This window comes from Aeromonas sp. MR19 (assembly GCF_963899305.1).
Lineage (GTDB): Bacteria > Pseudomonadota > Gammaproteobacteria > Enterobacterales > Aeromonadaceae > Aeromonas > Aeromonas bestiarum.
Genome location: NZ_CAWQWZ010000011.1, coordinates 57,672 through 115,342, shown reverse-complemented (window position 1 = coordinate 115,342; position 57,671 = coordinate 57,672). Strand labels below are relative to the sequence as shown.

The window sequence follows — 57,671 nt, the reverse complement described above, 5'->3', positions numbered from 1 at the left end:
GGCCAAACGGCAATGGCTGCTGGAGGGCAATGCCCGGCAATACCAGCGCAGCCAGAACGACAGCTGGCAGGTGCGCGGCCTGTCAGGGCGGCCCGTGTTGCTGCAGATGGGTTCCTACCAGCCGGTCACCTTCTATCAGTGGCGCGGTGGTCAGGTGGTGGGCTTGATGCCGCTCATCAACGGTCTCTATGCCACCGCCACCCTGATAGGGGACAGGGTGCAGATAGCGCTCAGCAGCGAACAGGCCAGGCTGGAGCAGGGCACCATCAGCACGGGGCAGAACGCCACCGAGGTGAGCGGTGCCCCGGGGCAGTGGCTGACGGTGGGGGAGCTCTCCACCAGTTCGGCCCAGCAAGGCAGCAGCCTGGGGACCCAGTTGCAGGGAGGCCGCGGTTCTCAGAGCGATCGCCAGACCCTGCAGATCCGGGTCACGCGTCAATGAGTGACCCCTATTTTCTCAGTGAGGTTGATCGGCCGCGTATTCGCGGATCTGGCGGCTGCGCAGCAGATACCAGAGCGCCCAGAGGCTGCCGATCAGCACCAGGGCGGTCGGCCAGCTGAACGACCATTTCTGCAGGTTGAGGCTGTGCAGCTGCATCAGCAGGCCGCTGACGGTGGAGCAGAGCAAGAGGCCGCGGCTGTGGCGTCTGAGCCAGGCGCGCACGCTGTTGGTCTGCTGATAGGTGCCGCCAAAGGCGAGCAGCGCCAGCATGGCGGGCACGTCGGTCAGCAGGCTGATGTAGAGGCTGATCTTGTCCGGATAGAAGAGGGTCAGGATCTCGCTGCCGCTCTCGCGGGTGACCCCGGCCATCAGAAACAGCCAGACCGAGCGGGTCAGCAAGAGGGCGATGGGCCAAAACCAGAGGGGAGGGCGCAACTGGCCGTGATCGTCATATCTGTGTTCGGGGTAGAGGGTCATGGTCGCCCGTTATCCGCTTGGGTTGTGCAAATGATGAAGAGGATATGGGGCAGGCTGGCGCCCTTTGCAAGGCGTGCCGGGTGACACGAATTAATCGGGGGGCCAGTGCCCCCCAATCCGCTTATCTTTTTTCGTGCCGTGCCGCCGGCGTCACAGCCAGCCCTTGCGCTTGAAGAAGAGGCCTGTGCCGAGCGATGACATCACCATCAGCACCAGCGAGAGCGGATAGCCGTACTCCCAGGCGAGCTCCGGCATGCGGCCGAAGTTCATGCCGTAGATGCTGGCGATCAGCGTCGGCGGCAGGAAGATGACCGCCGCCACCGAGAAGATCTTGATCACCTTGTTCTGCTCCAGGTTGGTGACCCCCATGGAGGCCTCCAGCTGGAAGTTGATCTTGTCGAACAGGAACTGGGTGTGGGGCAACAGCGACTCCACATCGTGCAGCATCTCGTCGATCCACTTGTTCTGCTCGTTGCTCATGCGCTGGCGCAGGCTGCGCTTGAGGAACCGCAGGGCGCGACGGGTATCGTGCAGGGAGAGACGGATCTGGCCGTTGGCCTCTTCCTGCGCCATCAACTCCTTGAGCATGGGATTGATCTGATCCGGCTCGAAGATCTGATCGGCAGTGTTCTCCAACGTCTTGTAACCGTCTTCGATGAGATCCGAGAGGTACTCCACCTTGAGGTTCTGCACCTCCAGCAGGATATCGAGGGCATCCTCCACCTCCAGCCTGTCCTGGCGCATGTAGTGGCGCAGCAGGCGCACCAGGCCGATGTCATCCTCGCGGATGCTGATCAGCAGGTTGTTGCGCAGGGTAAAGGAGACGTGGACACCCTTGGTGTCACGGCCGATCCGCTGGGGGAACAGGGAGTGAATGTGCAGACCATCGGTATCCCAGTAGAAACGGGCGGATGCTTCGATATCGTCCAGCTCTTCCTTGTCGGGCACCTCTTCCAGAAACAGGCCCGTCAACCATTCTCGCTCCGCCGTGTCCGGCTTGTAGGCATCCAGCCAGACGGTGTTGTCAGGCACTATGTCGTCAGGCCCGAGCGTGACTATGTCCAGTACCTTGTTATTGAGAATGTAGGCGGTGATCATCTGTCCCCCCTTAAGAAGTCATGGGTAATCAGGGATGGTTGCACAGGTCATGCGGCCTAGATCGCATAGAAAGCGATCCCGTGGACAAGCAAAACGGGCCGATGGAAAACCTGAATGCGGCGAACTATACAGGGGCGGGGCGCGCTTGTCAGGGCCTATTCATCCGAGGTTCAGCCTGTTCGCTCAAAAAAACAGCGAGGTCGGATCAGCGGATCCAGCCTCGAAAGTGGCAATGCTTGTTCGACCTCCTTGTTCACCTCTGTGCGAAAGATGACTCGGGTTTACCTGCCGGGATTGCGGGATCCTGAGCCCCCGCGGTGGCGTTCAGACGATGTGCTGGGATTGCTCATCTTTGCTGTTTCCGTAACGCTGCTGGCCTCCCGTCACATATTGGGATAGTTGGGACCCGAGCCACCCTGCGGTGGTGTCCAGACGATGTTCTGGGGCTGCGCATCCTTGGTGTCGCCGCTGATCTGCATGGGCAGTCCCATCACATATTGGGATAGTTGGGGCCCGAACCTCCCTGCGGTGGCGTCCAGATGATGTTCTGGGGCTGCGCATCCTTGCTGTCGCCGTAGCACTGCGGGCCTCCCGTCACATATTGGGATAGTTGGGGCCCGAACCTCCCTGCGGCGGTGTCCAGACGATGTTCTGGGGCTGCGCATCCTTGGTGTCGCCGCTGATCTGCATGGGCAGTCCCATCACATATTGGGATAGTTGGGGCCCGAACCTCCCTGCGGCGGTGTCCAGACGATGTTCTGGGGCTGCGCATCCTTGCTGTCGCCGTAGCACTGCGGGCCTCCCGTCACATATTGGGATAGTTGGGGCCCGAACCTCCCTGCGGTGGTGTCCAGATGATGTTCTGGCTGGGATCCTTGATGTCGCAGGTCTTGCAGTGAATGCAGTTGGCCGCGTTGATCTGCAAGCACGGCTGGTTCTCGCTTTCCACTATCTCGAACACCCCGGCCGGACAGTAGCGCTGGGCGGGCTCGGCCCAGGTGGGCAGGTTGACCGCCACCGGGATACTCGCGTCCTGCAACTTGAGGTGGCAGGGCTGATCCTCATCGTGACTGGTGTTGGCGAGATAAACAGAAGAGAGCTTGTCAAAGCTGAGTCTGCCGTCCGGCTTGGGATAATCGATGGGATCGCAGCGGCTGGCCATGCGCAGCTGACGGTAGTCCGGCTCCCGGTCCAGCAGGGTAAAAGAGCCCATCAGGGGTAAGGAGGAACCCCGCTGCTCGAGCCAGTTGAAGGCGCCACCAAGCAAGGGGCCCCAGCGATGCAGGGCGGCGCCGAAATTGCGGGCTGTCTTCAGCTCCTGCCCCAGCCAGCTCTGTTGCAACGCATCGCTGTACTCGGCCAGATCCCGGCCACCCTCATCGCCGCCGCGCAGCGTCATGGCGACGGTTTTCGCCGCCAGCATGCCCGACTTCATGGCGGTGTGAATGCCCTTGATACGGGAGAAGTCGAGTGTGCCGGCATCGCAGCCAATCAGCAGACCACCGGGAAAGTGCATGCGGGGCAGGGAGTGCCAGCCGCCCTTGGTGATGGCGCGGGCGCCGTAGCTGATGCGCTCGCCTCCCTGCAGGGTCTGCGCGATGAGGGGATGGTGCTTGAGGCGCTGGAACTCGTCGAACGGGCTGAGCCAGGGGTTGCTGTAGTTGAGATCGACGATAAGCCCGACCGCCACCTGATTGCCCTCCATATGATAGAGGTAGAAGCCACCCTGGCTCTTGCTGGCTCGGCGCTCGACCAGCGGCCAGCCGCTGCCATGGAGCACCCGGCCCGGCTTGGCCTGATCCGCGGGCACCTGCCACAGCTCCTTGAAGCCGATGGCATAATGTTGTGGCTGGGCGCTGTTTTCCAGATTGAACTCGGCGATCAGCTGCTTGCCCAGATGGCCGCGGGCCCCTTCGGCAAACAGGGTGTAGCGGCCATAGAGCGCCATGCCGGGCACGTGATCCGCCTTGGGATTGCCGGCTTTGTCCAGCCCGAGATCGCCGGTGATCACACCCCGCACCCGTCCCGCTTCCATGATGAGCTCGCTTGCGGTAAAACCCGGGTATATTTCGACTCCCAGCTGCTCGGCCTGCTGACCGAGCCAGCGGCAGAGGTTGCCCAGGCTGAGGATATGACTGCCATCGTTGTGCATGCGCGGCGGCACGGCCCAGTGGGGCAGTTGCAGGGCGCGGCTGTCGTTTTGCAACAGATGAACCCGATCATCGTTGACGGGAATGCCAAGGGGCGCCTGCTGCCAGCGGTTCGGCAACAGCTCCTTGAGGGCTATGGGGTCGAACAGGGCGCCGGAGAGCAGATGGGCGCCGATTTCCGCTCCCTTCTCCAGCAGACAGACCGAGAGATCGGCATTGTGCTGCTTCAGGGCGATGGCGGCGCTGAGCCCTGCCGGGCCGCCACCGACGATGACGACATCAAATTCCATTGCTTCGCGTTCCATCTTGCCTCTGCGCTTGACTTGGCCTAGGGTAGTGCTGGTAGTTTACGTAAACGTAAAGCAATTGTAAGCAAAAAAATGCGAGGGCTCGTCAATGGATTCACTCAACCGAAGCGAGGGATGCGCGTCATGAAGCTGCTGGTCGCGATCAAGCGGGTACTGGATTACAACGTCAAGATCCGGGTCAAGAGCGATGGTTCCGACGTGGAGCTCGCCAATGTGAAGATGGGGATCAACCCGTTTTGTGAAATTGCGGTGGAGGAGGGGGTGAGGCTGCGTGAAGCCGGCATCGCGACCGAGCTGGTGGTGGTGACCTTCGGGCCTGAGGCGGCGGTCGAGCAGTTGCGCCATGCCCTGGCGCTGGGGGCGGATCGGGCCCGCCATTATGTGACCGATGAGACGCTCACTCCGCTTACCGTGGCGCGTTCCCTGCAACAGGTGTGTGAGCTGGAGCAGCCCGATCTGGTGCTGCTCGGCAAGCAGTCCATCGATTCTGACAACAACCAGGCGGGCCAGATGCTCTCAGCCCTCACCGACTGGCCGCTGGCCACTTTCGCCTCCGCCATCAAGCTGGTGGACGGCGAGCTGCAAGTAACCCGCGAGATTGACGGCGGCCTGGAGACCCTCGGCATGCCACTGCCTGCCGTGGTGACCGTGGATCTGCGCCTGAACGAACCTCGCTTTGCCTCGCTTCCCAACATCATGAAAGCCAAGCGCAAGCCGCTTGAGAGTGCCCCCTTCGCGATCCTAGGCGTCGAACCCGCCGGCCATACCCGGCTGCTTGGGGTGATGGCGCCAGCCGTGCGCCGTGCCGGCGTCAGGGTCGGCTCGGTGGACGAGCTGCTGGACAAACTCAGGCACGAAGCCAAGGTACTGCCATGAGCGCACCTATGATGGTGAAACATATTGGGTGCCTGTCCCTGGCTGGGATGAGGGCTGGCACGATGAAACGCGTTGCTAACGATAGGGTGTTGTCATGAGCGTACTGGTTATTGCTGAACATCATCAGGGCAGGCTTGCCGACAACGTGGCCCAGCTGGTCACGGCGGCGGGTCAGCTTGGCGGCGAGGTGCATCTCCTGCTGCTGGGCCAGGGGCTGACCGAGGCGGGCGAACAGGCCGCCAGCCTGCAAGGGGTGGACAGGGTGCTGCTGGCCGAGCATCCCATGCTGGCGGAAGGGCTGAACGACGGCGTCGATCCGCTGCTCGCCCACATAGCACGCGACTATCAGCACTGCCTGATGGCGGCCAGCACCCAGGGCAAGGATCTGTTGCCGCGGGTCGCGGCCAGGCTCGGGGTCGAGATGCTCTCCGAGGTGACCGGCATAGAGAGCGGTGATACCTTCCTGCGGCCCATCTATGCGGGCAATGCCGTTGCCCGGATGGCGAGCAGCGCTCCCATCAAGGTGCTCACCATCAGGCCGACCGCCTTTGCCAAGGCCGAATTCGGGGCTGGGCAGGCTGTTGTCGAGCGGCTGCCGGTGGCCGATGTGGCCTGCCGCACCCGGCTGGTCGAGCGGCGCGCCGTGCGATCCGTCAGACCCGAGCTTGCGGCGGCGCGGGTGGTGGTCTCCGGCGGCCGGGCGCTCGGCTCCAAGGCGCAGTTTGCCCTGATCGAGGCGCTGGCCGACAAGCTGGGCGGCGCGGTCGGGGCGTCGCGGGCGGCGGTGGATGCGGGTTATGTGGCCAACGATCTGCAGGTGGGCCAGACCGGCAAGGTGGTCGCCCCCGAGCTCTACATAGCTGTCGGTATCTCGGGTGCCATCCAGCATCTGGCGGGCATGAAGGAGTCGAAGGTGATCGTCGCCATCAACAAGGATGGCGAGGCTCCCATCTTTCAGGTAGCGGACTACGGTCTGGTGGGGGATCTCTTCACCCTGCTGCCCGAGCTCACCGCCAAGCTGTGAATTTGTTGAAAAGGGGCCTTGCCTGTCATTGATGCGGCCTGTCCCCCATTTCCATGCATGTTCCCTGCAAGCCCTGACCCGTTCAGGGCTTTTTTCATCATGGCCTGAGCCGGGCCGGGCGACAAAAGGTTGAGCCAGCTCCCAAAAAGCCTTTGATCCTGGGGCGGCTCTTGTGTAAAACCAGACAAGTCATCGATTACTCTCATCCACTCACGGAAAGCGTCATGAGCAAACAGATTTACAACTTCTGCGCCGGCCCCGCCATGTTGCCGGTTGAAGTCATGGAGCGCGCCCAGCGCGAATTTTGTAACTTCCAGGGGCTGGGAGCCTCGGTCATGGAGCTTTCCCACCGCGGCAAGCCCTATATGGCGGTCGCCGCCAAGGCGGAAGCCGATCTGCGCGAACTGCTGGCGGTGCCGGACAACTACAAGGTGCTCTTCATGCACGGTGGTGGTCGTGGCCAGTTCTCCGCCGTGCCCATGAACCTGCTCGGCGGTGCCAACAAGAAGGCCGATTATCTGCTGACCGGTGTCTGGGCCCAGAGCGCCGTGGATGAAGCCCACAAGTACGGTGACATCCAGACCTTCCCCGGGGTTGCCAAGAACGCCCAGGGCATCTCCCACCTGCTGCCGACCCCGGCGTTTCGCGCCGATGCGGCCTTTGTGCATTACTGCCCGAACGAAACCATAGACGGCATAGAGATGTTCGACATCCCGGCCACCGGCGATGTGCCCCTGGTGGCGGATTTGTCCTCCACCATCCTCTCCCGCCCCATCGACGTGAGCCGCTTCGGCATCATCTACGCCGGTGCCCAGAAGAACATAGGCCCGTCGGGCCTGGCCATCGCCATAGTGCGCGATGACCTGTTGAACCAGGCCCGCGCCGACGTGCCCTCGATTTTTGACTACCAGCTCACCGCCAAGAACGACTCCATGTTCAACACCCCGCCCACCTACGCCTGGTATCTGGCCGGTCTGGTGTTCGAGTGGCTGAAAGAACAGGGCGGGCTCGCCGCCATGGAGGCGCGCAACAAGGAGAAGGCCGATTTCCTCTACGGCTACCTCGACCAGTCGAGCTTCTATGGCAACAAGGTGGATGCCAGCTGCCGCTCCCGCATGAACATACCGTTCCAGCTGAAAAATGCCGAGCTGGACGCGCTCTTCCTGGCCGAGTCGGAAGCCGCCGGTCTACTGGCGCTCAAGGGGCACCGCATCGTCGGTGGCATGCGTGCCAGCCTCTACAACGCCATGCCGCTGGAAGGGGTCAAGGCCCTGGTGAGCTTTATGGATGGCTTTGCCAAGCGTCACGGCTGAGGCGTTTTTCCCCAATTGCAGACGCCGGGGACTCCCCGGCGTCTGTTTTTTCAGTGGATCCTGATCGACCGTGAGTCTGGCCCGCTTTTGTGCCACGCGCGGTCTTGCCGAGCAAGGCGCGGGCTGCTAACGTCCGGTCAGGTGAATTATTTGAGACAGTACAGGAAGTTTATGAATTCGTTGCGTTTGGAACCTATTTCTCGTGTGGCCGGTGAGGTCAATCTGCCCGGCTCCAAGAGCGTGTCCAACCGGGCCCTGCTGCTGGCGGCGCTGGCCCGTGGCACCACCCGGCTCACCAACCTGCTCGACAGCGATGACATTCGTCACATGCTGGCGGCACTGACCCAGCTCGGGGTCAAGTACAAGCTCTCCGCCGACAAGACAGAGTGCACAGTGCACGGTCTGGGCCGCAGCTTCGCGGTGAAGGAGCCGGTCAATCTGTTCCTCGGCAACGCCGGTACCGCCATGCGTCCGCTGTGCGCCGCGCTGTGTCTGGGCTCGGGCGAATATACCCTGGGCGGCGAGCCACGCATGGAAGAGCGTCCCATCGGCCATCTGGTGGATGCCCTGCGCGAAGCGGGTGCCCATATCCAGTACCTGAAAAAAGACGGCTACCCGCCGCTGGTGGTGGATGCCAAGGGCTTGTGGGGCGGTGATGTGCATGTCGACGGCTCCGTCTCCAGCCAGTTTTTGACGGCGTTTTTGATGGCGGCGCCCATGGCGGCGGGCGACACCCGCATCCACATCAAGGGGGAGCTGGTCTCCAAGCCCTACATCGACATCACGCTGCACATCATGAAGCAGTTCGGGGTGGTCATCGAGCACGACAACTACAAGCTGTTCTACATCAAGGGCAACCAGAGCTATGTCAGCCCGGGCGACTTCCTGGTGGAAGGGGATGCCTCCAGCGCCTCCTATTTCCTCGCGGCCGGGGCCATCAAGGGCAAGGTGCGCGTGACCGGCATCGGCAAGCACAGCATCCAGGGCGACATCCACTTCGCCGACGTGCTGGAGAAGATGGGTGCGCGCATCACCTGGGGTGACGACTTCATCGAGGCCGAGCAGGCCCCGCTGCACGGCATCGACATGGACATGAACCATATTCCCGATGCGGCCATGACCATAGCGGTTGTGGCGCTGTTTGCCGAGGGGCCTACTTCCATCCGCAACATCTACAACTGGCGGGTGAAGGAGACGGATCGTCTGCACGCCATGGCCACCGAGCTGCGCAAGCTGGGTGTGGAGGTGGAGGAGGGGCACGACTTCATTACCGTGACGCCGCCGGCCCAGCTCAAGCATGCGGCCATCGACACCTACAACGATCACCGCATCGCCATGTGCTTCTCGCTGGTGGCGCTGTCGGATACCGCCGTCACCATCAATGATCCGGGTTGTACCTCCAAGACCTTCCCGGACTACTTCGACAAATTGGCAAGCGTCAGTCAGGCCGTTTGAGCCAGTTTCGATTGCTCCAAGGCCCGCCTCAGTGCGGGCCTTGTTTTTCAGTCCGCCAACAATTCGCTAGCAGTATTATTGCAACTTGCAAGACTGCGTTGCTAAATTCATTTCATGAAGATGTAATTTTCTATTTACACCGCTGCCCGTGCGGGCTAGATTGAAGTTTCTTTATCGCAGTCATCTAGCAGGAAGCCTTGTCATGCAGCATCAAACCGACGACGTTCGTATCAGTGAAATCAAAGAGTTATTACCCCCGGTTGCGGTGCTTGAGAAGTTTCCAGCCACCGAGACCGCATCAAATACCGTCTTCGAATCCCGCCAGGCCATTCATCAGATCCTGGCCGGTGAAGATCAGCGCCTGCTGGTGGTGATCGGTCCCTGCTCCATCCACGACCCCGCCGCCGCACTGGAGTACGGCAAGCGCCTCAAGACCTTGCGTGACGAGCTCAAGGGGCAGCTGGAGATCGTGATGCGGGTCTACTTCGAGAAGCCGCGCACCACTGTCGGCTGGAAGGGGCTGATCAACGACCCCTACCTCGACAATACCTGCCAGATCAACGACGGCCTGCGCATCGGTCGCAAGCTGCTGCTGGATCTCAACGACATGGGGCTGCCGACCGCCTCCGAGTTCCTCGACATGATCACCCCGCAATACGTGGCGGATCTGATGAGCTGGGGCGCCATCGGTGCCCGTACCACCGAATCCCAGGTGCACCGTGAGCTGGCCTCCGGTCTCTCCTGCCCGGTTGGCTTCAAGAACGGCACGGATGGCACCATCAAGGTGGCCATCGATGCCATCGGTGCCGCCAGCGCGCCGCACCACTTCCTGTCGGTCACCAAGTATGGCCACTCCGCCATCGTCGCCACCCGGGGCAACCCGGACTGTCACATCATTCTGCGTGGCGGTCGCGAGCCGAACTACAGCGCCGCGCACGTTGACGAGGTGGTGAAGGGGCTGGACAAGGCCGGTCTGCCGCAGAAGGTGATGATAGATTTCAGCCATGCCAACAGCAGCAAGCAGTTCAAGAACCAGATGCTGGTGGCCGAGGACGTGGCCGGTCAGCTGCGTGCCGGCAGCCGGGCTGTGTTCGGTGTCATGGTGGAGAGCCACCTGGTGGAAGGGCGTCAGGATCTGGTGGAAGGGTGCGAGCTCACCGTCGGTCAGAGCATCACGGATGCCTGCATCGGCTGGGCCGATACCGAAGTGCTGCTGCGCACACTGGCCGATGCGGTAGCCACTCGCAACGCGGGCTGATCCTGATCTGTCCCGGCTGACTGCCTGCGGCAGCAGCAAGACAATAAAAAGCGCGACCTCGGGTCGCGCTTTTTTGTTGGGGCGTTGCGCCTTACCAGCGGTAGGTCTTGAGCAACTGCTCCAGCTTCTGGCACTGTTCCACCAGCTGGATGCTGGCGAGGTTGGCGGCGTGTGCCTGGCCCAGGGTGTCGTTGGAGGTGTTGCGAATGTCACTCACCGAGCTGTCCACCTCGCTGCAGACCCTGTCCTGCTCCTCGGCGGATTGTGCCATCTGGGCGTTGAGATCGTTGATGCTGGCGATGCGACCTATGATGTTCTGCATGGCGGCCAGGGTCGCCTCCGTTTTGTGGATGCTCTCGTCCGCCTTGGATTTTGCATCCCCGATCACCGCCACGGCGCTCTGGGCCTCTTTTTGCAGGGCGGCGATCATCTGGGAGATCTCCTCGCTGGCGGCGCGGCTGCGGTTGGAGAGGGCGCGTACCTCGTCGGCCACCACCGCAAACCCGCGACCCTGCTCGCCGGCGCGGGCCGCCTCTATGGCGGCGTTGAGGGCCAGCAGGTTGGTCTGATCCGCAATCCCCTTGATCACCTCCAGCACGCCATCGACGGCCAGACAGCGGTTGTCGAGCTGCTGGATCACCCGATCGACCCGTTCAATCTCGGCCGACATCTCGCCCATGTCGGCGATGGAGTGCTGGGCGAGGCGACTGGTGTCGGCCGCATCCTGGTTGGTGAGGGCGGAGAGTTCGGCACTGTGGCGGGCGTGCTCGCGCACCTCGTGGGAGCTGGCGGCCAATTCGCTGACGGCGGCGGCGACCTGGGTGGTCATGTTCTCCTGCTGGCGGGCCGAGCCTTCGGTCTGGGTCGCGACCTGCCGGATCTGGTTCGACTCCTGATAGAGCTGCCGAGTCGCGTGCTCCACCTCCTGCAGGCTGTGGCGAAAACCCTGCACCATGTCGCTGACGGCGCGGGTCATCTGGCCCAGCTCATCCTGGCTCGGGTTGAGCAGGGGGAGGGAGAGATCCCGCTCCTTGGCCATGCGGGTCATGGTCAGTTGCAGGTGGCGCACCGGTCGCTTGATGTAGCGCTGCAGCACCCAGCCAAGCAGGCCAAACCCGAGCCCGAACACCGCCACCAGGCTGCCGCTCAGGATCAGGTTGTTGTGGCGAATTTCGCCGAAGGTATGGCTGAGGTCGTAACTGATCCGCACAGCCCCCATGACGGTGCCTTCCGGCACCTGATGGCAGGTGGTGCACTGGGTGCCGCGGTACTCCTTGTATGCCTTGAAGGGCTTGACCAGGGTGAGCCGATTGCCCTGCTGCTCGAGTATGGTCTCCCCTTGCGCGATGGCGCGCTGATCCCAGCTGTCTTCTGCCTGCTGATCCGGGTGACCCGGCCCGAACAAGTCGGTCACGGCGGGGGCGCGGATCAGGCGAGCCTCGACGATCCCCGCCTCGCTCTTGAGCTTGGTCTGCACGATTTGCCGGTTGGCGATGGCTCCCGTCATCATCATGACGTTGAGCTGATCCATGTAGGTGTTGGCAGCGCTCTCGACCTTTTCACCGGCCAGCCGGATGGCGAGATCCCGTTGCAGCCAGGCGGAGAGTTCGAAACTGAGGGCGAAGGTACAGCCTATCACCAGGGTGAGGGGGAGGAAGATTTTCCAGTTCAGTGACAGATTTTGCATCGTTTGCAGGGTCCATGCGCAAGTGGGCGAGCGTCAATGCCGGGCGACTCTCCTCACGCTCGCTCGTCAGGGCGGGGGAGATGGTTCTCTATCGGCACACCCTACCCCATCTTGAGTAAATTATCTGTTAACTGGATCCATGATGGAGGTTAAGGATGGGTAGCAAAGCTGGGTTGTCTGAGCCTGGTTTGATCCAGCACAAACTCGGCATTAATTGATAGTGGTTATCATTTGCATTATTTCCATGCGGTAACCCAGCCAGTGATGACATTACAACTGACCCCGACCATGACCGGACTCGACACACCGGATCCCCTCAAGTTTGCCTTCGGCGCCAAAACCTCGGCCCATGCCAGCCGGGGTGGCATTCGCCCCTTCACCCTCGACCATGGGCGCTGGCAAGCCTGGTGGCAGCAAGAGAGCGAGGCCGGGGAGCGGGCGCTCTACATCCATATCCCGTTTTGCCGCAAGCGCTGCAGCTTCTGCAATTTCTTCGAAAATGGCGCCAATCCGGCGCGCATGAGCCGTTACATGGCGGCCCTGTGCGCCAGCCTGCAGCAGGCGGCGGATACCCCCTTTGGGCAGAGCAAGCCCTGCTCGGCCGTCTATGTGGGGGGCGGCACACCGACCGACATGGCGGTCGAGGATCTGGCGCGATTGGCCAGGGCCATCCAGGGTTTTCCGCTGACCGCAGATGCCGAGGTGACCCTGGAGGGGCGTCTCAACGGCTTTGATGATGCCAAGTGGCAGACAGCGCTGGCGGGGGGCTTCAACCGCTTCTCGTTCGGGGTGCAGAGCTTTGACACCCAAGTGCGCCAGCAGGCGGCCCGCTTCGACGACAGGCAGACCCTGCTGGCCCGGCTGACCGAGCTGACCCGGGATGATGCCGCCGTGATAGTGGCGGATCTCATCTTCGGCCTGCCGGGGCAGGATGATGCCGTGTGGCGCCAGGATATCGCGGATGTGATGGCCAGCGGAGTGCACGGCGTGGATCTCTATCAGCTGATCGCCATGGCGGGCACCAATCTAGAACGGGCCGAGGCGAGCGGCAAATTGGGCTGGGCGGCCGATGGTCAGCAGCGAGCCGCCATGTATGCCTATGGCGCCCAGACCCTGGAGCAGGGCGGCTGGCAGCGGCTCTCCTGCAGCCACTGGCGGCGTGGGGATGCCGAGCAGAGCCGCTACAACCAGATGGCCAAGCGCGGCGCCGAGATCCTCCCCTTCGGGGCCGGGGCTGGAGGTAGCGTGCACGGCCATGGCCTCATGTATGGCCGGGATCTGGCCCTCTGGCACGAGGCGCTGGCAGGCGATGTGCGGGCGCCCGGCATGGTGATGGGGAAGAACCCCAATGCCCTCATGGACGGCCTGCTGCGTGGCGCCCTCGACAGCGGCTGGTTGACGCTGGCGCGTTTGCCCGCGCCGCTACGGGCCCACCTGCTGCCGCTGTTTGAGGCCTGGCAGCGGCACGGGTTGGCGACGCTCACGCAAGCGCGGCTTGAGCTGACCCTGGCGGGGCGTTTCTGGAACGTCAATCTGCAGGCAGGAATGTTTGAGTACTTGCAACTCAATCCGCTGGCGGGATCTGATGCGGCGCCGGCTCCGGCCGACATGGTGCGCCATTCGCTGGTGTGACGGACAGGCGGCAACGACAGGGAAGAGGATGAAACGGGGGCGCTGCAAAGCGCCCCCGTGTTCAATTATCGGTTGTGCACCTCTTCCACCCGCACCTGCAGATGCCCCTCGGCGAGCGTGGTGACCAGGGTTTGCCCGGCGTTCACCTGGGCGGCGCGGCTGATCACCTCACCGCTCTGGGTGCGGGTGATGGAGTAACCGCGACCCAGGGTGGCGAGCGGGCTCACACCGTCGAGGCGGGCGGTGAGCATGGCGAGGCGGTGGCTGGCCAGATCCTGGCGTTTGGCGATCAGCGCATAGAGTCTTTCTTCGGCCAGCTGATGGCGGCGCTTGCCAGCGGCCAGCAGCCGCTCCGGGCTCTTGCCTTGCAGGCGCAGCTCCAGGTTGGCGAGGCGCCGCTCCCCCTGATGCAACTTTTGATTCATCAGCTGTTGCAGGCGGGCGGAGAGTTCGTCGAGGCGCTGGGACTGCTGCTCCAGCCGCCGTTTGGGATCCTGATGGTCGAGCCGTTTTTGCAGCAACGCGAAGCCGTGGCGGGCGGCGGTTTGGTGGCGGCCTATGCCCTGTGCCAGCCGTTGCCACAGATGGGCGAGGCGCTGGATGCGGGCCTGGTTGTCCGGCGCCACCAGTTCGGCGGCGGCCGACGGGGTTGGGGCACGCAAGTCGGCGGCAAAGTCACTGATGGTCACGTCCACCTCGTGGCCCACAGCGCTGATGACGGGGATGCTGGAGTTGGCAATGGCGCGCGCCACCGCCTCCTCGTTGAAGCACCAGAGATCTTCCAGCGAGCCGCCGCCGCGACCGACGATCAGCACGTCCACCTCGGCGCGGCGGTTGGCCAGGGCAATGGCCGCCACTATCTGGCCGATGGCGGCGCTGCCCTGCACCTGGGTCGGGTAGATGAAGACGGGGAGATCCGGGGCGCGGCGTTTGAGCACGGTCAGCATGTCGTGCAGGGCGGCGCCGGTGGCTGAGGTGACCAGCCCCACGGCGCGCGGTTCACGGGGCAGGGAGCGCTTGCGGCCCTCGTCAAACAGCCCTTCTGCACCGAGGCGGCGTTTGAGCTCTTCGAAGCGCAGGGCCAGCACGCCATCACCGGCGGGCTGCATGGATTCGATGATGAGCTGATAGTCGCCACGCGGCTCGTAGAGGGAGACCCGCGCCTGCACCAGCACCTGCATGCCGTCCTGCGGGCGAAACGCCACCCGCCGGTTGTTGCCCTTGAACATGGCGCAGCGCACCTGGGCACCGAGATCCTTGAGCGAAAAGTACCAATGGCCCGAGCTTGGCATCGCCAGGTTGGAGAGTTCCCCGGTCAGCCACACCAGGCCGAGATCCTGCTCCAGGATCATGCGCACTGCGCTATTGAGGCGGGTGACGGTAAAGACCTGTTGTTGCTGGCTGGATGGGTTGAGGCGATTCAAGGGGGATCCTGCTGCTGTGCCCTGGGCAAGGGGAGAAAACAATGGCGCCATCTTAGCGCAGTTCGGTGCAAGAGCCGAGCCCGGGCGTGGCCCGGCTTGATCTGGTGGCGGCCGCAGGGGGGTGAGCACCCATTGGGTAAGCAACTATCATCAATCGTATCTTGAACAGTCGACCGACTGCCAGAGCGAGCAGGTGATGTCAGCATGGACAAGGGGTGTGGCAAGGCGGTCGCGAAAAAGCGCCAAGCAAGCAGAGACAGGCCGTATCGACAGTGCTGCTGCAACCCAAATCAACGGTTTTCTCATCGCTGATATTGAATATTTTGGGATGGTTCAGGTGAGCGTAAATAAAACACGCTTGCCTGCACCTGCCCCCTCATTCAGGAGGCATTACCATGAGTATCTTTCACCGGGAAGCGCTATTGCTTGTTCTTGTCTCTTCTTTGTCATGGGGGGCAACCGACATTGATGTTGCAGTCTACCCATTCAGTCCATTTGTTGAAAAAACCAGTGACAATGAGTGGCATGGGGTGACCTTCGATATTATTGATGCACTCAATGCTATCCAGTCCGATTATCACTATCGCCCCGTTGTTACCAGCCCTTATCGTGTATATGCAGAAATGTATATGGGACGATTTGACATGCTCCTGTTTCAGGATGTCAGCTGGGGATGGGATGTCAATAAAGTGATTATATCAACCCCTCTGCTGGATTACTCGGAATGCTATGTCGCACGTTATAAAGCGGGTCGGGATCAAAATTTTTTCAATGAGTTAAATAAACTGACAATGATAGGGGTAAGAGGTTTTCATTATTTTGAGAAAAAGACCAGTTTGCTGTTGAGAGATGATAGCCAGATAGTCAATGCCCTGTTGAGAGATCGGGGGGATTTTATCAGGCTGGGTTTTTATCGTCTGCAAGACATGCTGAAGCAGGATCCTGAATTACGGAGCAAACTGATCATATCCATTCATCCGGCACAAAATTATCATTTACGAGCCATATTCGCCGCTACATCCGATATTTCCATCATGGTTTTTCAAGAGCACCTGGCAAGCTTGGCTCGGCTGGGGTTGCTTGACGATATATGGAAGAAATATGGTATTCAGAGTCGGGTCGATGAAGACTCCACACTGGATTGCAATTTCAAATAAAACGGCCAAGAAATGACGCCGGCATCTTGTGTCGATGTCTGTCCCATGGCGCAGAATGACGTTTGTTTCCCCGGTGCAGTGTCACAACGGAAGATTGCTGGCATCTGCCATGGAGTCGCGCTGTGGGCAGGCATGTTGCGGCCCACCCGGGCGGCTCAAGAGTCCTTCATCCGTGCCAGGCTGGCTGCGGATCTGGTCGGGCTGACCACCAGCCAGACTGCGAGACAGACGATGGCGCCACCGACCACAAAGCCCTCAGTGATGGTCTCCCCGAGCACCAGGTAACCCCACAAGATGCCAAAGGGAGGAATGAGAAAGGTGACCGTCAATGAGCGCAGCGGCCCGATATCCGCGATCAACCTGAAGTAGATGAGGTAGGCGAGGGCGGTACAGATGAGACCGACCGCCAGCACGCTGGCCCACACCTCTGGGATGGTCCAGTCCACCGCAGGCCCCGCCGTCACCGAGTAGCCGAAGAAGGGCAGCAGGAACACGCATGCCCCCAGCTGGCTGCCGAAGGCCACCAGTTTGGCATCGAGGCCGCCGCGTTCCGAGATCCAGCGCCGGGTCAGAAACCCGGCGCAGCCGTAGCAGGCGGTGGCGATCAGGCAGGCCAGCACTCCCGTGATCAGGTTGCCGCTCACATTCACCTCGCTGGTGGTGGTGATGAGGGTGATGCCGACTATGCCCAGCATGACCCCCAGCCATTTGCGCCCGCTCAGCTGCTCGTTGAAGCAGGAGAAGCCGATCAGGGCCCCCATCAGCGGCGTCGTCGCGTTCAGGATGGCCGAGTAACCCGCCGGCAACCAGAGTGCGGCGATGGCGTACATCAGAAACGGGATGCCTGAGTTGATGATCCCGAGCAGCATGGCGGACTTGAGCTTGCCCTGGAAGAGCATGGGGGAGCGCAGCAGTAGCAGTATGACGCCAAGCCCCACCAGGCCGAAGAAGACCCGCAGGAAGGCGGTGTTGACCGAACCAAAGGCCGGCGCGGCAATGCGCATGAACAGAAAACTGGCGCCCCAGATCGCGGCCAGGAGCAGCAGTCTCACATAATCCGATGTTCTCATCTTGCTTCCTTGAAATGATGGCCGTGGGCCAACCTGATGCGGGTCAGACTCGGCATCATGCCGGGTACGGGCGTGGGATGGCAACTGCGTGTATGGGGGGCGTCCTTGTGCAAAAGGCATCACCCGGGGTGATGCCTTTTGCACATTGCCAGGTGGCGGGTGCCACAAGGCCGGGGTTAGCCTGCGTCCGGCTGACTGACAAAGGCAATCTTGTGCAATCCATGCTGGGACGCCTGCGCCATCACCCTGGCTATGATGCCGTACTCGACCCGCTTGTCGATGCGCAGCTGGATCTCGGGCAACTCCCCATCGGCCTTGCCGGCAGTCTCCATCCGGGCGAGCAGGGCGGCTTCATCGACCTCCTTGTCGTTCCAGTAGATCTTGCCTGTGCCATCGATGGCGAGTGTGATGTCCTCCTTCTCCGGCTGATTGAGCTGGCTGCTGGCCTCCGGCAGCTCGAGCTTGACCGCATTGGTGAGCAGGGGGGCCGTGATCATGAAGACGATGAGCAGCACCAGCATGACGTCAATCATGGGGATCATGTTGATCTCGGAGAGGGGCTGATCGTCTCCGTCGTCCGACAATTTGCCAAATGCCATTACCCGTGCCCCTTCTTGGCTTCCCGCTCGGTCAGCTGGGTTACGTTGGAGGGGGTCTGCTCAAATCCCGTCACCAGCAGGGCAAACAGATCGTAGGCAAAGGCCTCGAGCGCGGCCAGCTTGAGGCGATTGCGCCGTACGAAGAAGTTGTAGACAAGCACGGCTGGCAGGGCGACGGCGAGGCCAAAGCCGGTCATGATCAGCGCCTCGCCCACTGGGCCTGCCACCTTGTCCAGACTGCTCTGGCCGGCGGCACCTATGGCCAGCAGCGCATGATAGATGCCCCAGACGGTGCCAAACAGCCCGATGAAGGGGGCCGCCGAGCCCACGGAGGCGAGGAAGGCCAGGCCGTGCTCCAGCCTTACCCGCTCGTGGGTAATGGCCTGGCGCAGCGCCCGCAACAGATACTCGTCCGGTGAACCCAGCTTGAGCGACACGGTCCGCTCCCCGGCCCGGTTCAGTTGCGCCACCGTCGCCAGCGCAGTGCTGGTCACGCGACCATAGGCCTCCTGCGGCGGCAGATGGGCCAGCTGGCGTTCCATATCCTGCACGCTTTCGTGCTGCCAGAAGCGGGTCACGAATTGTGCGTTGAGGCGGCGCTCGCGCTGACCCAGCACGATTTTCAGCAGGGTGTAATAGCAGGTGCCGAGGGACATCAATACCAGCAAAATGAATGGCAGCAGCCCCACACCGGTATTTTGACTGAGCAGATGGGCGACGCCCATCCCGTTGTTTGCGATTTCCGGATCCATATTCAAGCCCTTAATTTAAAAATGATGGTGACCTTTGCCCAGGCCTCGACGGCCGCATTGTTCTGTTTGGCGGGAATAAAGCGCCAGCGACTGACCGTCTTGCGCGCCGTCATGTCCAGCCGCCGATAACCGCTGCCCTTGTCTACCTCCACCGAGGAGGCGGTGCCATCGGCCGCCACCAGCACATTCAGGATGACGCGCCCCTCCTCACCCCGTCTTCTTGATTCATAGGGGTAGGGTGGCTCAGGGTTGTTCAACCGCGCATCGCGGGCGATGGGGGCGCTGCTGCCAGCCCCGCTGCCGCTCTGCCGGGATTTGACCGGCGCTGTGCCACTGCCGCCCTGCTGGGCATTGGCCGCCACCGGCGTGGCGGGGGCCGAGGGCGCCGCGACCGGTTCTGCCCTGGCCACCTGGGTGGCCTTGGGCGTTGGCGGCGCCGGTACCCTGGGCGCGGGTTTGGGAATGGGTTTTTTGACCGGTTTTTTAACGACCTTCTTTTGAACCGGCACCGGCTTTTTGACCACGGGCGGCGCAGGGGTGGCCGCCGGCGCCTTGGCCGGTGCGTCATTGGCGCTGGCCTCACCGACCCAGCGGGCCGACAGGGTCAGCGGCAGGGGCGGGGTGATGGGCGCAGGCTGGTGTTCATAGAGCCACCAGAAGGCGGCAAGATGCAGGACGACCGCGATGGCAAGGCAAGCGAGGCGGGCGGATCCTGGGTGTGCGGTGGGCAGTGGTGGCCTCGGGCTGCAGGCTTCCATCACTGCCCTCCATTCCAAATCTTCATGTTCATACTCAAACGGCTAGTGTGGTAGAGCCAGTACAGGGCACTAGCATGCCTGATGATGCCAATCACAAACAACAACCATTATCAATCGCATTTTAATCGAGTGAGACAACCGCCAGATGCTGGCCGGGTGAACTGGGTCGAGTGCTATCTGGAGGTGTGCATCGGGCGCCGGGCTATCAGTCACAGCTCCAGCAGAACCCCCAGCTCCACCACCCGGTTGGCCGGGATATGGAAGAAGTCGGTCGCCTTGAGGGAGTTGCGATTCATCCAGACGAACAAGCCTTCCCGCCAGCGCGCCATGCCGGGCAGGTCGGTACTGACCAGATTTTCGTGAGAGAGGAAGAAGGAGGCATCGCGCATGGAGACCTTCAGATCTTGCTGGGCACAGGCTTGGAAGATCTCTTCTATGGAAGGGACTTCCTTGTAACCAAAGTGCGCCACGACCTGCCAGAACCCCTCCCCGAGGTGGGTGAGAAGGATGCGCTCCTTGAAGGACAACCAGGGCTCATCCTTTATCTGTATGGTCAGAAAAATGACCCGCTCGTGCAGGATCTTGTTGTGTTTGAGGTTGTGCAACATGGCGTGGGGCACCACCTGCACCGACTTGGAGAGGAACACGGCCGTCCCCGGTACCTGCAGTGGTGGATGAGCCAGCATGTTGTCGACAAACCCTTTCAGCGCCAGTGACTTGTGCTCAAGCTTGTCGAGAACCAGCTCGCGACCCCGCTTCCAGGTGGTCATCACCACTATGGTCAACAGCGCAAACAGGATGGGCAACCAGCCGCCGGCCAGGAACTTGGTGGTATTGGCGGCAAAGAAGGTGACATCGACCAGCAGGAGAGGGGCGCCCGCGATCACGATCAGCCAGGTTGGCCATTTCCAGCGATGGGCGGCGACCACCATCAGCAACAGGGTGGTGATCGCCATGGTGCCTGTCACCGCTATGCCATAGGCGGCGGCCAGATTGCTGGAGCTTCTGAACCAGAATATCACCAGCACTATGCCGGCCAGCAGCAGCCAGTTCACCACTGGCAGGTAGATCTGGCCAATCTCATGCTCGGAGGTATGGCGGATCTCCTGGCGTGGCAGATACCCGAGCAGGATCGCCTGGCGTACGACAGAGTAAGTACCGGATATGACGGCCTGGGACGCGATGACAGTCGCCATGGTCGCCAGGATCAATAAGGGTATGGCCATCCAGGTGGGGGCGAGCAGATAGAATGGGTTTTCAATGGCGTCAGGACGGCGCAGCAGCAGCGCCCCCTGGCCAAAATAGTTGAGCAGCAGGGACGGCATCACCAGAGAGCCCCATGCCAGCCGGATCGCGCCTCGGCCAAAATGGCCCATGTCGGCGTAAAGCGCCTCAGTACCGGTGACGCAGAGCACGACAGCGCCCAGGGTGATGAAGGCCACACCTGGCCGGCTGAACATGAAATCAAGGGCATAGAGGGGATTGATGGCCTGCAGGATGGCCGGATTTTGCACAATTTCCTTTGCCCCGAGTCCTGCCAGCACGCCAAACCAGAGCAACATGATGGGGCCGAAGAGTCGGCCTATTCCTGCCGTGCCGTAATGCTGAATGCCAAACAGTATCACCAGCACTATGAGGGTTATGGGCAAGACGAAAGAGGCCAGTTCGGGGGCAACCACCTGCAGGCCCTCGACGGCAGACAGCACCGAAATCGCGGGTGTGATCACCGCATCCCCGATGAACAAGCCCACCCCGATCAGCCCCAGCAACATGGCCAGGGATCGAGCCTTGGGCGACAGGCGGCGTGAGGCCAGGGAAGCCAGGGTCAAGATGCCCCCTTCACCCTTGTCATCAGCCCTCAATACCAGCAAGACATATTTAAATGAGACCACGATCATGATGGTCCAAAAAAAGAGGGAGATGATCGACAGGATGTCGTCAGGGGTCGGCTGCAGGCCAATATGCCCGGCAAAGCTCTCCTTCAAGGCGTAGAGCGGGCTGGTGCCAAGGTCGCCGTAGACGACCCCCAATGCCGCCAGAGTAATGGCCATGCGTCCTTGATGATGTCCGTTGCTCATCATGAAATTCCATTTCAATTCAGACTGTTAATCATGATACGCGAGGTTTGGCCAAAGTGAACACAGTGTCGGACATCTCGATATTCCCCATGGCATCGGATCCGGCTGATCTGCCTGCCACCATGCGTTGCCTCGGCCATGTCAGAACTGCCTGAGTCGCGTCAATATGAGTGCCTGGGCGAGTGTCTTGGCAAGCGAGGATGTGACCTCGGGATCCGGGTTGGTGACTGAGCAGGGGGCCTCTTTGCATAAAACCGCAGTCTGGCAACTCTTCTACCCCCAAAGTGCCTGTTTAGGACTGATAATCTTGTTTTTTTGGCCTTTTGGCACGTCAAACACGGGCTACGCCATAAAAAATTCAAAAAACTTCTTTACCAGTGACCAATCGGTGAGTAAACTTCGTCGGCAATATTTTACACCCCCACTTCCTCAACGGTGAGATATTGCCATGCTCAGGATTGCCAAAGAAGCGTTAACCTTCGACGATGTACTGTTGGTTCCCGCCCACTCCGATGTTCTTCCCAATACTGCCGATCTGCGTACCAAGCTGACCTCCTCTATCAGCCTGAATATCCCAATGATTTCCGCTGCCATGGACACAGTGACCGAAGCCCGTCTGGCTATCGCACTGGCCCAGGAAGGCGGTATCGGCTTTATCCACAAGAACATGTCCATCGAGCAGCAGGCTGCAGAAGTGCGCAAGGTCAAGAAGTACGAGAGCGGCGTGGTCACCGACCCCGTCACAGTACGTCCTGACATGACCATTGCCCAGGTCAAGGAGCTGAGCCACAAGAATGGCTTCGCCGGCTACCCGGTTGTGACCGAGGGCAACCTGCTGGTCGGTATCATCACCGGCCGCGACGTGCGCTTCGTGATCGATCTCTCCCAGACAGTCGAACAGATCATGACCCAGAAAGATCGTCTGGTGACCGTGCGTGAAGGGGCCCCTCGTGAAGAGGTAGTTGCCCTGATGCAGAAGCACCGTATCGAGAAGGTGCTGGTGGTCAACGCCGATTTCAAACTCAAGGGCATGATCACCGTCAAAGACTTCCAGAAAGCCGAGCGCAAGCCGAACGCCTGTAAAGACGAGCGCGGTCGCCTGCGTGTTGGCGCTGCTGTCGGTGCCGGTGCTGGCAACGAAGAGCGCGTTGCCGCCCTGGTAGAGGCCGGTGTGGACGTGCTGCTGATTGACTCCTCCCACGGCCACTCCCAGGGTGTGCTGGATCGCATCAAGGCGACCCGCGATGCCTATCCTGAGCTGCAAATCATAGGTGGCAACGTAGCCACCGCCTCTGGCGCCCTGGCGCTGGTCGCCGCTGGTGTCAACGCGGTCAAGGTTGGTATCGGCCCTGGCTCCATCTGTACGACCCGCATCGTGACCGGTGTCGGCGTCCCCCAAATTACTGCCATCTCCGACGCCGTTGACGCGCTGGAAGGCACTGGCGTGCCCGTGATTGCCGATGGCGGCATCCGCTTCTCCGGCGACGTGGCCAAGGCCATCGCCGCTGGCGCCAGCTGCGTCATGGTGGGCTCCATGTTTGCCGGTACCGAAGAGGCACCGGGCGATATCGAGCTCTATCAGGGTCGCTCCTTCAAGTCCTACCGTGGCATGGGTTCTCTGGGCGCCATGTCCAAGGGATCAAGCGACCGTTACTTCCAGACCGACAACGCTGCCGACAAGCTGGTGCCGGAAGGGATCGAAGGGCGCGTACCCTACAAGGGCCGCCTGAAAGAGATCATTCACCAGCAGATGGGCGGCTTGCGCTCCTCCATGGGATTGACCGGTTGCGCTACCATAGACGACATGCGCACCAAGGCTGAGTTCGTGCGCATCTCGGGTGCCGGGATGAAAGAGTCCCACGTCCACGATGTGACCATTACCAAAGAAGCCCCCAACTATCGGATGGGCTGATAAAACGGGGCTGCGGCCCCGTTTCTCCACCAGTTTTTATCCCCACACCAGCCTGATGCAGGAATAAAATGACTAAAGACATTCACCAGCACCGTATCCTGATCCTGGACTTCGGTTCCCAGTACACCCAGCTTATCGCCCGCCGTGTCCGGGAAATCGGCGTCTACTGCGAACTGTGGGCCTGGGACGTGACCGAAGAGCAGATCCGCGAATTCAATCCCAACGGCATCATACTCTCCGGCGGCCCAGAGTCCGTGACCGAGGCCGGCAGCCCCCGTGCCCCCGCCTATGTGTTCAACGCCGGTGTGCCGGTGTTCGGTATCTGCTACGGCATGCAGACCATGGCCGAGCAGCTGGGTGGCAAGGTGCAATCCTCCACCGAACGTGAATTTGGTTATGCCCAGGTGGAAGTGCTGGGCCAGACCAATGCCCTGCTGCGCAACATCGAAGATGCCATCGCCCCCAACGGCAATGCACTGCTGGACGTCTGGATGAGCCACGGCGACAAGGTCACCGCCATCCCCGCCGACTTTACCACCATAGCCCAGACCGCCACCTGCCCCCATGCCGCCATGGCGTGCGAGGCCAAGGGCTTCTACGGCGTGCAGTTCCACCCGGAAGTGACCCACACCCGTCAGGGTGCCCGCATGCTGGAGCACTTCGTCAAGGACATCTGCGGCTGCGAATGCCTGTGGACCCCGGCCACCATCATCGACGACGCCGTTGCCCGCATCCGCGAGCAGGTGGGTGACGATGAAGTGATCCTGGGCCTCTCCGGCGGTGTCGACTCCTCCGTGGTCGCCATGCTGGTACACCGTGCCATCGGCGAGCGCCTGACCTGCGTCTTCGTCGACAACGGTCTGCTGCGCCTGAACGAAGGCGAGCAGGTGATGGAGATGTTTGGCGATCACTTTGGTCTCAACATCATCAAGGTCGAAGCCGAAGAGCGCTTCCTCTCCGCCCTGGCGGGCGAAGATGAGCCGGAAGCCAAGCGCAAGATCATCGGCCGCGTCTTCGTCGAAGTGTTCGACGACGAAGCCAAGAAGCTGAAAAACGCCCGCTGGCTGGCACAAGGTACTATCTACCCGGACGTGATCGAATCGGCTGCCAGCAAGACCGGCAAGGCCCACGTCATCAAGTCCCACCACAACGTCGGCGGCCTGCCGGCCGAGATGAAGATGGGTCTGGTCGAGCCGCTGCGCGAGCTGTTCAAGGACGAAGTGCGTCGCGTCGGTCTGGAGCTGGGTCTGCCCTACGACATGCTCTATCGTCACCCCTTCCCGGGCCCGGGTCTGGGCGTGCGTGTGCTTGGCGAAGTGAAGAAAGAGTACTGCGATCTGCTGCGCAAGGCCGATGCCGTCTTTATCGAAGAGCTGCGCAAGGCAGACCTCTACAACCAGGTCAGCCAGGCGTTCGCCGTCTTCCTGCCGGTGCGCTCCGTTGGCGTTATGGGCGATGGCCGCAAGTACGAATGGGTGATTGCCCTGCGTGCCGTCGAAACCATCGACTTCATGACCGCTCACTGGGCCCATCTGCCCTACGACTTCCTGGGTCATGTGTCGAACCGCATCATCAACGAGATCAACGGCATCTCCCGCGTGGTGTACGACGTCTCCGGCAAGCCGCCCGCAACCATCGAATGGGAATAAGCGGCTCACGCCCTTCTGCCTTTCGAGCATAAAAATGCAAAAAAGACGCCCTTGCGGCGTCTTTTCTTTTTCCAATCGCTTGCGCCTCAATTTTCTGCTCGCTAGCCGCTTTCTCACCCTCTTGCCCCTGTCAGATATGACAGGAGGTGTTTTATGGATCTCGCACTAGGCTCTGCCATGCCAATTGAGACCGGTGCTGTGAGGCGGCGGCCGTGGCAAGAGGGGAAGCAGGGTGCCAGCAGGCCTTCATTCATGCTGCCGGCACCGGACATACTGATACATGGTCGGTATGGCCCCCGGTGGAGTCCGGACACCACTTGAATAAACGGGGCGGAACCCGAACAGCCAAACGAGTAGGGACAAGAGATCACGGAGGGTTTGTTATGTCAGAACAAGCAGTGTTGTTGGGTGGATGGACCGCATACCACAAGCTGAGCGCAAAAGATCAGGCGGTATTTGACCTGGCACTGAAAGGATTTGTCGGGGTGCAGTACCAACCCTTCGAAGTCTCCACCCAGGTCGTCGCCGGTACCAACTACCGTTTCAAATGCAAAACCACGGTGCCGCTGCCCAACCCGATCCACGGGGAAGCCGTGGTGCAGATCTTCCAATCTCTGGATGGCTCTGCTCATATCACCTCCATCACCCCGATCTGATTTGGGTGCGGGACAAGGCGGGGAGGGGGAATAGCCTCCAACCGGTTGGCCCCAAACCCAGCAATAAGAAAGACGCCTGAGGGCGTCTTTTCTTTATCTACGCTCCGGCACCGTTGATATGTGGCCAGCCTTGGTATTTATTTGTTGATCTTGCTCAGGAAACTGCCATCTCACTCTTTTTCTTTGTTGCCTTGCTCACTAAGATTGTCGTTTGGAAACCACCTTGTTGAAGTGATCTATGAGTCAGGTTAGAGAGTGTGTGCGGGTCAACGGGTGCAAGATGGAGGCTATAGTGCAGTTGCTTGGGTTTTATTCGGGATCGGTGCGAGTGCGCAGGGGGCCAATTGGGCTCTTTGTGTAAGATTAAATTGAATTTTCTTTGGTGTCGGTGATGGTTTTATTAAGTACAGACTTTAAATGTATTTTAATTTGTGGTTATAAATTTTGAGCTGAGTTATATGGAAAAAACTGCTATTGGATTAGTAACTTTTTCCATCTTTTTACTGCCAGATAAATTAAGTGAGGAATCAACATTGGTTACAGTAAAATCAAAGCAGTCACTCAAGGTGGCTATTTTATCTGGTGAAGATGAAATTAGAGTCGATGATCCAGAATTAGCTAAGTGGATTATCGCTATACATGCGATTAAACAGATTGCGTGGAGTATTGCAATCGTTGCAATAGCTGCTGGACTTTATACCTTGATTGGAACGGGCGGTTTGGGGGCTCCAGCTACTGTAGGTCTAACAGCAACAGCCGCGGGTATCGTTGGATTCAGTGGAGCATCAGGAATGGTTGGTTTAGGAATCGCCTTGGGAGGGGTGTCAGGATTAAAAATGCTTCGGAATGATTACAAAATTACGAATAAAACTTCTAATTCTGTAATTCTAACCCGAAAGTAAAGTTGGGCTAATAAAATGTTCAAGAGGGGCTTGGCACGCGTGGCTCTTTTGTACTGCGTGCCAACGCCATTAGCACAGCATCATGCATGCACTAAAGGAGGTAAAATGCAAAGTAAGCAAGAAATTACCATAAGTTGGATATTATTCTGGACCATGTGGATATTTTTCGTGGTTATTGGTTTTTTGACCATATTGGCTGTCTATTTTAATTTCGGATCATTACAGTAAGATGAGCGGTCTACAGTTTTTAAATTGTTTATCGGAGAGGTTTTGTTATCAATTCCTGCATTGTACTACTCGATTTTTAAATTAAAGAAATCAGGTCTTGAAGGTATAAATGGACAGGCGGTCGAGCTGGAAAGAAAATTACGAGAAAAAGAAAGGCAAATAACTACTTTACAACAAAATTTTGCTAAAATAGCCAGGGACGATGTAGGTGAACCTGAGTATATCTTCAAGGATGCGATTGTCGCGCTATGTTCTCAATATTCCAATACGGAAGTTGAAGATATTATTAAAGGTCTTAATCTCGAGAAAGAGGATAAAGTAAGTGATAAAATGAGGCTGCTGGCTGAAATAGGTAAAATGAAGGATGCAGGGATTATATATAATGCGAGCTCTTTAAGCCCAACCTCTGTAAGGTTAAGTCGTGCATAACAAACGCATTAACACAGGCGGTTAAAGGTTAATCAGTAGTGCTGTAGAAATTGCACCGCTAATTTTTTGCCTCATATCTTGCATTAAAGCCGCTCGGCAAACGGTGCAATGCGCTGCGCTTATTGCACCCTACTTGTTTCGTCAATCTGCTGGGGTGGGGCGGCTGAGCGCTGAGCCTTGCCAAAGCAACAAAAGGGGCGATCTGCGCCCCGAATTCTTTATAATGCCCCCCTTTAAAACCGCCGGATGCAGGTTCGGCGCGTGTTGATGGTCGCTGTGCCATCAGGCAGATCATCAGGATTGAGAAACGGTTATGCATACTCTGGAACAGCTGCGCGCGGGTGAGCTGTGCGGCGCCCGCCACTTGAAACTTGCTGAAAACCTGACGGTGTTCCCGCCCGAGATCCTCAGCCTTAAAGAGACGTTGGAGGTGCTGGATCTCACCGGCAACCAGATAAGTGAGCTGCCGGACGAACTGGCCGGGTTCACAAAACTGCGCATCATTTTCTGCTCCGAGAACCGTTTCACCGAGTTGCCCGAGGTGTTGGGGCGCTGCCCGGCACTCACCATGGTGGGCTTCAAGGCCAACAAGATCGCCACGGTTCCCGCAGCGTCGCTGCCGGCGGGGCTGCGCTGGCTGATCCTGACCGACAACCTTATCGAGCAGTTGCCCGATGAGTTGGGTCAGTGCAGCCGCCTGCAAAAGCTGATGCTGGCGGGTAACCGCCTGCGTGAGCTGCCCGCCAGCCTTGCCAACTGCCGTAATCTGGAGCTGCTGCGCATCGCCGCCAACCGGCTCGAGGCATTCCCCGACTGGCTGCTCACGCTGCCACGTCTCGCCTGGCTCGCCTATTCCGGCAACCCCTTTAGCGAGGGGGAGGAGGCGCGGGCCATCGATGTGGATCATGTGGCTCATATCGCCACTGTGCCGTGGCTGGCGCTGGAGTTGGGTGAGTTGCTGGGGCAGGGGGCCTCTGGCGTGATCCACAGTGCTACCCGCATCACTTGCGACGGATTGCAGGGTGACGGGCCGCGCTCGGTGGCGGTCAAGCTGTTCAAGGGGGCCGTGACCAGCGATGGTTTGCCTCACTGCGAGATGGCGGCGTCGCTGGCGGCCGGCACTCATCCCAACCTCATCAGGGTGCTGGGGCGGGTGGCGGATCACCCCTCCGGCATGCCGGCGCTGGTGATGGCGTTGATAGACCCAACGTTTGCCAATCTGGCCGGGCCGCCGAGCCTGGACTCCTGCACCCGCGACGTCTATCCGGCAGGGTTGTCGTTCACCCCGACCACCCTGATTGCCATGGCGCAGGGCATAGCGGCTGCCGCGGGGCATCTGCATGAGCGGGGCATCATGCACGGCGATCTCTATGGCCATAACATACTGCACTCCTTGCAAGGGAAGGGCCGGGTGCTGCTCGGCGATTTTGGCGCGGCCTCTTGCTACGACCGCACGGAATGCGTGCTGGCCGAGGGGCTGGAGCGGATAGAGGTGAGGGCCTTTGGCTGCCTGCTGGACGAGTTGCTGGCCCGTTGCCAGCCGCAGAGCGAGGCGCTGAAGGATCTGGCCCTGCTGGCTCGGGCATGCCTCTGCGAGCAGGTGTTGCAGCGACCCTCGTTTGCGCAGATCTCGGCCAGGATAACGGCGGTGGCGGCCATGATGGCGGCCGAGCCCGTCTGTGCCTGAGCCTGCGCGATGAGCGGGCATCTGACTGACGGCGAGCAGGGGCTGCACAGCACGCAGCAGACTCCCATGACACAAAGATGTCAAAAAGACGCCTTGAGGCATCTTTTCATGTTGCAATCGTTTTTTTGGCAAAAATCACCCAGAGGCCCGGTGCAAGGCTTGCGTGCGCCGGGTTAAGTTGTGATATTGAGGCATCTTCAGATAACAGGGGTATTAGGATGGAAGCTGCGTTTTGGCATCAGCGTTGGGAAGAGAACCGGATTGGCTTTCATCAGGCAGACTTCAATCGCTGGCTGCAATCCTGGTGGTCTGCCCAGCAACAGGATGAACCCGTGCTGGTGCCCCTGTGCGGCAAATCCCGCGACATGCTCTGGCTCAATGGCCTGGGCCACCCCATCGATGGTTTCGAGCTCTCGGCGCTCGCCATCGAGCAGTTTTTCAGTGAAAACCGGCTCACCGATACCCTCAGCGAGCTGGGCCCTTATCAGTGTCATCAGCACGGCTCCCTGCGCATCCATCAGGGGGACTTTTTCGCCGCCCCCGAGCTGGGGCGCCGCTACCGGCTGGCCTATGACAGGGCCGCTCTGATTGCCTTGCCGACGCAGATGCGCCGCCAGTATGCGGAGCTGATGAGCCGCCTGATGGAAACCGGTGGCCAGATCCTGCTGGTGACCCTGGAATATCAGCCGGAGCAGCAGAAACAGCCGCCCTTCTCGGTGGGGGAGATGGAAGTGCGCACCCTGTTTGAGCGCGATTTTCGGGTGGAGGTGCTGGGCAGGGCCGCAGAGGTGGATCACCCCAGGGTGCTCTCCGGCCAGCTCTCCTACTTCGATGAAGTGGCCTATCGCCTGATCCGCCGGGGCTGAGGGGCGGCTGAAAGTGTGATCCCGCACGACAAAGCCGCAGGTCACGGACTCTTTGCTACCTCCTTTGACATAGATCAACGTGGCAAGGGAGGCTAATCCCTAAGATGAGCCTGTTTCTCAATCACTGTTGGCATCGGCAGATGAGCTCTGGTTTGAACCATATGGCCGATCATCAACTCAGTGTCTGATTTTCACGCTCATGTTCACTTTTGGCGGCTTAGGTCGCAATTGATTATGGTTTTTCCAGCCGACCCCCAGGGGTCGGCTTTTTATTGGGCGGGATTGGCTGATGGGCAAGCATGCCTGCTCAGGCCTCGAAGGTGCTGGCGTTGAGCCGAAACGCCCTGGGGTCATCGATAAACTGGCCCGTGATGCGCTCGTCGTGTTCGTGGCCCTGGCCATAGCTGCAGAGGATCAGCCGATCCGAGGTGCGTGAGCGCAACTGTATGATGAAGCGCACCAGATCGGCGCGGCTCAGCATGCCCACCTCCTCGCACACCCTTTCGCGCTGATCGAAGCCCAGATCCTTGTTGCCTATGCTGACCCAGAGCCGCTGGCCGCGACTGCGCAGGTTGGCATCCCGCTCGCTCAGCTGGGCCTGCAGGCCCACCTTGCTGTCTTGCCATTGCTGCTCGGTGAGCTCCAGCATGGCCAGCGGGAAGAGGTCGATGAACTCTTCCACCGCATCGAGCAGGTGTTGGGGGCCTGCCACCGGCGACTGGATATAGAAGATGAGGCCGGGGTGGCGGTTGAGGGGCAGGTTGCCGGCTCCCACCACGTAGCCGAGTTGCTGACGAGTGCGCAGCTCGTGAAAGAAGGTGGATGACATTATGTGGTTGGCCAGGGTGAAGCAGGCGAGATCTCGCGCCCGAGTAGTGCGGGACTGGTAGTAGACCAGCAGCGCCGAGTCTTCGTGTTCACACCCCTGCTCGCGAATGAGTGTCCCCCTGTCCTGGATGGCGATGAGCGGGCGGCGGGTCTCGGCACTGGGCTGGCTGTTGGCACCGAGATGGCGCTCCAGCAGGGCGGCCAGTTCGAGCGCCTCGGCGGCGTCCCAGTCACCGTGTACCAGGGCCTCTATGTGCACCTCGCCAAACAGCTGGGCGACAAACGCCGGCATCTCGTCAAGCTCCACGGTGCGCAGATGGCGCAGCAACTGCTCGAACGGCGGATTGTTCGGCTGCAACAGGCTGGTGAGCTGGTTGAACAGCTGGGAGATGGGGCGCGCCTTGGACTGGTTGTCCCAGTTGCGGATGAGCTGCTCCTTTATCTCGGCGAAGCGGCCCGGATCCGGATAACCCAGGGTGCGGTTGCCGAGGATCATGTCCAGCAGCAGCGGCTGCTTGTCGGCAAAACCGCTCAGGTTGATGGTAAAACCGCCCTGGTGGGCATAGATCTGGTAGCCCAACCCCGCCAGCTCAGCCGGGTAGGTGAGGGCGTTGAGGTGATCGGTAAGCAGCTCCACCGCGAGCCGTGCCATGGCGATGTGGCGCGGACTTTTGACCGCGTGCTCGCTGTCGATGGAGATGTAGAGGTTGCCCTTGGGCACGCTGAACTGATGCTCATGCAGATGCCAGAGCCGAAACCCTGGCCTGTCGATGAGGCAGGCGGGCATGTCGGCCTGCAGCGCCGGCTGGCGCGGATCGAGCCGGCTGCTGATAAAGGGGTTCGGCAAGGGCAGGGCGAGGGCCGGTTCAGGCTCGCTCTGCTGCCAGTGGATCTTCTCCGCCTCCGTGATGACGTCGACGCCATAGGGCGTCTGATACCAGCGGGCCAGGCGATCCGTGGCCAGCTCAGGCGCCGTGATGGTCATGCGCAGGTTGTGTGGCGTGAGCTTGGCGAGCAGACGGCGGATCAGCGCTTCGTCGTACTCGCGCATCATGTAGTCGCCGTAGAGCAGATCCTCGGGCGTGTAGCTGAACAGGTTCAACACCAGCCCGGAGACGGTGTCGAGGGCCCGGCCCCGCTCCTGGAAGCGGAACGCCGACTCGAGCACGGTGCGCTTCTCGTCGTAGCGCCAGTTTTCCACCCCGCCGCGCTCGATGAGCTTCAGGTAGCCGAACAGGGCGGCCACTATCTCGTTGACGTGTTCGAGCCCGAGCGGCGTGAGGCCAAAACTCACCCCGAAATCCTTGAAGTTGGCACCGCTGATGCCGCCCCCAGCGGAGAGCTGGTTGACCCAGCCTTTCGCTTTCAGCAGGGAGAGCAGGCTGCCATCCCCTTCATAGCCGATGAGGTGGCTCAGGAAGGTGAGGGGTTTTTTGTCATAAAACTCGTCGACGTTGGGCAGCGGGAAGGTGAGCGCCAGCTTGCGGGTCTCCTTGACCGGATTGATGCGGATGCGGATGCCGAGATCGTCGAGGCGATAGAGGGGGGTCGTCAGGGTAGGTATTCCCAAATTGCGATTCAAAATGGGAGCGAAAAAGCGATCGCACCAAGCCATCTGGGTCTTTATGGATTCAGGCGAAATCATCACCAGCGCCATGCGATCCGCGCTGTAGTGAGCTTCGTAGAACCGGATGAGATCGGCGCGCAGATCCCGACCGGGCAGATCCGCCAGGGTATCCAGGTTGCCGACCGAGAATTTGGAGAAGGGGTGGGCCGGGTTGACCGTCTCTTTATGTACCTGGTAGCTGCGGCGCACATCGTCCTGCAGCTTGAGGCGGTACTCGGAGTCGACCGCGTTGCGTTCCTTGTCCACCCACTCGGGGGTGAAGGTGGGGCAGATGAAGAACTGGGAAAAACGGTCGAGCCCGGCCTCGAAGAAGCCGTTGTCTATCTCGAAAAAGAAGTTGGTGAACTCGGTGCCGGTCCAGGCATTGTTGCTGCCGCCATGACGGCTCATAAATTGCTGGTACTCACCAGGCTTGGGATAAGTACGAGTGCCAAGGAACAGCATATGCTCAAGGAAATGAGCCATCCCCTGCCGATCGGCCGGATCGTCGAAATGACCTGTGTTGACGGCCAGGGAAGCGGCAGACTTGTCGGTATCGGGATCGCAGATCAACAAGACCCTGAGCCGGTTTGCCAGCTCCAGATAGTGGTACTGCCGATGGTCATTAGGACTGGCATATGGGCTCATTGGGGCGTGACTCATGTTGGATTTATTTGAATTTAAACATGATTATCGACCCCGCTATCCAGTGAGGCAAACCCTTTTCTGAGAGGTAGCGCAATTGTTTCCCCCGGCATGGCGGGGTAAGATCCCCCCGCTATCAAAACAGGCCCCTTGGGCGAGGTTGTAATGAAAATCTACATAATGCGTCATGGCCAGGCTGGCATGAATGCGAAAACAGATGAACAGCGTCCACTGACCGAGCAGGGCATCGAAGAGTCCATTCACATGGCCAGTTGGCTGGCCCCTCAGCTGGATGGCGAACTGGATTTGGTGGTTCACAGCAATTACCTGCGTGCCAGACAAACCTGGCAGAGCATATGCAGTGAATTACCCAAGGCCGCCAGGGTCGAGGAGAGCAGCGAGATCACCCCCTATGGCGACCCGGCGTTTGTCGCGAGTTATCTCACTGCGTTGGCGGCAACACATGACAATATTTTGATGGTCAGCCACCTGCCGCTGGTGGGTTACCTGGTGCAGAGCCTCTGTCCGGCAGCGGGTGCGCCCATGTTTGCCACCTCGGGTCTGGCCTGCATCGAGTGGCAAGATGACAAGGGGGTCTTGCTCTGGCTGGAAGGACCACATACAATACGCTAAAAGTTAATAAAAAGTTATAAATTGGTTTTTTGGGGAAGAGAGTCGCGATTTTTCCGGATTTTTATATAGAATTTACGGAATTATTTCGCAGAAGCTGCTGTCATACGGATACAACTGCAAGAGGTTGCAAACGATGAGAGTGTTCAAGAAGTACCTGCCACTCATGGTGGCAAAACATGTCAAAACCTTCTTCAAGGGACGGATCTATATCCACGGCAGGGGGCGTTTTGATTTCCAGTCAGGCTTGCTGATGATGCCAACGCCAGCTGACATTCCCCACCGCCAGACCGTGGTCGAGGTCAACGCCATGATCTCCAGACTGCACATGGATGCGGCGTGATACTTTCACTATCCCATCCAGACGCTTCATGCCCGCCACCGTGCGGGCATGATTGTTTTTGGCCCTGATCTGCCCGAGTTGGCTCTGTTCGATTCCGTTTCAAACCCGCCTGCATCGGCAAGGCCGGCAAGCACTTGCTAATCCTGTTTGCCTCTCTATACTTCCCGCCGGAAATACCCGCTGCTTTCTTCTGGATATAGTGATGCCCCTTGCCTTCTTGTTTCCCTTCTCCTGCATGGCCATCTGGGCCGGCAACGCCATCGTCAGCAAGTTGGCGGTGGGCGTGCTCTCACCCGCGGCGCTGGCCTGGTCGCGCTGGATGGTGGCTGCCATCATCTTGACGCCTTTCCTCGCGCACCGCGCCTGGCGGGATCGCGCCAAGCTGCGGGCCGGCTTCTACCAGCTGGCGGCGCTGGCCCTGCTCGGCATGGTGTTGAACCAGACCTTCGGTTACTACGCGGCGCAAACCCTGGGGGCGACCGAAATCGGCCTGATGATGGGGCTGACCCCGCTGATGACTGTGGTGCTCAGCATCTGGCTGCTGCGCGAGCGCCCAACCTGGGGCGCCCTGCTCGGCGGCGTCATCTCCATTCTGGGGCTGGCCATCTTGCTGGGGCAGGGGGATCCCTCCCGCCTGATCACCCAGGGCATTCACATCGGCTCCGTCTATATGCTGCTGTCGGCGGGCACTTATGCGCTCTACAGCGTGCTGCTCAAGAAGTGGGATCTGGGGTTGGACAACTGGTCCATGCTCTATGGCCAGGTGCTGTGCAGCCTGCTGTTTCTCACCCCGTTCTACCTGCTGGTGGACGGGCAGTGGCCAGATGGCCGCGCGCTCTGGCTCATCCTCTACGCCGGTATTCCTACCTCGGCCTTGTCACCCTGGCTCTGGATGCAGGGCATAGCCCTGCTTGGGGCGAGTCGTACCGCCATCTTCATGAACCTGTTGCCTGTGATGACGGCGGCGCTGGCCATCAGCTGGCTCGGGGAAAAGCTGACCAGCTATCACCTGATAGGGGGCGGCATGACACTGCTCGGGGTCTTGCTGGCGCAACTGCTGGTGCAGCCTGTGGTGCTGCGCCGGCGCCGGGTGGCGCTGGCCGCCTGCCGGGAAGATTGAAAAAAAGACCGCCATCGAGGCGGTCTTTCTATTCAGGGGCTCAGGGCATCACTGCGCGATGAGATAGAGGTCTTTGGAGTAGACCACGTCTTGCGGGTTCTGATAGGGATAGCCCTTGATGTTGGGCTTGAGCAGCCGCGACTTGACGTAGAAATAGACGGGGGCGATGGGGGCCTCGTCATCGATCAGCGCCTCGGCCTGCTGATAGAGCTGGTTGCGCTCGGCCGGATCCTTGGAGTCATGGGCCTTGGCCAGCAGGGCATCATACTGCTTGTTGAACCACTTGCCGCTGTTGGCACTGCTGCTGGAGGTCATGATGTCGAGGAAGGTTGACGCATCGTTGTAATCCCCGTTCCAGGAGTAGCGGCTGACACCGAAATCCCCCTCGTTGAGCACTGACACCATGGTTTTCCACTCCATGTTGTTGAGCCTGGCGCTGACCCCCAGGTTGTGCTTCCACATGGAGGAGATGGCCAGGGCTATCTTCTTGTGCCCCTCGCTGGTGTTGTAGAGGATGTCCACATCCAGTGGCTTGCCCGGGCCGTAGCCCGCCTCGCTCAGCAACGCTTTCGCCTGTTTGAGCCTCTCTTCCTTGCTCAGCAACTGGCTGGCAGGGCGCTTGAGTTCGAAGCCGTCGACGCTCGGCGGGGTCAGGCTGAAGGCGGAGATCTGACCCTGTCCCAGGATCTTCTCGGTGATGGTGTCTCTGTCGATGGCCAGCGACAGCGCCTTGCGCACCTTGGGATTGTCGAACGGTTTGCGCTGGGTGTTGAACACATAGTAATAGGTGGCGAGCAGCGGGGCATTGATCAGCTCCTCCGGGCTCTGGCTCTTGAGCTGCTTGTACTGCTCCAGCGGATAGGTGGTGTAGTGCAGCTCACCGGCGCGATAGCGGTTGTAGGCGGCGGTGTCCGAGACTATCTCCAGATAGAGCACCTTGTTCAGCACTGTATGCTGGTTGTCCCAGTAATGGGGGTTGCGCTCGGAGATGAGCCGCTCGTTGGGGGTCCACTCCTTGAGCACGAAGGCGCCGTTGGAGACTATGTTGCCCGGCTTGACCCACTCATGACCGAACTTCTCTATGGTCGCCTTCGGCGCCGGGAAGGTGGTGTAGTGAGAGAGGGTTTTGAGGAAGAAGGGCACAGGGTTCTTTAAGGTGATCTGCAGGGTATGGGCATCGAGTGCCTTGATGCCGAGGGTATCCGGACTCTTCTTGCCCTGCACCACATCACTGGCGTTGGTGACGCCGGTCAGCTCGATGAACCAGGCGTAGTTGGAGGCGTTTCTGGGATCCGCCGCCCGCTGCCAGCCATAGACATAATCTGCCGCCGTGACCGGCTCGCCGTTGGACCATTTGGCCTCGGGTCTGAGCTTGAAGGTGTAGACGGTGCCCGTGCTGTCGAGCTCGTAGCCAAGGGCGCCGGCTGCTTGCAGCTTGCCGTCGCCATCCAGGGTGTAGAGCCCCTCGAACAGATCGTTGACTATGTCGCTGCCCGCGCTCTCTTCCACCATCTGGGGATCGATGGAGGCGGGTTCAGTGCCTATGTTGCGCACGAAGGTTTGCTGATCGGCGGCTAGCAGCTTGGTGCCGGGCGGTACCTGGGCGGCCAGGGCGGGTAATGCGAACAGGGCGGCAACCGTGCCGGCAATGAGTGTCCTTTTCATTGAATATCCTTATGTTTTTTTGCTTCCAAAGCCTGGCCAGTGTGCTGGATTGATCTGGAGATCTCAAGAGGGGGACGCTGACCTTGCCGTCCGCTACCCAGATAGGGGGCCAAGTGGGCTGTTGCACCCACCATGGCGGCCTGTTCGTGACTTTTCACCACGAATTAACATGGTGAAAGTCACCGATTGGCACCGATTAAAGGGGGTTTTGACAGGGGCTCGACGGCCAGGGTGCGCATTTATCCAGCGGCTTAATTCGCTGCAAAAACAAAAAACAGGCGTTACATTAGGTTACAAAACAAGGCTGCCGAGGATCGGCACTTTTTTTGTTGACGCGTGCAAACGTTTTCAAAGCCAACGGAAACGATCTTAAAGGAACAATAATGCGAAACATGATCACCATGGGCGAGTTCATCGTCAAAAAGCAGGCGGATTATCCCACCGCGACCGGGGAGCTGACCTCATTGCTCAGTTCCATCCGCCTGGCCGCCAAGGTGGTGAACCGGGAGATCAACAAGGCGGGGCTGGCAGACATCATCGGCTCCATGGGTGCTGAAAACGTGCAGGGCGAGGTGCAGCAGAAGCTGGATGTGTACGCCAACGAGCGCTTCAAGGCGGCGCTGGAGGCGCGCGGCGAAGTGTGCGGCATGGCGTCTGAAGAGGAGGAGGATTTCGTCTCCTTCGATTCCGAGCTTTCCCGTCACTCCAAATACGTGGTGCTTATCGACCCGCTCGACGGCTCCTCCAACATAGATGTCAACGTCTCGGTCGGTACCATCTTCTCCATCTACCGCCGCGTCAGCACGCCCGGTGCCGGTGTTACCCTGGAAGACTTCCTGCAGCCGGGCAACCGCCAGGTCGCCGCCGGCTACGTGGTCTACGGCTCCTCCACCATGCTGGTCTACACCACCGGCTTTGGCGTCAACGGCTTCACCTACGACCCCTCCATCGGCTGCTTCTGCCTCTCCCACGAGAACATCCGCATCCCGGAAGAGGGCAAGATCTACTCCATCAATGAGGGCAACTACATCAAGTTCCCGGACGGGGTGAAGAAGTACCTCAAATATTGCCAGGAGCGGGACGAGGCGACCCACAGACCCTACACCTCCCGCTACATCGGCTCCCTGGTCTCCGATTTCCATCGCAACCTGCTCAAGGGCGGCATCTACATCTATCCGTCCGGCACCAACTCTCCGAACGGCAAGCTGCGCCTGCTCTACGAGTGCAACCCCATGGCGTTTCTGGTGGAGCAGGCCGGTGGCAAGGCGTCCGACGGTTTCGGCCGGATCATGGATGTGCAGCCCACAGCACTGCACCAGCGCACCCCTTACTTCGTCGGTTCCACCAAGATGGTGGAGCGGGCCGAGGCCTTCATGCGGGAGTTTTCCGCCCATGAGGATCCTGCCAGTCAGGGGTGATGCCCGTATGTCGTGCCTGCGATAAGCAGATAAAAAACGGGAGCCGATTTGGCTCCCGTTTTGTTTGGGTGAGGTCGCTTGCCTCAGTGACTGGTATGGCTGGCAAGATCCGCCAGCAAGCCATCCACCAGTTTCAGGCGCATGGCGCGGTCCGGGGTCGGCACCTGGAAGCGCAAGCGGGTCGGCCCATCCATCTTGTAGATGCGCGGCTGCTCGGAGAGCAGCTTGACCAGATAGCCAGGGTTGACCCGGGTCTCCTGGGTGAAGTCCAGGTAACCGCCGCGCTCGCTCATCTCCACCCGGCGAATGCCCAGCGCCGTGGCACGCTGGCGGAAGGCGGCCAGCTCCATCAGGGTTTTGGTTGCCTCCGGCAGCAGGCCGAAGCGATCTATCAGCTCCACCTTCAACTCGCGCAGCTCCTGCTCGTCCGCCGCGCTGGCGATGCGCTTGTACATGGAGAGGCGCATGTTGACGTCCGGTATGTAGTCGTCCGGCAAGAGCGCGGGCAGGCGCAGCTCCACTTCGGTGTGCTGGCTCATCAGCTGTTCCAGCGATGGCTCCTTGCCATTTTTCAGCGCCTCGACCGCCTGCTCCAGCATCTCCATGTAGAGGGTGAAGCCGACCGATTCGATCTGGCCGCTCTGATCGTCGCCCAGCAGCTCGCCGGCGCCCCGGATCTCCAGATCGTGGGTCGCCAGCGCGAAGCCGGCACCGAGATCTTCGAGCGAGGCGATGGCCTCGAGCCGCTTGACCGCATCCTTGCTCATCAGCTTGGGATGGGGGGTGAGCAGGTAGGCATAGGCCTGGTGGTGGGAGCGGCCAACCCGGCCCCGCAGCTGGTGCAGCTGGGCCAGCCCCAGATGATCGGCGCGGTCCATGATGATGGTGTTGGCACTCGGCACGTCTATGCCGGTCTCTATGATGGTGGTGCAGACCAGCAGGCTGAAGCGCTGGTGATAGAAGTCCGACATGACTCGCTCGAGATCGCGCTCGCGCATCTGGCCGTGGGCGATGCCGATGCGCGCCTCGGGCACCAGCTCGGCGAGATCGCTGGCGCATTTTTCGATGCTCTCCACGTCGTTGTGCAGGTAGTAGACCTGGCCGCCGCGCTTGAGTTCACGCAGCACGGCCTCGCGGGTGACGGCGGGCTCCTGCTGGCGAACGAAGGTCTTGATGGCGAGCCGCTTGGCGGGCGGGGTGGCTATGATGGAGAGATCCCGCATGCCGGCCATCGCCATGTTGAGGGTGCGCGGGATCGGCGTCGCCGTGAGGGTGAGGATATCCACGTCGGCCCGCAGCGCCTTGATCTTCTCCTTCTGGCGTACTCCGAATCTGTGCTCCTCATCGACGACCAGCAGCCCCAGATCCTTGAAGGTGAGCTCTGAACCCAAGAGTTTGTGGGTGCCTATGATGATGTCGACCTTGCCCTCGCGCAGCTCTTTCATGACGGCATTCTGCTCCTTGGCGGAGCGGAAGCGGCTCAACACCTCGACCCGCACCGGCCAGTTGGCGAAGCGATCGCGGAAGTTGTCGTAGTGCTGCTGGGCGAGCAGGGTGGTCGGCACCAGTACGGCCACCTGCTTGCCGCCATGGACCGCCACGAAGGCGGCCCGCATCGCCACTTCAGTCTTGCCAAAGCCCACGTCGCCGCATACCAGCCGGTCCATGCTCTTGGCCTGACACATGTCCCCCAGCACAGCGTTGATAGCGTTGAGCTGATCTTCTGTCTCCTCGAACGGGAAACCGGCGGCAAACTGGCGGTAGGCCTCCCTGTCGTGCTGGAAGGCAAAACCGTGACGGGCCGCCCGCAGGGCGTACACATCCAGCAGCTCGGCCGCCACATCGCGCACCTTCTCCGCCGCCTTGCGCCGCGCCTTGACCCAGGCCTCACCGCCGAGCTTGTGGCTGGGCGGGTTGTCAGAACCCGTATAACGGCTGATAAGGTGCAGGCTGGTCACCGGCACGAACAGCTTGTCGCCACCGGCATATTCCAGGGTCAGGAACTCGGTGGGCAGACCGCCGGCATCTATGGTCTCGAGGCCGAGATAACGGCCGACGCCGTGATCCAGGTGCACCACAGGCTGGCCCTGGGTCAGCTCGCCGAGGTTGCGGATCACGGCGTCCGAGCTCAGGTTCTTGCTCTTCTCCCGCGCGCGTTTGCTGCGGACCTTGCCCCCCAGCAGCTCGGTCTCTGTGATGAGGGCGAGCGCGTCCTTGCCGCTCTCCTGCAGCAGGAAGCCTCGCTCCAGTGGCGCCACCAGCAGGCCGTGGCGCGCCTTGCTCGCCATGAAGGCCTCGAGGGAGGCGAACTCCTTGGGTTGCAAGGATATTCGTGCCAGCAGATCGCCGAGCACTTCCCGGCGCCCTTCGGATTCCACCGCAAACAGGGTGCGGCCCGTGAAGCTGTCCAGGAACTGGCCCAGCGCCAGCATGGGCTGCTCCTTGCTGTGATCGAGCTGCAGGTCGGGCAGGGGGGCTATAGGGAGATCCCGCTGGCCAGCCCCGCCGTCGGTGGCAGCCTCCTGTAACCGCACGGCGCCATAGTGGCCCAGCGCCGCAAACAGCTGCTCCACCGGCAGGTAGATCTGTGGAGGGGGCAGCAGCGGGCGGGTGTTGTCCCAGCGTCTGTCCTCATAGCGCTGGCCTATGTCGTTCCAGAATCGCTGGGCCGCGGGATAGATATCCCCCACTGTGAGCAGCAGGGTGTTGTCCGGCAGATAATCGAACAGGCTGGCGGTCTGGCTGAAGAAGAGCGGCAGATAGTATTCGATGCCGGCAGGCCAGCGCCCCTTGCTCACCTCCTGATAGACGGAGCCCTCGGCGCGCGACAGCTCGAATTGTTCGCGAAATTGGCCGCGAAACAGCTCAATGGCGGCCTCGTCGGTGGGAAACTCCCGGGCCGGCAGCAGGCTGACCGTCTTGACCGGTTCGCTGGAGCGCTGGGTCTCGGGATCGAACGGGCGTATGGAGTCCACCTCGTCATCGAAAAAGTCGATGCGATAGGGGCTGTTGCTGCCCATGGGGAAGAGATCGAGCAGTGAGCCACGGGCGGCGAATTCCCCGTGCTCCAGCACCTGCTCCACCGCCACGTAGCCGGCTTCGGCCAGGCGCCCCCGCAACTGTTGCAGGTTGAGACGCTGGCCGGCCTTCACCATCAGGCTGTACTTGTCGAGATAGACCCGGGGGGCGCAGCGCAGCATCAGGGTGGAGATGGGCACGATCAGCACGCCGGCGCTCATCTGCGGCAGCTTGTAGAGGGTCTCGAGGCGCTGGGAGATGATGTCCTGATGGGGAGAGAAGGTGTCGTAGGGCAGGGTTTCCCAGTCCGGGAACATCAGCACAGGCAAGCCCTGATCTGCCAGCAGGAACTGCAGCTCCTGCTCGAGGCGCAGGGCACTCGGGGTATCGGCGGTCACCAGCAGGACGGGGCGGTCGGCCTCCTGGGTGAGGCGGGCGGCAACCAGCGAGAGGCTGCTGCCTGTCAACTGGCCGAGCGTTAACTTTTGGCCCGCCTTGGCGGGCAAGGCGGGAAGCTTCATTGGCATCATTCGATTCTTTTAACGTTGGCGGTCTTGCGCACGAAGTTTGAGTTGCTTGGATTGCACATGCAGGCTGGCACGCACCAGCAGTTCGCGGTCATCCTCGCGGATCCGCACATAGTCGAGCACCACGTGCATGCCGTGCTCGCTCGGTTCCAGCTGCTTGACCTGGCCGTAGCAGTAGATGGCGGAAGCCTCTTCCCGCAGGAAGATCTTGAGCCGCACTATCTGGTGCAGGTGCGGCGGCTCGCCATGACCCTGGCGTGGATGCAGGTAAGTGAGCTGGCCGGCGCCAAAGCGCAGGGTGTGGAAGCGATGCTCGGGGTGATCCTGCACCGACAGCACATAGCCCATGATCATGTCGATCTTGCGGGACTGCTGATTGACTATCTCCACCAGGTCGTGCATCGACTCGTTCTGGTTGCGCATCAGGCGACTGGTCACCATGTCGATGGAGGTGATGGAGGAGGCGATGCGAAAGGGTTCGGGCAGTTCGGCTTCCAGTGCCTCCAGCGTCGGTAGATGAAAGTCACCGGGCATGGGGATCACATTGACCGGGGTGGCATGGGTGACGCTGAAGAACTGTTCCTGCATGGAGGCTATCCCTTGTTGTCATGGACGGTTTCCCTTTATTATCCGGTATCTTATTTTGTTGGCAACGTAGATATCCTTGAAGACTGGACTTTTTCAGCCGCTGTCGCTGGCCATAGGCCTTCGCTACGCAGGCTCACGACGCAGTAACCGCTTCGTTTCATTCATCTCCCTGTTCTCCACCTTTGGTATCGCCATCGGGGTCGCGGCCCTGATGGTGGTCATCTCTGTGATGAACGGCTTCGAGGGGCAGCTCAAGGGGCGCATCCTGGGGGTGATCCCCCATGTGGTGGTGACCAATCAGGCTGGCCGCATCGACGCCCAGCCCGCAGGCTTGCCCGATCTGGCCAAATTGCCCCATGTGATCGCCAGCGCCCCCATGCTCGACAGCGAAGGCATGCTGCAGAGCCCGGGTCAGCTCACCGGCGTCAGCGTGCAGGGCATAGATCCGGCCCGCTGGCCAAAGGATGACATACTGCACGCCCAGATGCAGATGGGGCGCCTCGACAGCCTGCAGCGCGGTGAATACCACATAGTGCTGGGGCAGGGGGTGGCCAATCGCCTCAAGGTCTCCATGGGCGATCAGGTTCGTCTGATCCTGACCGAAGGCACCCGTTTTACCCCCTTTGGCCGGGTGCCGGCCCAGCGGCTGTTTACCGTCTCCGGGATCTTCGGGGTTGGTGCCGACGTGGACAGCCAGGTCGCGCTGATCGCGCTGGGGGATGCCCAGCGTCTGCTGCGCCTGCCGACAGAAACCGTCGGCGGCATTCGGCTCTGGCTGGACGATCCCTTCGCTGCCGATCAGGTGATCAAGACGGCGCTGCCGGACGGACTGGAGTGGCAGGACTGGCGCCGCGAGCGCGGCGAGCTGTTCCAGGCCGTTGCCATGGAGAAGCGCATGATGGGGCTGATGCTGGTGCTGATCATCGCGGTCGCCACCTTCAACATCCTCTCCGCCCTGGTGATGGTGGTCACCGACAAGGAAGGGGAGGTGGCCATCTTGCGCACCATGGGCATGAGCGAGGCAGGGATAGTCAAGATCTTCATGGTGCTCGGCGCCTCCAGCGGTGTGATCGGCGCCCTGCTCGGCGGTCTGGCCGGGCTCGGCCTCTCGCTTGGCCTAAATCCCCTGCTCGATGCGGTGGGGCTCAACCTCTACATGACGGCCGGTGGCAGCGGTCTGCCGGTGATAGTGGAGCCGGCTCAGGTCATCACCATCTTGCTGGGGGCCGTGCTGCTCAGCTTCAGCGCCACCCTCTACCCTGCGGCCCGTGCGGCGCGGGTGAAACCGGCCGAGGCGCTGCGTTATGAATAATTCATCTTCTCTTGTTACATCCGGCGTTAGTGGAGCCCCGTTTATGAATGAACCCTTCTCCTGTGAACCTCTGCTGCGTTGCCAGGCACTGAATCATGTCTATAAAGAGGGCGAGCTGGAGACCCAGGTGCTCAAGGGGATCGACTTGTCCGTCGCCCCCAGCGAAATGCTGGCGGTGGTGGGCAGTTCGGGCTCGGGCAAGACCACGCTGCTGCACCTGATGGGAGCGCTGGACAATCCGTCGAGCGGCGCCGTGCTGTTCAAGGGGCAGGATATCCATCACTGGGACAGTCGCACTCAGGCGAAGTTTCGCAATCAGGAGCTGGGCTTCGTCTACCAGTTCCACCACCTGCTCGCCGAGTTCACCGCGCTGGAGAACACCGCCATGCCGCTGCTGATCGCCGGCGAGTCTGTGGCCAGCGCCACCGACAAGGCGACACGCATGCTGGGGCGGGTGGGGCTCTCCCATCGCCTGAATCACAGACCCTCCGAGCTCTCGGGTGGCGAACGCCAGAGGGTGGCCATCGCCCGCGCCCTGGTCAATGAGCCGAGCCTGGTGCTGGCGGACGAGCCCACCGGCAACCTGGATCACGCCAGCGCCACCGCCGTCTACGAGCTCTTGTGCGAGCTCAACCGCGAGCTGGGCACGGCATTTGTGGTGGTCACCCATGATCTCAGCCTGGCTGCCAAGCTCCATCGGCGGGTGACCCTGGTGAGCGGCATCATGGCGGAGGTCGCCTGATGTTCAAACCGCTGCCCCTGTTTCTGGGCCTGCGTTACAGCCGCTCCCGTCGTCGCAACGGCTTCATCGCCTTTATTTCCGCCTCCTCTCTCATCGGTATCGCCCTCGGGGTGATGGCGCTCATTCTGGGCTTGTCTGCCATGAACGGGTTTGAGCGGGAGCTCAAAGACAGGGTGCTCTCAGTGGTGCCTCATGGCGAGCTGATGGGGATGGAGGCACCGTTGCCCAATTGGCCCAAGTTGCGGGATTACCTGCTGGCCCAGCCCGGCGTGGAAGCCGCCGCGCCCGTCATCCGGCTCGATGGGTTGCTGGAGCACGGCAATGCCCTCAAGGGATTGCAGGTGCGCGCCGTGCTGCCCGAGCTCGAAGCCAATCTGTCCGATGCGGGCAAGTACATGACGGGGCGCGGTCTGCGCGAGCTGCAGGCCGGTGAGCACGGGCTCATTCTCGGCAAGACCATAGCCGACAAGCTGGGGGTCACCATCGGGGATACGGTCGCCCTCTTGCTGCCCCAGGCGGGCGATGCGTCCGCCATCAAGAACCCGAAACGGGAATCCCTCAAGGTGGTGGGACTGCTGGAGATCGGCGGCCAATTAGATGGCGTGTTGGGCTTTATGCACCTGGCCGATGCCCAGGCCATCACCGGCATGGGCAGTGCGGTGGAGGGCTTCAGCCTCAAGGTGAACGACGTGCTCAAGGCGCAGTCCATCACTGTGGCCGCCGCCCAGAAATTCCCGCACTACGTCTACATCAGCAGCTGGATGAGCCGCCAGGGCTATCTCTATCAGGACATCCAGATGGTGCGTACCGTCATGTACGTGGTGATGCTGATGGTGGTGGCGGTGGCCTGCTTCAACATAGTCTCCACCCTGGTGATGGCGGTGAACGAGAAGCGCAGCGAGATCGCCATCTTGAAGACCATGGGGGCGAGCCCGGGCCAGATCCGGCTCACTTTCGTCATTCAGGGCATGGTGAACGGGGTGCTCGGCGCCTTGCTCGGGGCCCTGCTCGGCGGCCTGCTCTCCAGCAAGCTGACCCAGATCCTGAGCTTCATCGAGGGGCTGATAGGCCACAGGTTCCTCAACCCCGACATCTACTTCATCGACTTCCTGCCGACCGAACTGCACATGCAGGATCTGCTGATCGTGACCGGCGCGGCCATGCTGATGAGCCTGCTGGCGACGCTTTACCCTGCCTGGCGGGCGAGTGGCCTGGTGCCGTCCCGGGAGCTGGGACATTGATGCACGGCAGCTGATTGGCTGATAAAGAACGAAGGGCCCGCCGGTGCAAACCGGCGGGCCCTTCTGTTTTCTGGTCGTTTGGACTGACTTAGTGGGCGTTTAGCTCATCCAGCGGCAGCGAGAAGCTGGCCACGAAGACGTCGGTGAAGTAGCGCATCTGCGGGCTCATCCTTGCTTCCAGCATGGCTTCGAGGCGCTTGCGCGCCGGTTCGAACTCCCGGTTGCCAGCGTTGATCTCCTCCAGACACTTGGTATAGGCGCAGAGGGTATCGGCATCCTTCACCAGCCGGGCCAGCTCGGCATCCTGCGCGCCCGAGTCCAGCAGGGGGCGAAAATCCTCCACCAGTTCCGGCGGCAGCATGGCCAGCAGGCGCTGCTCGGCGGCCAGCTCTATCTTCTTGTACTCCCGGGCAATTTCGGGATTGAAGTACTTGACCGGGGTCGGCAGATCGCCGGTCAGCACCTCGCTGCTGTCGTGATAGAGCGCCATCACGGCGGCGCGATCCGCATCGACCTTGCCCCCAAACAGCCGATTGTGGATGAGCCCGAGGGCGTGGGCCACCATGGCTACCTGCAGGCTGTGCTCGGCGATGTTTTCGGGTTGTATGTTGCGCATCAGCGGCCAGCGATAGATGAGCTTCATGCGGGCGAGATTGGCGAAAAAGTGGCTGGAAAGCATGGCAGGCCTCGGATGGTGGCAATGAAAAAGGGCAGACCCTAGTCTGCCCTTTTTTTGCGGCGCAGGCAGCTTGCCTGTGCGATTTTCGTGGTGCTCAGCGAATGTAGCGACCGGATTCGGCTTCGTGGTTGGTCACCACCATCTGCCCTATGGGGGCAAGGGCAATCAGCGCCAGCTTGAGGTGCTGGATGCCGAACGGGATACCTATGATGGTCACGAAGCAGGCAAGCGCCGAGGCGATGTGGCCGATGGCCAGCCAGATCCCGATCACCAGGAACCAGAGGATGTTGCCAATCAGCCCCAGGGTACCTGTGCCTATGTCACTCTGCCCCGTCATGCTCTTGCGGCTCACCGCCTGCTTGCCAAACGGGAAGAAGGTGAAGGTGCCGATGACGAAGCAGGCGCGACCCCAGGGGATCCCGATCAGCGAGACAAAGCAGAGCAGCCCGGCCAGCCACCAGGCCAGCCCCATGAAGACGCCCCCCAGTACAAACCAGAGCAGGTTAAACAAGAAGCGGAAAAAGGCCATGTTGGTCACTCCAGACTCATAAATTTGGCTGTCACCATAGCGAGCAGCAGCCATGGACGCAATGGTTGATGTGATGGGGTGGACAATTTGGGTCGCAGCCTGCGAACCGGGTGGCTTTTTAGCGGGAAATGAGGTGAAAAAGTAGGCCTTTGCGCGAAAAAAGGTGAGCAAGTGCAAATTCTTGTGCATTGCGCGCTTGAAGTCGGGCCTGGGCTTCCCCATATAAGAGTCAGATTTGCGCGAATTGTGCCATCGGCACCCCCGTTGGGGGATGTGTGGCTCGACTCGACCAAAGTGCGCCGCTATAATGTCGCGTCATATTTTCTCATCACAAAGACAGTCGTTGTCTTTATAAACAGGAAGACTCCGGGCTTTGCCCAGGGGCAATAAGGGTCAGCACACAGTGCTGAGTTGAACGAGGTAAAAGAATGCAAGTTTCTGTAGAGACAACCCAGGGTCTGGAACGCCGTCTTACCATCACTGTACCGGCTGCTACCGTTGACGCTGCCGTGCGTAAAGAATTGAATGGCCTGGCCAAAACCCGCCGTATCGACGGTTTCCGTCCTGGCAAGGCTCCGGTAACCATCATCAAGAAGATGTTCGGTGCCATGGCTCACGCTCGCGTTGCTGATGAAATGATGCAGAGCAACTTCATCAAGGCCATCATCGAAAACAAACTGAGCCCGGCCGGTGCCCCGACCATGGATCCGAAAGAGATTCAGGAAGGTCAGGACTTCGTATTCAGCGCCACTTTCGAAGTGTACCCCGAGTTTGAAGTGGCTGGCCTCGAGACCATCAAGGTCGAGAAGCCGGTTGCGACCGTCAAGGATGAAGATCTGGCCAACATGATCGACACCCTGCGCAAGCAGCACGCCACCTGGGCTGATGTTGATGCCGCCGCTGCCGATGGCATGCGTGTGACCATGGACTTCATCGGTTCCATCGACGGTGAAGAGTTCGACGGCGGCAAAGCCGAAGGCTTCAACCTGGTACTGGGTGCCGGCCGCATGATCCCTGGCTTCGAAGACGCCATCATGGGCAAGAAAGCAGGCGACGAGTTCACCATAGACGTGACCTTCCCGGCTGACTACCACGCCGAAAACCTGAAAGGCAAGGCGGCCAAGTTTGCCTCCAAGCTGAACAAGGTTGAAGAGCAGATCCTGCCTGAGCTGACCGAAGAGTTCGTCAAGCGTTTCGGCATCGAGAGCGGCAACGTTGAAGAGCTGAAAGCCGAAGTGCGCAAGAACATGGAGCGCGAACTGGCTCAAGCCCTGAAAAACAGCGTGAAAGAGCAAGTGCTGAACGGCCTGGTTGAAGCCAACCAGATCGATCTGCCGAAGGCTGCCGTTGCTCAGGAAATCGATACCCTGCGTCAACAGGCCCTGCAGCGTTTCGGTGGTTTCCAGGGCGGCAACGCACCTGAGCTGCCGGCCGAGCTGTTCCAGGCCCAGGCCGAGCGTCGTGTTCGCGTAGGTCTGCTGCTGGGTGACGTCATCCGCACCAACGAGATCAAGGCTGACGATGCCCGCGTGACCAGCATCATCGAGTCCATGGCCACTGCCTACGAAGATCCGAAGGAAGTGATCGAGTACTACCAGAAGAATGAGCAAATGCTGAATGGCGTGCGCAATCTGGCGGTTGAAGATCAAGCCATCGACCTGATCCTGTCCAAGGCGCAAGTGAGCGAGAAAGAAGTTGCCTTTGACGAAGTGATCAACAAGTCCGGTGCCGCTGCCTAAGAACATTTGACTTAAGGTCAAGACTGTTAAGTATAATGGCTCGTGTGATCTCCACTCGGGCCATTTTATTTTAGGGACAATGCCTTATGTACAAGAACTATAACGATGTGACTGAATCCCCACGCAATGCGCTCATCCCCATGGTGGTAGAGCAAACTGCAAAAGGGGAGCGTTCCTACGACATCTATTCTCGTCTGCTGAAGGAGCGGGTGATCTTCCTGACCGGTCAGGTCGAGGATCACATGGCGAATCTGGTGGTAGCCCAGCTGCTGTTCCTGGAGTCAGAGAACCCTGATCAGGACATCAGCATCTACATCAACTCTCCGGGTGGTGCCGTCACGGCCGGCATGTCCATTTATGACACCATGCAGTTCATCAAGCCGGATGTCAGTACAGTTTGCATGGGGCAGGCCTGCTCCATGGGCGCCTTCCTGCTGGCCGGTGGTGCCAAGGGCAAGCGTTTCTGCCTGCCCAATGCCCGCGTGATGATCCATCAGCCGTTGGGCGGTTTCCAGGGCCAGGCATCTGACATCCAGATCCATGCCCAGGAGATCCTGAAGATCAAGAATACCCTGAACGATCGTCTGGCCTTCCACACCGGACAGGACATGGCCACCATAGAGCGTGATACCGACCGTGACAATTTCATGTCGGCCGATCAAGCCGTGGCCTATGGCCTGGTAGACGGTATCCTGAGCCAGCGCGGCTGAGCAGGGTGTCCCGGACTGTTGTAAACTCAACAGGACGATCCATCCTCTATTGATAAAACGAGGTTGCTGAATGACAGAAAAACGCAAGGGTGAGGGTGATAAGCTGCTCTACTGCTCTTTTTGCGGCAAAAGCCAGCATGAAGTGCGCAAGCTGATCGCTGGCCCTTCCGTCTACATATGTGATGAGTGTGTCGAGCTGTGCAACGACATCATCCGCGAAGAGATCCGCGAGATCTCTCCCAAGCGCGATGGTAGCGAGCTGCCGACCCCTCATGAAATCCGTGCTCACCTGGATGACTATGTGATCGGGCAGGAATATGCCAAGAAGGTGTTGGCCGTCGCCGTCTACAACCACTACAAGCGTCTGCGCAACAGCAGCGAAGCCGGTGGTGTGGAGCTGGGCAAGTCCAACATTCTGCTGATTGGCCCGACCGGTAGCGGCAAGACCCTGCTGGCCGAGACACTCGCTCGTCTGCTGGATGTGCCCTTCACCATGGCCGACGCCACCACCCTGACCGAAGCCGGTTATGTGGGCGAAGACGTGGAGAACATCATCCAGAAGCTGCTGCAAAAGTGTGACTACGACGTAGAGAAGGCCCAGCGTGGCATCGTCTACATCGACGAGATCGACAAGATCTCCCGCAAGTCAGACAACCCCTCCATCACCCGCGACGTGTCCGGGGAAGGGGTGCAGCAGGCCCTGCTCAAGCTGATCGAAGGCACTATTGCTTCCGTCCCGCCGCAAGGTGGACGCAAGCACCCGCAGCAGGAGTTCTTGCAGGTCGATACCTCCAAGATCCTCTTCATCTGTGGTGGCGCCTTTGCCGGTCTGGACAAGGTCATCGAGCAGCGTTCCGTCAAGGGCACCGGCATAGGGTTTGGCGCTGACGTCAAATCCAAGAATGCCAGAGCGACCCTGAGCGAGAACTTCGCCAAGGTGGAGCCGGAAGATCTGATCAAATACGGTCTGATCCCCGAGTTCATCGGTCGTCTGCCCGTGGTCGCGACCCTGACCGAACTGGACGAGGCTGCCCTCATCCAGATCCTGAAAGAGCCGAAAAACGCGCTGACCAAGCAATATGCCGCGTTGTTCGATCTGGAAGGGGTGGAGCTGGAGTTCCGTGACGACGCCTTGAACGCCATTGCGCGCAAGGCGATGGAGCGGAAAACCGGTGCCCGTGGTCTGAGATCCATAGTGGAAGCCGTGCTGCTCGATACCATGTATGACCTGCCTTCTCTGGATGGCGTCAGCAAGGTGGTGATCGACGAGACGGTGATCAAAGGGGACTCCGCGCCCTTGATGATCTACGAAAATCCCGAGACCCAGGCCGCTGCATCAGAGTAACAGTCTGATTTTTAATCAAATGAAAGGGGCTTTTTGCCCCTTTCATGCTTTTTACGGTTTCGGCGATTGAATCTCATCTCTGCGCCCCCATATACTCAGCCAAGCGCTTTGCCAACGGTATAACAAGCCGAGAGGACATATATGAACCTAGAGCGTTCAGAACGCATCGAGATTCCCGTCCTGCCTCTTCGTGACGTGGTGGTTTACCCCCACATGGTCATTCCACTCTTTGTGGGGCGGGAAAAATCCATTCGCTGTCTGGAAGCGGCCATGGAGCAGGACAAGAAAGTTCTGCTGGTGGCCCAGAAGGACGCATCAACCGATGAGCCGACGGTCGAGGAGATCTTCTCCGTCGGGACAGTGGCCAATATTCTGCAGATGCTCAAGCTGCCGGATGGCACCGTCAAGGTGCTGGTGGAGGGTGGCCAGCGTGCCCGTCTTGAGCGGATGATCGATGACAAGGACTTCTTCGTCGGTGAGGCGCAGTACATCGCCTCCACTGCCATCGACGAGAAGGACCAGGATGTGCTGGTGCGCTCCGCCATCGGTCAGTTTGAAGGCTATATCAAGCTCAACAAGAAGATCCCGCCCGAGGTACTGACCTCGATTTCGGCGATCGACGACGCTGCGCGTCTGGCCGATACCATGGCCGCGCACATGCCGCTCAAGCTCGAAGACAAGCAGAAGGTGCTGGAAATCGCCTCTGTGTCCGAGCGCATCGAGTTTCTGATGGCGATGATGGAGTCGGAGATTGACCTGCTGCAGGTCGAGAAACGCATCCGCACTCGCGTCAAGAAGCAGATGGAGAAGAGCCAGCGTGAGTACTACCTCAACGAGCAGATGAAGGCCATCCAGAAAGAGCTGGGTGAGCTGGAAGACAGCCCGGATGAATTCGAAGCCCTCAATCGCAAGATTGAAGAGGCGGGGATGCCGGAGGAGGCCCGTGACAAGGCCCAGGCCGAGCTCTCCAAGCTGAAGATGATGTCTCCCATGTCTGCCGAAGCCACCGTAGTGCGCAGCTACGTCGACTGGATGGTGCAGGTGCCGTGGAAGGCGCGTTCCAAGGTCAAGAAAGACCTTGGCAAGGCGCAAGAGGTGCTGGACGCGGATCACTTTGGCCTGGAGAAGGTCAAGGATCGCATCCTCGAGTATCTGGCGGTGCAGGCGCGGGTGAACAAGCTCAAGGGCCCCATCCTCTGTCTGGTCGGGCCTCCCGGTGTGGGCAAGACCTCGCTGGGCCAGTCCATCGCCAAGGCGACCGGTCGCAAGTACGTGCGCATGGCGCTCGGCGGCGTGCGTGACGAGGCGGAGATCCGCGGTCACCGTCGTACCTATATCGGTTCCATGCCCGGCAAGCTGATCCAGAAGATGGCGAAGGTTGGCGTGAAGAACCCGCTGTTCCTGCTCGATGAAATCGACAAGATGAGCTCGGACATGCGCGGCGATCCCGCTTCCGCCTTGCTGGAAGTGCTGGATCCGGAACAGAACAACAGCTTCAACGATCACTACCTGGAAGTGGATTATGACCTGTCGGACGTGATGTTCGTGGCCACCTCCAACTCCATGAACATCCCGGGTCCGCTGCTGGACCGGATGGAAGTGATCCGTCTCTCCGGTTACACCGAAGACGAGAAGCTCAACATTGCCAAGCAGCATCTGGTTGCCAAGCAGATCCAGCGCAACGGCCTGAAAGAGTCCGAGATCACCATCGAAGATTCTGCCCTGGTCGGGGTGATCCGCTACTACACCCGCGAGGCGGGGGTGCGGAATCTGGAGCGCGAGATCTCCAAGATTTGTCGCAAGGCGGTCAAGCGCATCCTGCTGGACAAGAGCATCAAGCATGTTCAGGTCAATCAGGCCAACCTCAAGGAGTTCCTCGGGGTACAGCGTTTCGATTACGGCAAGGCCACCGACCAGAACCAGGTGGGTCAGGTATGTGGTCTGGCGTGGACCGAAGTGGGGGGCGATCTGCTCACCATCGAGACCACCAACATGCCGGGCAAGGGCAAGCTCACCTACACCGGTTCGCTCGGTGACGTGATGCAGGAGTCCATCCAGGCCGCCATGACGGTGGTGCGGGCCCGTGCCGAGAAGCTGCGCATCAATGCGGACTTCTACGAGAAGCGCGATATCCACGTGCACGTGCCGGAAGGGGCGACCCCGAAAGACGGTCCGAGCGCCGGTATCGCCATGTGTACCGCCCTGGTCTCCAGCTTGACCGGCAATCCGGTCCGTGCTGATGTGGCCATGACGGGGGAAATCACCTTGCGCGGCGAAGTCTTGCCCATCGGCGGTCTCAAAGAGAAGCTGCTGGCGGCGCATCGCGGTGGCATCAAGCGTGTGCTGATCCCGAAAGAGAACGAGCGGGACCTCGAGGAGATCCCGGACAACGTCAAACAAGACCTTGAAATCTATCCGGTTCGCTGGATTGACGAGGTGCTGGAACTGGCGTTGCAGGACAATCCGCAGGGGTTTGAGCGCGTTTCTGTCGTGTAAATGTTGATGCGCCGCAAATTTGGCGCATTCGGGGGGTGGTTAAGGCTTGCATGCGCCGGGTAACGGAAGTAGCCTTGACCACCGATCGGGTACTCATGATGAGTCGCAATGCGTGATGTGGCGCGGGTTTGCGCTAGATTGTCACTTGCAACTGATCAGGAGGCTTGCTATAAAACCTCCACTTGTTGTGGCCAGGGAAATCGGCGCCGCAGCGATGTTCGATAAAAGGGGAATATAAGAGTGAATAAATCTCAACTGATTGACAAGATTGCAGACGGTGCTGATATCTCCAAAGCCGCTGCTGGCCGTGCGCTGGATGCTTTCATTGACGCCGTTGGTGAAGCCCTGAAAGAGGGTGACCAGGTTGCTCTGGTGGGTTTCGGTACTTTCGCCGTGCGCGAGCGTGCTGCCCGTTCTGGCCGTAACCCGCAAACTGGCGCGACCATCGAAATCGCCGCTGGTAAAGTTCCTGCCTTCAAAGCCGGTAAGGCCCTGAAAGACGCTGTCAACTAAGTCCGGGCGCTGATATCACATCGGCCACCGTCCTTGGTCGCAGACCAGACAAGTGAGAGGGCTCTCCCTCATACTGATTGACCAAGGCGCATCGCAATCGGTGCGCCTTTTCATTATTTACGCCCATCGAGTTCGGGAGCATAAGTACAAACATGATGTTGGATAAACTACGCGAAGGGGCGCAGGGCAAGGTAGCCAAGGTTATCTTGGGCCTGATCATCCTCTCCTTTGCCTTGGCCGGTGTAGGTAGCTACCTCAATGGCCCGGCACGTACCGCCCCCGCCACCGTCAACGGCAATGAGATCAGCTCGGCTGCGCTGGAAAATGCCTATCGCAACGAGCGGGCCCGCATGGAATCCCAAATGGGGGAGTCTTTCAGCCAGTTGGCCGCCAATCCCGATTACATGAAGCAGTTCCGCCGCGGTGTGCTGGACCGGCTGATCGATCAGGCCCTGTTTGACAGCAAGGCCCGCGAGCTGGGTCTGCGCGTCAGCGATGAGCAGATCAAGCAGGCCATCGTCGCCATGCCGGAGTTTGCCGAAGATGGCAAATTCAACAATGACCGCTACCTGCAGCTGATTCGTCGTGCCGGCATGACCCCCGAGATGTTCCGTGACTCTCTGCGCCAGGACATGGTGCGTCAGCAGCTGATGGGCGCCTTGCTGGGCTCCGAATTTGCACTCAAGGGTGAAGCCGAGCAGCTCGACCGGATCTACAACCAGACCCGGGATCTGCGCCTGGTGCGTCTGGCTGCCGCCGCCTACATGGGGGATGTTCAAGTCTCCGATGAGGAAGTGGATCAATACTACAAGACCAACAGCGCCCGTTTCATGAACGACGAGAAGGTCAAGGTCGACTATCTGCTGCTGGATGCCGCCACCCTCGGCAAGGATATCAAGGTCACCGAGCAGGATGCCCAGGATTACTACGATCAGCACCAGGACCTGTTCCAGCGTGCCGAGCGTCGTCACGTGGCGCATATCCTGATCCCGTTTGGCAAGGACGAGAAGGCGGCCGAGCAGAAGGCTGACGCCCTGCTGGCACAGGCCAAGGGGGGCGATGATTTTGCCGTGCTGGCCAAGGCCAACTCCTCCGACACCTTCTCCGCCAAGAAGGGTGGTGAGCTCGACTGGTTCGAGAAAGGGGTGATGGATCCGGCGTTCGAGAAGGCGGCCTTCGCGCTGGCCAAGGCGGGCGATCTCTCCACCGTGGTGAAGAGCCCGTTCGGCTTCCACGTCATCAAGCTGCTGGGCGTTGAAGCTGCCCAGACCAAGCCGTTTGCCGATGTGAAAGCAGAGACCATCAGCCGTCTGCAAGCTGACAAGGCCAAGGAGCTGTTCTTTGCCGAGCAGCAGAAGATGGCTGACAGCAGCTTCGAGAACCCGGATTCGCTGGATTTGACCGCCGATGCCATGGGTCTGAAGGTCATCTCCTCTGACTACTTCAGTCAGGCCGATGCGCCGGCACCGCTCAATGATCCCAAGGCGCTGTCCACAGCCTTCTCCGAGCAACTGCGCGATGACAACACCAACTCCGACGTGATCGAGCTGGCGGATGGCAAGGCCCTGGTCATGCACATCACCGGCCATCAACCGAAAGCGGCCAAACCGCTGGCGGAGATCAAGGAGCAGGTGATTGCTGCCATCAAGCACGACAAGGCCAGTGAAGTGGCCCGTGGCAAGGCGCAGGGTCTGCTGGACAAGCTGAAGGCCGGTGAGAACATCCAGGCCGATCTGACTGCACTGGGTCTGAAGGTGGAGACGCACAAGGGCGTTGCCCGCTTCACTCAGGAGATGGATCAGAACCTGTTGGCCCAGGCGTTCCGCATGCCTCATCCGCAGGATGGAAAGCCGAGCGTCGAGCTGGTGACCGAAGCCAATGGCGATCGCGTTGTGGTGGCCCTGGACAAGGTCAACGTGACCAAGGAGCCGTCCCAGATGGTCAGCCTGCTGCAAGGTCAGCTTGGCCAGGGCAAGGCTCAGGTGAGCTACAAGTCGCTGATCGACGAGCTGCGCAAAGCTGCCAAGATCGAGTACTTCACCGATGTGGAAGCCACAGTCGAATAAACCCGACCGGTTGCAACCCATTGAAAACGGCCCCGTGATGGGGCCGTTTTTTTATCTGCAGGAGTGGTGCTGAGGTCGTTATCCTGGCTGCGTTGGCTGCGTTGGCTGCGTTGGCTGCGTTGGCTGCGTTGCAGCGCAGAGCAAGGTTGATCGTCAGCAGGGGACTATCCCGGCCATAAAAAAACCGGCAATCGCTTGCCGGTTTTTTCTATTCAATCGCCTGGCTGGCGAGGCTTATACCACGCCCTGAGTGCGCAGGTAATCCTCGTAGGTACCGCCGAAGTCGCGGATGCCGTTCTCGGTCAGCTCCATGATGCGGGTCGCCAGGGACGACACGAACTCACGGTCGTGGGAGACGAAGATCAGGGTCCCCTGATACATCTCCAGCGCCAGGTTCAAGGATTCGATGGATTCCATGTCCAGGTGGTTGGTCGGCTCATCCATGATCAGGATGTTGGGACGCTGCATCATCAGCTTGCCGAACAGCATGCGACCCTGCTCGCCACCGGAGAGTACCTTGACCGGCTTCTTGATGTCGTCCTGGGTGAACAGCAGACGACCGAGCACAGAGCGCACCGCCTGCTCGTCTTCGTTGGCCTGTTTCCACTGGGCCATCCAGTCGAACACGTTGAGATCGGTGTCGAAGTCCTCGGCGTGATCCTGGGCGTAGTAGCCGATCTGGGCGTTTTCGGACCACTTGATGGTGCCGCTGTCCGGTGCCAGCTCGCCCATGAGGGTCTTGATCAGGGTGGATTTACCGATACCGTTGGTACCCAGAATGGCGACCTTCTCGCCCACTTCCAGCATCATGCTCAGGCCCTTGAACAGGGGCGCTTCACCGTAGCCCTTGGCAACGCCTTCCACTTCCAGGATGTTGCGGTAGAGCTTCTTCTCCTGCTCGAAGCGGATGAAGGGGTTCTGACGGCTGGAGACCTTCACTTCCTCGATCTTGATCTTGTCGATCTGCTTGAGGCGGGAGGTGGCCTGGCTCGACTTGGAGGCGTTGGCGCTGAAACGGGAGACGAAGGATTGCAGATCGGCGATCTGGGCCTTCTTCTTGGCGTTGTCGGAGATCAGACGCTCGCGGGCCTGGGTGGCCGCCGTCATGTAGTCGTCGTAGTTGCCCGGGTAGACGCGCAGCTCGCCGTAGTCCAGATCCGCCATGTGGGTGCAGACGGAGTTCAGGAAGTGACGGTCGTGAGAGATGATGATCATGGTACTTTCACGATCGTTCAGCACCTGCTCCAGCCAGCGAATGGTGTTGATGTCCAGGTTGTTGGTCGGTTCGTCCAGCAGCAGGATGTCGGGATTGGAGAACAGCGCCTGTGCCAGCAGCACCCGCAGCTTCCAGCCCGGTGCCACTTCGCTCATGGGGCCGTTGTGCAGCTCGATGGGAATGCCGGCACCCAGCAGCAGCTCGCCTGCGCGGGCCTCGGCGGTGTAACCGTCATACTCGGCGACCAGGCCTTCCAGCTCGGCGGCCTTCATGTAGTCGTCGTCGGTGGCTTCCAGGTTGGCGTAGATGGCATCGCGCTCGGCGATGGCGGCCCACAGCTCGTTGTGGCCCATCATGACCACGTCCAGCACGCGCATCTCTTCGTAGGCGAACTGATCCTGGCGCAGCTTACCGATGCGCTCATTGACGTCCAGGCTCACATTACCGCCAGTGGGCTCAAGGTCGCCACCGAGGATCTTCATGAAGGTGGACTTGCCACAGCCGTTGGCGCCAATCAGGCCATAGCGGTTGCCGCCGCCAAACTTGACGTTGATGTTCTCGAACAGCGGCTTGGCGCCGAATTGCATGGTGATATTGTTGCTGCTTAACATAGGGTTTAAATAAAATCCTTAATTATCAATGCATTATTGCACTGGTTAGAAACTTTGGGGCGCTATTGGGGCAAATGCCCATTTTTTTGCATTGCACTCCAGATCAAGTCGGCCTCACTGCGGCTGGCGGATTCGATCCATTTTCCATAGACCTCTTGCAACATCCTTGCTGAGCTGTGGCCCATTTGTTCAGCTAT

46 protein-coding genes (2 of these 46 cut by a window edge) are annotated in these 57,671 nt (G+C 60.1%); 28 read left to right on the top strand and 18 right to left on the bottom strand.

The annotated features are described in order from the left end of the window. A protein-coding gene (locus AACQ95_RS06285) for a hypothetical protein (protein ID WP_241278074.1) crosses the window boundary here: on the top strand, positions 1-442 show its 3' portion. 311 nt of this gene lie to the left of the window's left edge; the window shows 442 of its 753 coding nt (coding positions 312-753); its start codon lies beyond the left edge, outside the window; the stop codon is at positions 440-442. A 15-nt stretch (positions 443-457) separates the two neighbouring features. Here AACQ95_RS06285 and AACQ95_RS06280 read toward each other — a convergent pair whose 3' ends face one another. From AACQ95_RS06280 to AACQ95_RS06270, 3 genes are all read right to left on the bottom strand, one after another. Then, positions 458-919 carry a DUF2919 domain-containing protein gene (locus AACQ95_RS06280; protein WP_042871506.1) on the bottom strand — a complete coding sequence of 154 codons (462 nt, stop codon included), beginning with the start codon at positions 917-919 and terminating at the stop codon, positions 458-460. 150 nt (positions 920-1,069) lie between these two features. After that, a complete protein-coding gene (corA, locus tag AACQ95_RS06275) occupies positions 1,070-2,017 on the bottom strand; it encodes a magnesium/cobalt transporter CorA (protein WP_011705843.1) in 948 nt (315 codons plus the stop codon). A gap of 805 nt (positions 2,018-2,822) precedes the next feature. After that, positions 2,823-4,472 (bottom strand): electron transfer flavoprotein-ubiquinone oxidoreductase, encoded by a 1,650-nt coding sequence (locus AACQ95_RS06270; RefSeq protein WP_241278073.1) that lies wholly within the window; start codon positions 4,470-4,472, stop codon positions 2,823-2,825. A gap of 126 nt (positions 4,473-4,598) precedes the next feature. On the opposite strand from AACQ95_RS06270, the gene AACQ95_RS06265 reads away from it, so the two are divergent. The 5 genes from AACQ95_RS06265 (at position 4,599) to aroG (ending at position 10,401) form a co-directional block, all read left to right on the top strand. Further along, the gene (locus AACQ95_RS06265) at positions 4,599-5,351 is read left to right on the top strand and encodes an electron transfer flavoprotein subunit beta/FixA family protein (protein ID WP_241278072.1); all 753 of its coding nucleotides are present in this window, start codon (positions 4,599-4,601) and stop codon (positions 5,349-5,351) included. Positions 5,352-5,445: 94 nt separating this feature from the next. Further along, positions 5,446-6,375 (top strand): electron transfer flavoprotein subunit alpha/FixB family protein, encoded by a 930-nt coding sequence (locus AACQ95_RS06260; protein ID WP_241278071.1) that lies wholly within the window; start codon positions 5,446-5,448, stop codon positions 6,373-6,375. A 224-nt stretch (positions 6,376-6,599) separates the two neighbouring features. Further along, on the top strand, positions 6,600-7,688 hold the full coding sequence (gene serC, locus AACQ95_RS06255; protein ID WP_043555460.1) for a 3-phosphoserine/phosphohydroxythreonine transaminase: 1,089 nt from the start codon (positions 6,600-6,602) through the stop codon (positions 7,686-7,688). Between the two features lie 171 nt (positions 7,689-7,859). Continuing rightward, a complete protein-coding gene (aroA, locus tag AACQ95_RS06250) occupies positions 7,860-9,143 on the top strand; it encodes a 3-phosphoshikimate 1-carboxyvinyltransferase (RefSeq protein WP_172955359.1) in 1,284 nt (427 codons plus the stop codon). Positions 9,144-9,345: 202 nt separating this feature from the next. Further along, positions 9,346-10,401 (top strand): 3-deoxy-7-phosphoheptulonate synthase AroG, encoded by a 1,056-nt coding sequence (gene aroG, locus AACQ95_RS06245; RefSeq protein ID WP_098984225.1) that lies wholly within the window; start codon positions 9,346-9,348, stop codon positions 10,399-10,401. A 91-nt stretch (positions 10,402-10,492) separates the two neighbouring features. Here aroG and AACQ95_RS06240 read toward each other — a convergent pair whose 3' ends face one another. Next, positions 10,493-12,088 carry a methyl-accepting chemotaxis protein gene (locus AACQ95_RS06240; protein ID WP_098984224.1) on the bottom strand — a complete coding sequence of 532 codons (1,596 nt, stop codon included), beginning with the start codon at positions 12,086-12,088 and terminating at the stop codon, positions 10,493-10,495. A gap of 264 nt (positions 12,089-12,352) precedes the next feature. Between AACQ95_RS06240 and hutW the strand changes: the two genes are divergently transcribed. Next, positions 12,353-13,720 carry a heme anaerobic degradation radical SAM methyltransferase ChuW/HutW gene (gene hutW / locus AACQ95_RS06235; protein WP_241278070.1) on the top strand — a complete coding sequence of 456 codons (1,368 nt, stop codon included), beginning with the start codon at positions 12,353-12,355 and terminating at the stop codon, positions 13,718-13,720. A 65-nt stretch (positions 13,721-13,785) separates the two neighbouring features. On the opposite strand, the gene xseA is transcribed toward hutW, so the two are convergent. Further along, positions 13,786-15,144: an exodeoxyribonuclease VII large subunit gene (gene xseA, locus AACQ95_RS06230; RefSeq protein WP_241278069.1), complete on the bottom strand. Its 1,359-nt coding sequence runs from the start codon at positions 15,142-15,144 to the stop codon at positions 13,786-13,788. Between the two features lie 395 nt (positions 15,145-15,539). Between xseA and AACQ95_RS06225 the strand changes: the two genes are divergently transcribed. Next, complete coding sequence (locus AACQ95_RS06225) at positions 15,540-16,301, top strand: ABC transporter substrate-binding protein (protein ID WP_098984221.1); 762 nt, start codon at positions 15,540-15,542, stop codon at positions 16,299-16,301. A 155-nt stretch (positions 16,302-16,456) separates the two neighbouring features. Here the strand turns inward: AACQ95_RS06225 and AACQ95_RS06220 are convergent, their stop codons facing one another. The 5 genes from AACQ95_RS06220 to AACQ95_RS06200 all read right to left on the bottom strand — a co-directional run bounded on the left by AACQ95_RS06220 (position 16,457) and on the right by AACQ95_RS06200 (position 21,558). Beyond that, positions 16,457-17,371 carry a DMT family transporter gene (locus AACQ95_RS06220; protein WP_098984220.1) on the bottom strand — a complete coding sequence of 305 codons (915 nt, stop codon included), beginning with the start codon at positions 17,369-17,371 and terminating at the stop codon, positions 16,457-16,459. Between the two features lie 176 nt (positions 17,372-17,547). After that, positions 17,548-17,970 (bottom strand): ExbD/TolR family protein, encoded by a 423-nt coding sequence (locus AACQ95_RS06215; RefSeq protein WP_098984219.1) that lies wholly within the window; start codon positions 17,968-17,970, stop codon positions 17,548-17,550. After that, on the bottom strand, positions 17,970-18,722 hold the full coding sequence (locus AACQ95_RS06210) for a MotA/TolQ/ExbB proton channel family protein (RefSeq protein ID WP_098984218.1): 753 nt from the start codon (positions 18,720-18,722) through the stop codon (positions 17,970-17,972). The genes AACQ95_RS06215 and AACQ95_RS06210 overlap by 1 nt, the downstream gene beginning before the upstream one ends. A gap of 2 nt (positions 18,723-18,724) precedes the next feature. Next, the gene (locus AACQ95_RS06205; protein ID WP_098984217.1) at positions 18,725-19,480 is read right to left on the bottom strand and encodes an energy transducer TonB; all 756 of its coding nucleotides are present in this window, start codon (positions 19,478-19,480) and stop codon (positions 18,725-18,727) included. Positions 19,481-19,689: 209 nt separating this feature from the next. Then, positions 19,690-21,558, bottom strand: a complete 1,869-nt coding sequence (locus AACQ95_RS06200) for a potassium transporter Kup (protein WP_241278068.1) — start codon at positions 21,556-21,558, stop codon at positions 19,690-19,692. Positions 21,559-22,006: 448 nt separating this feature from the next. On the opposite strand from AACQ95_RS06200, the gene guaB reads away from it, so the two are divergent. The 7 genes from guaB (at position 22,007) to AACQ95_RS06165 (ending at position 29,887) form a co-directional block, all read left to right on the top strand. Then, complete coding sequence (gene guaB / locus AACQ95_RS06195) at positions 22,007-23,470, top strand: IMP dehydrogenase (RefSeq protein ID WP_043140671.1); 1,464 nt, start codon at positions 22,007-22,009, stop codon at positions 23,468-23,470. A 68-nt stretch (positions 23,471-23,538) separates the two neighbouring features. Further along, positions 23,539-25,119, top strand: coding sequence for a glutamine-hydrolyzing GMP synthase (gene guaA / locus AACQ95_RS06190; RefSeq protein WP_241278067.1), 1,581 nt, complete (start codon positions 23,539-23,541; stop codon positions 25,117-25,119). Positions 25,120-25,502: 383 nt separating this feature from the next. Next, the gene (locus AACQ95_RS06185; RefSeq protein ID WP_043140676.1) at positions 25,503-25,775 is read left to right on the top strand and encodes a hypothetical protein; all 273 of its coding nucleotides are present in this window, start codon (positions 25,503-25,505) and stop codon (positions 25,773-25,775) included. A gap of 458 nt (positions 25,776-26,233) precedes the next feature. Beyond that, a complete protein-coding gene (locus tag AACQ95_RS06180) occupies positions 26,234-26,677 on the top strand; it encodes a hypothetical protein (protein ID WP_241278066.1) in 444 nt (147 codons plus the stop codon). A 270-nt stretch (positions 26,678-26,947) separates the two neighbouring features. Next, the gene (locus AACQ95_RS06175) at positions 26,948-27,334 is read left to right on the top strand and encodes a hypothetical protein (RefSeq protein ID WP_241278065.1); all 387 of its coding nucleotides are present in this window, start codon (positions 26,948-26,950) and stop codon (positions 27,332-27,334) included. A gap of 313 nt (positions 27,335-27,647) precedes the next feature. Further along, positions 27,648-29,021 carry a leucine-rich repeat-containing protein kinase family protein gene (locus AACQ95_RS06170; protein ID WP_241278064.1) on the top strand — a complete coding sequence of 458 codons (1,374 nt, stop codon included), beginning with the start codon at positions 27,648-27,650 and terminating at the stop codon, positions 29,019-29,021. Between the two features lie 218 nt (positions 29,022-29,239). Continuing rightward, the gene (locus AACQ95_RS06165; RefSeq protein WP_241278063.1) at positions 29,240-29,887 is read left to right on the top strand and encodes a thiopurine S-methyltransferase; all 648 of its coding nucleotides are present in this window, start codon (positions 29,240-29,242) and stop codon (positions 29,885-29,887) included. 307 nt (positions 29,888-30,194) lie between these two features. Here the strand turns inward: AACQ95_RS06165 and AACQ95_RS06160 are convergent, their stop codons facing one another. Beyond that, positions 30,195-32,969: an insulinase family protein gene (locus AACQ95_RS06160; protein ID WP_241278062.1), complete on the bottom strand. Its 2,775-nt coding sequence runs from the start codon at positions 32,967-32,969 to the stop codon at positions 30,195-30,197. Positions 32,970-33,131: 162 nt separating this feature from the next. Here AACQ95_RS06160 and sixA point away from each other — a divergent pair, with 162 nt between their 5' ends. From sixA to AACQ95_RS06145, 3 genes are all read left to right on the top strand, one after another. Further along, positions 33,132-33,599 (top strand): phosphohistidine phosphatase SixA, encoded by a 468-nt coding sequence (gene sixA / locus AACQ95_RS06155; protein WP_043136349.1) that lies wholly within the window; start codon positions 33,132-33,134, stop codon positions 33,597-33,599. Between the two features lie 133 nt (positions 33,600-33,732). Next, positions 33,733-33,939 (top strand): DUF1107 domain-containing protein, encoded by a 207-nt coding sequence (locus tag AACQ95_RS06150; RefSeq protein ID WP_042037401.1) that lies wholly within the window; start codon positions 33,733-33,735, stop codon positions 33,937-33,939. 202 nt (positions 33,940-34,141) lie between these two features. Then, on the top strand, positions 34,142-35,059 hold the full coding sequence (locus AACQ95_RS06145) for a DMT family transporter (RefSeq protein WP_098984209.1): 918 nt from the start codon (positions 34,142-34,144) through the stop codon (positions 35,057-35,059). Between the two features lie 48 nt (positions 35,060-35,107). Here AACQ95_RS06145 and AACQ95_RS06140 read toward each other — a convergent pair whose 3' ends face one another. Further along, complete coding sequence (locus AACQ95_RS06140) at positions 35,108-36,724, bottom strand: peptide ABC transporter substrate-binding protein (protein ID WP_241278061.1); 1,617 nt, start codon at positions 36,722-36,724, stop codon at positions 35,108-35,110. A 383-nt stretch (positions 36,725-37,107) separates the two neighbouring features. Between AACQ95_RS06140 and fbp the strand changes: the two genes are divergently transcribed. Further along, positions 37,108-38,142: a class 1 fructose-bisphosphatase gene (gene fbp, locus AACQ95_RS06135; RefSeq protein WP_043555489.1), complete on the top strand. Its 1,035-nt coding sequence runs from the start codon at positions 37,108-37,110 to the stop codon at positions 38,140-38,142. 83 nt (positions 38,143-38,225) lie between these two features. Here fbp and mfd read toward each other — a convergent pair whose 3' ends face one another. Together mfd and AACQ95_RS06125 are read right to left on the bottom strand one after the other, a co-directional pair. Next, positions 38,226-41,690 carry a transcription-repair coupling factor gene (gene mfd / locus AACQ95_RS06130; RefSeq protein ID WP_043136341.1) on the bottom strand — a complete coding sequence of 1,155 codons (3,465 nt, stop codon included), beginning with the start codon at positions 41,688-41,690 and terminating at the stop codon, positions 38,226-38,228. A 9-nt stretch (positions 41,691-41,699) separates the two neighbouring features. After that, entirely contained in the window at positions 41,700-42,275 is a 576-nt protein-coding gene (locus AACQ95_RS06125; protein ID WP_042871557.1) for a PilZ domain-containing protein, read from the bottom strand. A gap of 76 nt (positions 42,276-42,351) precedes the next feature. On the opposite strand from AACQ95_RS06125, the gene AACQ95_RS06120 reads away from it, so the two are divergent. From AACQ95_RS06120 to lolE, 3 genes are read left to right on the top strand one after another with little or no spacing between them, the layout of a single operon-like run. After that, positions 42,352-43,587, top strand: a complete 1,236-nt coding sequence (locus tag AACQ95_RS06120; RefSeq protein WP_098984206.1) for a lipoprotein-releasing ABC transporter permease subunit — start codon at positions 42,352-42,354, stop codon at positions 43,585-43,587. A gap of 43 nt (positions 43,588-43,630) precedes the next feature. Beyond that, the gene (lolD, locus tag AACQ95_RS06115; protein ID WP_241278060.1) at positions 43,631-44,329 is read left to right on the top strand and encodes a lipoprotein-releasing ABC transporter ATP-binding protein LolD; all 699 of its coding nucleotides are present in this window, start codon (positions 43,631-43,633) and stop codon (positions 44,327-44,329) included. Beyond that, positions 44,329-45,570 carry a lipoprotein-releasing ABC transporter permease subunit LolE gene (lolE, locus tag AACQ95_RS06110; protein ID WP_043555493.1) on the top strand — a complete coding sequence of 414 codons (1,242 nt, stop codon included), beginning with the start codon at positions 44,329-44,331 and terminating at the stop codon, positions 45,568-45,570. Before lolD ends, lolE begins: the two co-directional genes overlap by 1 nt. Positions 45,571-45,658: 88 nt before the next feature. On the opposite strand, the gene yfbR is transcribed toward lolE, so the two are convergent. Then, positions 45,659-46,249 (bottom strand): 5'-deoxynucleotidase, encoded by a 591-nt coding sequence (gene yfbR, locus AACQ95_RS06105; RefSeq protein WP_241278059.1) that lies wholly within the window; start codon positions 46,247-46,249, stop codon positions 45,659-45,661. A gap of 94 nt (positions 46,250-46,343) precedes the next feature. Next, positions 46,344-46,778 carry a YccF domain-containing protein gene (locus AACQ95_RS06100; RefSeq protein ID WP_011898663.1) on the bottom strand — a complete coding sequence of 145 codons (435 nt, stop codon included), beginning with the start codon at positions 46,776-46,778 and terminating at the stop codon, positions 46,344-46,346. 428 nt (positions 46,779-47,206) lie between these two features. Here AACQ95_RS06100 and tig point away from each other — a divergent pair, with 428 nt between their 5' ends. The 6 genes from tig (at position 47,207) to ppiD (ending at position 55,647) form a co-directional block, all read left to right on the top strand. Beyond that, positions 47,207-48,517 (top strand): trigger factor, encoded by a 1,311-nt coding sequence (gene tig, locus AACQ95_RS06095; RefSeq protein WP_043555496.1) that lies wholly within the window; start codon positions 47,207-47,209, stop codon positions 48,515-48,517. A gap of 86 nt (positions 48,518-48,603) precedes the next feature. Continuing rightward, on the top strand, positions 48,604-49,227 hold the full coding sequence (gene clpP / locus AACQ95_RS06090) for an ATP-dependent Clp endopeptidase proteolytic subunit ClpP (RefSeq protein ID WP_042871569.1): 624 nt from the start codon (positions 48,604-48,606) through the stop codon (positions 49,225-49,227). Positions 49,228-49,297: 70 nt separating this feature from the next. Continuing rightward, positions 49,298-50,572, top strand: a complete 1,275-nt coding sequence (clpX, locus tag AACQ95_RS06085; protein ID WP_042037414.1) for an ATP-dependent protease ATP-binding subunit ClpX — start codon at positions 49,298-49,300, stop codon at positions 50,570-50,572. Positions 50,573-50,713: 141 nt separating this feature from the next. Further along, positions 50,714-53,068 carry an endopeptidase La gene (lon, locus tag AACQ95_RS06080; protein WP_043136319.1) on the top strand — a complete coding sequence of 785 codons (2,355 nt, stop codon included), beginning with the start codon at positions 50,714-50,716 and terminating at the stop codon, positions 53,066-53,068. Between the two features lie 240 nt (positions 53,069-53,308). Further along, positions 53,309-53,581, top strand: coding sequence for a nucleoid-associated protein HU-beta (gene hupB, locus AACQ95_RS06075; protein WP_005315375.1), 273 nt, complete (start codon positions 53,309-53,311; stop codon positions 53,579-53,581). A gap of 152 nt (positions 53,582-53,733) precedes the next feature. Then, positions 53,734-55,647 carry a peptidylprolyl isomerase gene (ppiD, locus tag AACQ95_RS06070; RefSeq protein ID WP_043136317.1) on the top strand — a complete coding sequence of 638 codons (1,914 nt, stop codon included), beginning with the start codon at positions 53,734-53,736 and terminating at the stop codon, positions 55,645-55,647. Between the two features lie 234 nt (positions 55,648-55,881). On the opposite strand, the gene AACQ95_RS06065 is transcribed toward ppiD, so the two are convergent. Together AACQ95_RS06065 and AACQ95_RS06060 are read right to left on the bottom strand one after the other, a co-directional pair. After that, positions 55,882-57,474 carry an ABC-F family ATPase gene (locus AACQ95_RS06065; RefSeq protein WP_043555498.1) on the bottom strand — a complete coding sequence of 531 codons (1,593 nt, stop codon included), beginning with the start codon at positions 57,472-57,474 and terminating at the stop codon, positions 55,882-55,884. Positions 57,475-57,536: 62 nt separating this feature from the next. Beyond that, positions 57,537-57,671: the 3' portion of an Arm DNA-binding domain-containing protein gene (locus tag AACQ95_RS06060; protein ID WP_241278058.1), read on the bottom strand. 1,119 nt of this gene lie beyond the right edge of the window; only the last 135 of its 1,254 coding nucleotides appear in the window; its start codon lies beyond the right edge, outside the window; its stop codon occupies positions 57,537-57,539.

Coding starts and splice junctions, on each gene's coding strand:
- AACQ95_RS06280 (WP_042871506.1), bottom strand. CDS start 919: ATGACCCTCTACCCCGAACACAGATATGACGATCACGGCCAGTTGCGC.
- yfbR (WP_241278059.1), bottom strand. CDS start 46,249: ATGCTTTCCAGCCACTTTTTCGCCAATCTCGCCCGCATGAAGCTCATC.
- AACQ95_RS06265 (WP_241278072.1), top strand. CDS start 4,599: ATGAAGCTGCTGGTCGCGATCAAGCGGGTACTGGATTACAACGTCAAG.
- AACQ95_RS06260 (WP_241278071.1), top strand. CDS start 5,446: ATGAGCGTACTGGTTATTGCTGAACATCATCAGGGCAGGCTTGCCGAC.
- clpX (WP_042037414.1), top strand. CDS start 49,298: ATGACAGAAAAACGCAAGGGTGAGGGTGATAAGCTGCTCTACTGCTCT.
- AACQ95_RS06215 (WP_098984219.1), bottom strand. CDS start 17,970: ATGGCATTTGGCAAATTGTCGGACGACGGAGACGATCAGCCCCTCTCC.
- hutW (WP_241278070.1), top strand. CDS start 12,353: ATGACATTACAACTGACCCCGACCATGACCGGACTCGACACACCGGAT.
- guaB (WP_043140671.1), top strand. CDS start 22,007: ATGCTCAGGATTGCCAAAGAAGCGTTAACCTTCGACGATGTACTGTTG.
- AACQ95_RS06100 (WP_011898663.1), bottom strand. CDS start 46,778: ATGGCCTTTTTCCGCTTCTTGTTTAACCTGCTCTGGTTTGTACTGGGG.
- AACQ95_RS06125 (WP_042871557.1), bottom strand. CDS start 42,275: ATGCAGGAACAGTTCTTCAGCGTCACCCATGCCACCCCGGTCAATGTG.
- AACQ95_RS06170 (WP_241278064.1), top strand. CDS start 27,648: ATGCATACTCTGGAACAGCTGCGCGCGGGTGAGCTGTGCGGCGCCCGC.
- AACQ95_RS06185 (WP_043140676.1), top strand. CDS start 25,503: ATGTCAGAACAAGCAGTGTTGTTGGGTGGATGGACCGCATACCACAAG.
- fbp (WP_043555489.1), top strand. CDS start 37,108: ATGCGAAACATGATCACCATGGGCGAGTTCATCGTCAAAAAGCAGGCG.
- AACQ95_RS06165 (WP_241278063.1), top strand. CDS start 29,240: ATGGAAGCTGCGTTTTGGCATCAGCGTTGGGAAGAGAACCGGATTGGC.
- corA (WP_011705843.1), bottom strand. CDS start 2,017: ATGATCACCGCCTACATTCTCAATAACAAGGTACTGGACATAGTCACG.
- AACQ95_RS06150 (WP_042037401.1), top strand. CDS start 33,733: ATGAGAGTGTTCAAGAAGTACCTGCCACTCATGGTGGCAAAACATGTC.
- AACQ95_RS06240 (WP_098984224.1), bottom strand. CDS start 12,088: ATGCAAAATCTGTCACTGAACTGGAAAATCTTCCTCCCCCTCACCCTG.
- tig (WP_043555496.1), top strand. CDS start 47,207: ATGCAAGTTTCTGTAGAGACAACCCAGGGTCTGGAACGCCGTCTTACC.
- guaA (WP_241278067.1), top strand. CDS start 23,539: ATGACTAAAGACATTCACCAGCACCGTATCCTGATCCTGGACTTCGGT.
- serC (WP_043555460.1), top strand. CDS start 6,600: ATGAGCAAACAGATTTACAACTTCTGCGCCGGCCCCGCCATGTTGCCG.
- mfd (WP_043136341.1), bottom strand. CDS start 41,690: ATGATGCCAATGAAGCTTCCCGCCTTGCCCGCCAAGGCGGGCCAAAAG.
- AACQ95_RS06065 (WP_043555498.1), bottom strand. CDS start 57,474: ATGTTAAGCAGCAACAATATCACCATGCAATTCGGCGCCAAGCCGCTG.
- AACQ95_RS06160 (WP_241278062.1), bottom strand. CDS start 32,969: ATGAGCCCATATGCCAGTCCTAATGACCATCGGCAGTACCACTATCTG.
- ppiD (WP_043136317.1), top strand. CDS start 53,734: ATGATGTTGGATAAACTACGCGAAGGGGCGCAGGGCAAGGTAGCCAAG.
- AACQ95_RS06220 (WP_098984220.1), bottom strand. CDS start 17,371: ATGAGAACATCGGATTATGTGAGACTGCTGCTCCTGGCCGCGATCTGG.
- lon (WP_043136319.1), top strand. CDS start 50,714: ATGAACCTAGAGCGTTCAGAACGCATCGAGATTCCCGTCCTGCCTCTT.
- clpP (WP_042871569.1), top strand. CDS start 48,604: ATGTACAAGAACTATAACGATGTGACTGAATCCCCACGCAATGCGCTC.
- aroA (WP_172955359.1), top strand. CDS start 7,860: ATGAATTCGTTGCGTTTGGAACCTATTTCTCGTGTGGCCGGTGAGGTC.
- lolE (WP_043555493.1), top strand. CDS start 44,329: ATGTTCAAACCGCTGCCCCTGTTTCTGGGCCTGCGTTACAGCCGCTCC.
- lolD (WP_241278060.1), top strand. CDS start 43,631: ATGAATGAACCCTTCTCCTGTGAACCTCTGCTGCGTTGCCAGGCACTG.
- AACQ95_RS06180 (WP_241278066.1), top strand. CDS start 26,234: ATGGAAAAAACTGCTATTGGATTAGTAACTTTTTCCATCTTTTTACTG.
- aroG (WP_098984225.1), top strand. CDS start 9,346: ATGCAGCATCAAACCGACGACGTTCGTATCAGTGAAATCAAAGAGTTA.
- AACQ95_RS06205 (WP_098984217.1), bottom strand. CDS start 19,480: ATGGAAGCCTGCAGCCCGAGGCCACCACTGCCCACCGCACACCCAGGA.
- AACQ95_RS06200 (WP_241278068.1), bottom strand. CDS start 21,558: ATGAGCAACGGACATCATCAAGGACGCATGGCCATTACTCTGGCGGCA.
- AACQ95_RS06145 (WP_098984209.1), top strand. CDS start 34,142: ATGCCCCTTGCCTTCTTGTTTCCCTTCTCCTGCATGGCCATCTGGGCC.
- AACQ95_RS06270 (WP_241278073.1), bottom strand. CDS start 4,472: ATGGAACGCGAAGCAATGGAATTTGATGTCGTCATCGTCGGTGGCGGC.
- AACQ95_RS06225 (WP_098984221.1), top strand. CDS start 15,540: ATGAGTATCTTTCACCGGGAAGCGCTATTGCTTGTTCTTGTCTCTTCT.
- AACQ95_RS06140 (WP_241278061.1), bottom strand. CDS start 36,724: ATGAAAAGGACACTCATTGCCGGCACGGTTGCCGCCCTGTTCGCATTA.
- sixA (WP_043136349.1), top strand. CDS start 33,132: ATGAAAATCTACATAATGCGTCATGGCCAGGCTGGCATGAATGCGAAA.
- AACQ95_RS06210 (WP_098984218.1), bottom strand. CDS start 18,722: ATGGATCCGGAAATCGCAAACAACGGGATGGGCGTCGCCCATCTGCTC.